We start from the raw sequence: 57,671 nt of genomic DNA, 5'->3' as shown, positions 1-57,671 counted from the left end.
ATGATTATCAGGCCGCTTACGACGCCGCTGTGTTTCTTATGAAAAATGGACACAGATCAATCGGCATGATCAGCGGTCCCATTAGCGATCCCATTGCAGGCAAGCCCCGTTTGGACGGCTTCCGAGCAGCGGCGCTGAAGCATCAATTGGAATGCGGCGAGGATCGAGTGGTGTTCGGCGATCTGCATTTTGACAGCGGATATGAGGCAATGCGCAGGTTATACGGCATGATGCCGGATATCACCGCCGTGTTTGCAGCCAGTGATTCGATGGCGCTTGGGGCAATGGCGTTTGTGCAGCGTACTGGAATGTCGGTGCCTCGCCACATTTCGATCATGGGATTTGATGATTTAACTGTGTCCCGAATGGTCACGCCCGCGTTAACGACGGTGGCCCAGCCTATCCGTGAGCTGGGGGAGCAGGCCGCATCTCTGCTGTTTCAACGTATAGAAAACCCACACAAGCTGCAAAATAACATCACACTCAACCATGAAATCGTGGTCAGGGAAACGGTTTGCAACAAGAATTGATGCAGAATGCAACAGAATGCGCGTTGACCCAAGGTTTTGGTCTCTAGTATAATTGCTTTCTGAAAAGCTTTTCAGAGAAAACCGAGTTGAAGCGTTGGTGTTGCAGCGGTTTTCAGCATCGAGAGGAGAGTAACAGAATGGCTGCTTTACGAAATCTGCCCGCCCTAATCATCATGCTTTTTTCGATGTTTTTATTAGGCGGTATTTCCAGTACCAAAGGAATCATCCTCGAGGAGGTCAAGCGCGACATCGGCCTAGGGATGGATGAATTTGGACTTGTGGTGTTTATTTTCCAATGGGGCTTCGTGCTTGCCAGTGTGATCACGGGTTACTATTCCGATAAGTACGGTTTGAAATTGATGACCATCATAGGCTCGCTTATTATGGGCATTGGCTTACTTGGTACCGGCTCTGCCGGAGCGGTTGCATTTTTCCTCGGCTTCTATATGGTAGTCGGCTTTGGACTTGGCGCTATGACGGTCGCATCCAACGCGGTTGTACCTGCGGTTTATCCGAAGAAGCAAGGAATGATGTTCAACATTTCGATGGGTATTTACGGTGTGGGTATGTTCTTGACTCCAATCATACTGAACGCGATGTTTGCCGCCGGAATATCCTGGCGTTGGTTTTATGTCGGCATCGCCATCTTGCTGGTGGTGTTCATACTTTATGTCGTGAGCGTGAAGGTCCCCGAGGGCAAGGTCGACAAAATCAACATCGGCGCGTTCGTCACAATGCTGAGAAACACGCAATTCTTGTTCGTCATGTTGTTCCTTGTGTTTTACGTGTCGGCAGAAGTCGCATTCATGAACTTCTTCCCGAGTTATTTGCAGTCGCTCAACCTGGATGAGGCATCGCCAGCGGAGAAGTCGGCCATGGTGGCCACTATTATCTCGGTGTTCTCGGTGCTGTTTACGCTCGGGCGTTTGGCCGGCGGCTTCATCACTGGGTATATCGGTGAAAAACGGACCTTGATCCTATTCTCGCTGCTGGCTCTTATAGTGGTCACGTTAAGCAAATATTTTGCTAATGAATGGATCTATATGTTTGCGGCCGCAGGTTTGTTTTTCTCTGTGTTGTTCCCTACAGCCACAGGGTTAGGAACCAAGCTGTCGGAGACAGGCGGTTCCGCGTTGGGACTAGTATATGTCGCAGCGGGCATCGGAGGAGCTTTCGCGGGCTGGATTGTTGGCGCAGTGTCTGAGGCATTCGGGCCCGAAAAAGGATTCAATCTGCCGATTATCTTCTTGGCGATCTTGTTCGTGATCTCCTTAGTGTTGAAGGATAAACCGGACGCTGATGCGGTGCAATTGAATAGCAAGGCAACGAAATAGTAAATGGTAACTCTACAAAATAAACAAAACACAACCCCTACCATCTGGCTTGCTGGCAGGGGTTGCTTGTTTTCGTTCGACAGACCAGCCTGTGCGGCACGGGCCGCTGATTTGTGTGGCATTTTACTGCGGGTTGGTTGTCCAGATACCCGCACTTTTAATGAATACGCGTTGTGGTAACGTCAGCGTGGCCACGACCAGCTCCGCCACATCCTCGGGCTGCATCATGCGGTCCTCGTCACCGACCTTCAGGCCTGCATTGATCGCCAACTCTGTATTCACCGTGCTTGGCGTGAGGGCTGTCACGCGAATGTTAGATTTGCGTACCTCCTGCATCAGCGATTCGGTTAATCCGAGCACTGCAGCTTTGGACGCACAGTACGCGGACCCCGTGGCAAATCCTCGTTCGCCGGCGGTGGAAGAGATGTTGATGATATTTGCGCCGTTCTGCTTCAACATGGTCGGCAGCACCGCCCGCGTCACATAATAAGTGCCCATGACGTTAACCTGAATGATACGCTCCCATTCGGACGGTTCCATCTCCAGCAGAGTGCCGAATTGTGCGACGCCTGCGTTGTTTATCAAGATGTCCACGGACCCGAGTTGTTGAATCAGGCTGTCAATAGCCGTGTCAACCTCTGATTTATTGGATATGTCCGCAGGTTCCAAGAATACCTTCACGCCGTATGTACTGGTCAAGATGCCGTGCATGGACTCGAGATCCGCGCGGTTTCTAGCGATTAATCCGAGGTTCACACCCTCTTTCGCCAGAGCGATCGCGGTCGCCTTGCCGATGCCTTTGCCGGCGCCGGTTATAATTGCCGTTTTACCTTGTAACTTCATGGTTTCTCCCTCCTATGTCTATGAATACAACAGCTAACATCATATCACAAGTGGTGGCGTCACCCCAAGCCTAGCGCGCACAGCCTGGTACAGCTCATGCCGCAGGTTGTTGGAAAGCACGGATGATATATAATCTTTAGACAAGTGCCTACTTTTTTGTAAGATAGTATTATAAATATACCAAGGAGGGGCGTGCACTTATGGGGGATCAGCAGTTTAAAAGTACAGTGGAACTCACACTTAAGGTCATCGGGGGCAAATGGAAGCCGGTAATCCTGTGTCATCTCACCGATGGCGTCAAACGGTTTGGCGAATTAAAGCGTGATATGCCTGAAATCACCCAAAAAATGCTCACCCAGCAGCTGCGTGAGTTAGAACAGGATGAGGTTATTCACCGCAAGGTGTATACGCAGGTACCACCGAAAGTCGAGTATTCGTTAACTGATCACGGACAGACGATCAAAGAGGTGCTGGACGTAATGGCCCTATGGGGGCAAGGACATTTGGAAAGAAGGAGGGGTTGACCCGTCCGATACATACGCCGCAATAGTATCCTTTTAGTGACTACGGCACAAAATAGTGCGTACTTCCTTAGCTGGAACTCAAGGGCTAGAATAAACGGGTAGCGGGCAGAGATTGTGTGCGCGGGCGCCGCCGGCGTCCGGTTTTCGTTGGTGGGTGGCAGTGCATGACCACGAAAAATGTTCCACCGCTCAGGCGAAATATTTTTTGGCGGATTCACCATAATACGAAGAACCTTAGCGCACAGTAATCAGACATCAATATCATAAGGAGCGATCATTCATGGAACTTCAACTGGCATTAGACTTGGTAGACATCCCGGAAGCAAAGAGGCTGGTACAAGAGGTAGAGCCATATATTGACATCGTGGAAATCGGTACGCCGGTCGTAATCAACGAAGGTTTGAGAGCCGTGAAAGAAATTAAAGAAGCGTTTCCAAATCTGAAAGTGCTGGCTGACCTCAAAGTGATGGATGCAGGCGGCTATGAAGTGATGAAGGCATCCGAGGCAGGTGCCGATATCATTACCATCCTTGCTGTCGCTGAGGACGCGACTATTCGAGGCGCGGTAGAGGAAGCTAAAAAGCAGGAACGAAAAATTCTGGTCGACATGATAGGTGTGAAGGATATCGAAACGCGGGCGAAAGAGCTGGATGAGATGGGTGTCGATTACATTTGTGTGCACACCGGTTACGATCTGCAGGCAGTAGGAAAAAGCTCTTTTGAAGACCTGATGACACTCAAGAGGGTCGTCAAGAATGCAAAGGTTGCCGTTGCTGGCGGCATTAAATTAGACACATTGCCGGATGTGGTTAACGCGCAGCCCGATCTGGTGATCGTGGGTGGCGGCATTACAGGGCAGGACGATAAGAAAAGCACAGCTGCCGAAATGCAGAGATTAATCAAGCAAGGATAACCCGATATGAAGACTACGGGATATGTAACGGAGATCATTGATGAGCTCCATCGAACAGCGAGCCTGATCTCGGGCGATGAGGCGGAAAAGCTGGTCAATGCGATTGTTGAGTCCCGCAAAATCTTTGTCGCGGGCGCAGGCAGGTCGGGCTTGATGGGGAAAGCCTTTGCCATGAGAATCATGCATCTGGGCTTGGATGCTTATGTGGTCGGCGAGACTATTACACCGAGTCTGGAAAAAGAGGATATATTGATTCTCGGCTCCGGCTCAGGGGAAACGAAAAGCTTGGTGTCCATGGCGCAGAAGGCGAAAAGTCTGGGCGCTATGGTCGCAGCGATCACTATTTTTCCCGAGTCGACCATCGGCCGCATGTCTGATATCGCTGTGAAGCTGCCCGGTGCGCCGAAAGATAAATCAGATGACAGCTATCAGACCATACAGCCTATGGGTTCACTTTTTGAACAGACGCTCCTATTATTCTACGACGCCGTGATACTGCGGTTTATGGAGAAAAAAGGATTGGATTCGAAGACCATGTACGGCAGACACGCCAACCTGGAGTAGAACCGAGGCAACTATCCGCTGAAACGATGACACAAAGTAAGGACCGCGACGTGCTCTGTCATGAGTCGTTGCGGTCTTTTTGTGTCATCCTATGGTAATTTTGCCTTCCGGATATCGGTACAGCTCTTTGCCCGGCCGGAGAGTTAAGCTGAAGGCCAGTGTCACCGGGCCTAATCGCCCGACAAACATCATCAGAATTATCAAAGTTTTGCCAAATGTGGTCAATTGGGGGGTTAGCCCCATAGACATGCCCGCTGTGGCGTAAGCGGAGGTTACTTCGAATAAAATGCCGAGAAACGGAAAGTTTTCCGTAGTAGACAGAAGCATAGTAGCAAGGACGATGAGAAAGAAGGACAGCAAAGAGAACGTGATTGCCTTATGAATCCTTTCTTTGGTGATCCGGTGCCTGAACAGCACGATATCCTCTTTACCTCTTACCATGGCGACCATCGCCCCGATGAGAATGGCGAAAGTCGTCACCTTGATGCCGCCGCCGGAGGAGCCGGGAGCCGCCCCTATGAACATCATAACAATAATAAAAAATTGCGTAGCCTGCCGCAGCATCGTGGTATCAAGCGTGACTACTCCGGCAGAACGTGCCGTAACGGATTGAAACAGTGATGCCAGCACCTTGCCTGTCATCGACAGTGGCTGCAGCGTCGACGGATTGGCGAATTCGAATATGAAGATTACGGTACCGCCAAGAAGAATTAATCCGCCGGAAGCGGCTAGCACCACCTTGCTGTGCAAGGTCAGCTTCTTATTTTTTCGATAGGTCAATAAGTCCGAGATTACAATAAAGCCGATTCCGCCAAGAATGATCAATGCCATGGATACGAGATTGATGAACGGATCATCGGTATAATGCATCAGGCTGCCCGCTCTGCCCGGTATACCGCCAAACAGATCAAACCCGGCGTTATTGAATATAGAAATACTGTGAAATATGCCAAAATACACGGCTTGACCAAATGGCATCTCAAACATCCATCGCAGTGTAAACAACGTCGCACCGGCCAACTCAATCACCAGGGCGTAAAGGAATACTTTGCGGATTAACCGAATGATTCCCTCGGTAGAGCTTTGGTTCATCGCTTGCTGCAGGATGAGACGTTCCTTGTAAGAGATCCTGCGCCGGAAAACCAGCGCAATTAGCGTTGCCATGGTCATGAACCCCAGTCCGCCGATCTGCACTAGAAGAATGATTACTATCTGGCCGAATAAGGAGTAATGCGCCCCGAAATTGACCACCGAAAGTCCTGTTACACAAGTGGCTGAAGTCGCCATAAACAACGCATCGAGAAGAGATGCTGCGGTTCCGTCCGCATGAGCTGCAGGCAGCGACAGTAGGAACGTGCCAATGCCGATGATAATGGTAAACCCCAATGCCATCACCTGAGGAGGGGTTAGCCGAAGCAGTGTGTTTTTCTTTGATTTTGCAAGTCCTGGCATGAAGACAACTCCGGTTTTGATATTTGCGGTCTATTGTATATTTCCCACACATAATTGTAAAGCTGCTCTTTTCGCCAAAGTGTGTTATATTTTCTTGGAACCCTACTCGTTGGGGGACGTATAGACATAGCTCGCAAAAATAAGTTCCGGCTTGATTCGGAGAGAGGAAGATTTATATAGGCATACATCATCAGGAACAAGGCGGTTGGCGGTCAGACATCGCACCTTATGAAAGGTCACACATCAAGCACAGCATATGGCAAATTATCAACACGCTGGTCCCTTTTTTCCTGCTTTGGTACTTCGCTTACCTGAGCCTGTCGGTATCTTATTGGCTTACCCTTGCGCTCGCTGTTCCTGCAGGCGGGTTTCTGATACGAATTTTTATTATTTTTCATGACTGTTGTCATCAATCTTTTTTCAAGAACAGGACGGCTAATACTATTATCGGCACCGTAACCGGAATTCTGACCTGTTGTCCCTATTATCAGTGGCGCCACAGCCACTCGATTCATCATGCCACCAGCGGCAACTTGAATCGACGGGGCACAGGTGATATATGGACGCTAACGGTGGAGGAGTACCTGTCGTCTTCATTTTTGCAGCGGTTGATTTATCGGTTGTACCGGAACCCGTTGGTGATGTTTGGTTTAGGTCCGATCTACATTTTTCTCATCGACTACCGGTTTAACCGTAAGCGCGCAGGTGTGAAGGAACGTATTAACACCTATGTCACAAATCTCAGTATCGCTGGAGCGGCGGGATTACTTTGCTGGACACTGGGCTGGCAGAATTTTCTCTTGGTCCAAGGGCCCATTTTTCTAATATCAGGTATTGCCGGCATTTGGCTCTTTTACGTTCAACATACGTATGAGGATACTTATTATGAAAGAGACGAGGATTGGAAGTACATTCATGCGGCTCTGAAAGGGAGCTCCTTTTACAAATTACCCAGGATTCTGCATTGGATCACCGGCAATATCGGATTTCATCATATCCACCATTTGAGTCCTCGTGTACCTAACTACTATCTGGAACAGGTTCATAATAAAAACCCGATGTTTCGGGATGTGCCAACGATTACGCTTATTTCAAGCCTGCGTTCCCTTAGCTTTCGAATGTGGAGCGAGCAAAGCAAGAAGTTCGTCGGGTTTAAGGATATAAAGCATTTCGTGCCAGCGGAGAATAGCTTAGATGGCAGCCAGCACAAAATTCCAAAGTAGGCATGACTAACATTGATTTTGCGGCGGCAGACAGCTACAATCAATTGGACAAACTTAGGCGCAATAGGAGGCGCGGCCGTTGAAGATAACACACGTGCAAACCCAGCAGGAGCGGGATGATGCTTATCACGTCAGATGGATCGTATTTGTAGAGGAGCAAGGCGTTTCCGCCGAGGCGGAGTATGATGAATTTGAAGACGAGTCCCAGCATGTTGTTGTGTACAATGATGACAACGAGCCCGTGGCAGTCGGCAGATGGCGTGTAGCGGACGCGAAAGCTAAGCTGGAGAGAATCTGTGTACTGCCGGCTTACCGAAAATATGGTCTGGGCAAATCCGTCGTACAAGTCATGGAAGACATGGCGCGACGAGCCGGACTTGGCAAAGCAAAACTGCATGCTCAAACTCATGCCCAAAAATTTTATGAAAAGCTGGGGTATACCGCGGTTTCCGACGTATTTATGGAAGAGGGGTTACCACATGTGGCGATGGTCAAGGAATTAAAAAAAGGTGAAGGGGTTTAGCCGTACTAAACCCTTTCACCTTTTTCGTTGCCGCGGCCTGCTACAGAACTTTTTCGAGAAATTGTCTCGCACGTTCATGCTGCGGATTGTTAAAGAACTCTGAGGGTGCTGCCTTCTCGACAAGGCGCCCGCCATCCAGGAAATAAACCATGTTCGCCGCTTCTTGGGCGAAACGCATTTCGTGAGTCACAATAACCATAGTCATGCCGGTTTGGGCAAGCCCGCGAATCACATCCAAAACCTCTTTGACCATCTCAGGGTCAAGCGCTGATGTCGGTTCATCGAACAGCATGATTTCCGGTTCCATGGCAAGGCTGCGCACGATAGCCACACGCTGCTTCTGTCCGCCGGACAGCTTTGAAGGATAGGCGTTCGCCTTGTCCGCCAGTCCGACGCGCTCAAGCAGTTCCATGGCCTTCTGCCGAGCCTGCTGCTTGGACCAACCCTTCACTTTCATAGGCGCGAAGCATATGTTGTCGATCACGCTCATATGAGGAAATAGGTGAAAATGCTGAAACACCATGCCGATTCCTTGGCGGACCTGAGCGATATTCGTTTTCGGATCCGTAATATCTTTGCCATTGACGCTGATACGCCCGCTCGTGGGAGCTTCGAGCAAATTGAGACAGCGTAGGAATGTCGATTTCCCCGAGCCCGAAGGGCCGATCACCGCCACGACTTCCCCCTTGTCAATGGTGGTAGAAATGTCATGCAGGACATCATGCTTTCCGAACGACTTTGACAGATTTTCCACTTTAATCACTGCGGCGCATCCTCCTTTCAAGTATTCGGGCGACGAAGGTGAGCATCAGTACTAGAATATAGTAAATAGCACCGACGAAAACGAGAGGTTCAAAGTACCTGAATGTGTCTGCTCCAACGACATTCGCGCGGCGCATCAGCTCTTCCACGCCAATGACTGACACAAGAGAGGATTCCTTGAGCAGCGCAATACACTCATTCACTAGTGCTGGCAGAATGTTCTTCACAGCTTGCGGCAAAATAATGCTGAACATCATAGTGCGGTACGGAATCCCAAGGGATAATGCGGCTTCACGCTGGCCACGATCGACGGACATGATACCTCCGCGAATGGTTTCGGACAGATAGGCCGCTGAGTTCAGGCCAAACGCCAAGCCTGCTGCCATGAGCGGGGAGATATCGTAATTAAACAGCTGAGGCGTTGCGTAGTAGATCAGCGCTAGTTGGAGCAGCAGCGGCGTTCCCCTGAATATGGATGTGTATACAGTGGCGAACCAGCGCAGCGGCTGGATATTGGAGATTTTGAACAGGGACAGAACGGTGCCCCATATGAAGCCGAAAAGTGCGGATACCAGTGTAAATAAGAGCGTGACCGCGGTTCCTTTCATGATGTACGGAACATACTCATTCAGGACGCTAAAATCCAAATTCATTTCTAGTTGATCCCTCTCTTTCCAAGCAGAAATACGCTAGTGAAGCAATAATGTCCCTACCCAAGATCAACCCGGCAGGGACATTAGATGATTTTACTCAAACCATTTCTTGATCAATTCATCTTTCTTGCCTGACTCCTGAAGTTCTTTCAACGCCTGATTAAACTCGTTCACCAAAGGTGAGCCTTTGGGGAATGCCACCGCATAGCCTTCTTCTTTCTCGGCAGGAATCTCAGTGAATTTCAAATCCGGGTTGTTTTTCGCGAAACCTTGTACGACCGCATCCTCAATGATAGCTGCGTCGATGCGCCCCGACTTTAGCTCTTGGATGATCTCCGGAATCCGATTCAGCTTTTTCACTTGGGCTTCCTTCATATCAGCTACAACCTGCTCTTGTGTGGAGCCCAGTTGAACACCGATGCGCTTGTCCTTAATAGAGTCCAAAGTCGTGTAATCTCCCTTGGAGACGATGGTGTTCTTGGCTACGAAATAAGTATCGGAGAAGTCTACGCTTTTCTTGCGTTCTTCATCTACCGACATGGCCGACATAACAAAATCTACGCGTTTCGATTGCAGCGCAGCGATGAGTCCATTGAAATCCATGTTTTGGATTTGCAGCTCATAGCCCATCTTATCAGCTACGTATTTGGCGATATCGACGTCAAAGCCGACGATCTCACCGCCGTTTTTGGCGTCTACGTTCTCATATGGTGGATAATCCGCCGAAGTGCCCATGATAAGTACTTTTTTCTCCGGGCTTTCCGGTGCCGATCCAGCCGAAGAGTCCGCAGGTTGACTATTCTTAGTACCGCAGCCTGCTATGACGAGCAGCGCCACAAGAACAATGGCAACGAGTTGTATTCCGTATTTTCTCAATATGCTCACTCCCGTTATGATTCTGGGTGTTCCCCGTTATTAAAACATACCAATCTAGACTATATCATAGCTAGGCAGGTAGCACTAATGTAAATTTATTCCACAATAAATTACCACATGACAAAATCTTTTAAACAATGGAGATAAAATAGCGGCCCCGAACTGCACTATCAATGGTCCGTAATACGAGTTGGATGACGGCGGAATTGATACGGGCAGCACGGAAGCGCAGACGGTCGCAGATGTGGTCCTGGGCTATCAGAACCAGGGCGGGGATGGATGAAGCTAGATTCGGAGGTTAAAAAATTACCAAGAAAAATAAAGGATATGTGAGAGAACGGACTATGCCGCGGCCTAGCCCTTCATTTAAGCGTGATGCCAGCCCTTGCTCCCGTTCGACAGATATATCCAACAAGGAGTATCATCGTATAAGAGTTCATTTCAGATGGTTAGGGGACGAGGCGGTGCATGGTCAGGTCGTATATCCTCCTGCTTTTTTGCGTGACGTGCTGGGGGAGTAATTTTGTATTCGGTTCCATACTCATACATGAGTTTCCGCCTTTGCTTCTGTCCGCAATCCGGCTGTCCGCTACCTCTTTGACGTTGTTCATATATGTGCGGTTAGCCAAAAAATTGGGTAATGTGGTTCGTCGTGACTTTATGCTTCTCATTCCCTTGGGTATCATCGGAACGCTGTGCAACCAAGCGGCATTTTTCACCGGCCTGCAAACTGTGGATGCTACCACGGCGTCACTGATACTCTCGCTCGCGCCCATCACCGTGGCGGTGCTCGCTGCCGTGTTCTTGAAGGAAGCGCTGACCAAACAAATGGTAGCCGGCTCGGTTACAGCCATCGTGGGCATTTTCTTCGTCGTTGGCAAATCCGAGAATATGCAATTATCAATCGGGCTCCTGTTTATTTTTTTGGCTATGCTTACGTTTGCCATTTCCATCATCTTTATGCGAAAACTGACGGAGCGCATCGATCCATTCACGGCTACCGTCTATTCTACGCTGATCGGGTCGGGTATGGTGATACCGGTTGCTGTGATCAAAGAGCCGCTAAGCCAGGTAAGCCCGCATCTGTGGGCTTGGGCGCTGCTGCTGGGCACGGCGGTTATTATGCAGGGTGTATGCACCTTAATATGGAACGTGCAGTTGACGAAGGTAGGCGCGGGAAAAGCTGCCGTCTTCCTCAATTTGCAGCCATTCGCAGCCATGCTTGTGGGATTTTTATTGCTTGGCACACCCATCACGTGGGTGCAAGCGGTCGGGTCGCTGCTTATCGTGGGCGGTGTCATTGTGGCTACGGTACAACGCAGAAACAAGGCGGATGGCCTAACCAAACCTCTGGGAAAAGCGCAGTCTTTGTCCAAATCTTAGCCGCCCTACCGCCGCCCTACTGGGCGGCTTTTACGATGTTGGAGCATGATGACAAAGATGTATACGATGCGTCGGCATGGTACAGCGTTGGGTGCGTTGGAGTACGCACATCAACTGGAGCATACTATAAACAGTTTATGAGTAGTTGTTGTCAGTCGACGCTAAATGGTGTAATAAAGGGGAGGGGAAGGGATACTTTAACCCTGTCGGCCAATCCCTTGAAACTAAATCGCGGTACGCACGTATCGTATGACAACCAAAAGGAGGTATGGCCATGTTACGTCAATTGTTAGGAAAGCTTCTCAATCTCAACAAATCGAATGGGTCCCGCCACCGTCCCTATCGCAGCAGCAGCGACGACTATCGCAGACATCAGCGCGGTGATAAGTACATGAAACATAATGAATACGGACATTCACATTACAAGAAAAAGCGCTCCTCCAGCTCCTACAGCAGTTAATTGGAGGCGTGGAGAGCCTTGAGCAGTTGATCCACCTCATGAATGATTTCGCAAGCTTGTCCAAAAGGCTGTTCCGCCAACAATAACCGGCGGAGCAGTTTTTTTGTGCCCGGATGGAGGTCTAGCTCGCGTTCCCAGCCGATATCATCCGCGGCAGCATTGTGCTCTCTTGCGGTGTAGGTGCTGTACAACAGGAACAGCAGCAAGTGCCCCAGCGCATAAAAGTCGCTCGTCACATCGATTTGTCTGCGAAGCACCTTCTCGGACGGGTCGCCGGGTTCTATCTCTAAAGGATCTTGGTGGCCCGTACCGGCCGGGACCAATTCCCGAGCCAGACCCAGGTCGATCAATGCCGCGAATTCTCCATCCAACAGTACGTTAGCAATGCTGATGTCACGATGAAGGATACCAATAGCGTGCAGGTATGACACGATGGGAAGCAGCTCGCGCAACACGCGGAGTGATTGGTATTCACTGAAGCGGACGTGTTGCTGGAATAGCAGGCAATCCAAACTGGCTCCAGGCATCAATTCCATTGTAAAACAAAGATGGTTCCGGTAACGAAATGTTTCGTACAGTGTAGGAATAGCCGGGTGCTGCAGCCGCTGTAGGATGCTGACCTCTCTGGCATAGATGAGTTCCGCCCTTGTTCGGCCACCCCGCACAGGTGTCACCCGCTTCAGCACACAGGCACGGTCGGCGACAGTGTCCGTGCATACATAAGTGACGCCGTAACTGCCTTCGCCGAGTTTGCGCCGCACCAGGTAACGGCCATGAATGAGTGAACCTTCCCGGAAACGGAGATCATGCCATCCACGCAGCGCGAGGTGCAATCTCTTGTTTGCAGAGCGGACAATCTGTTGTATCCAACTGCCAAAAGCCATGTTGTCCACCCCTTGGTCAACTTCCGGCATGCCTTGTCGCGGTTGCCGGGCGTTTTGTTATTATTGTAAGTCAATTGGCAGCAGCATGGCTAATGTTCGACTGTGTCAATTTTTTCTTTGCTCGCCTTCGTGATACACTGATGGAACGAACGTTCCCTTACTTTTAAAAAAATAGGTGGTATCTTATGCCAGATACGATACATGTAGCTGTGAGAGCGTTAGTCGAATATGTGTTCCGGACAGGAAGCATCGATTACGGCTTTCGGACAGCGGCCTCCCTCACGGAAGGCACCAAAGCCCATCAAAGGGTGCAGAAGCAGTATGCGGAGTTGGATCAAAAAGAATTGTATTTGTCCGCAGAAGTGGCGCATGACGACCTGTTGTTTGTGATTGATGGACGATGCGACGGTCTGTTGGCAGCTGATGACGGAGTGACGGTGGATGAAATCAAGTCGACATCCGGTGACTTGGCTCTCATTACCGCGGAATCGTACCCCGTGCATTGGGCACAGGCCAATTGCTATGCGTATATGTACGCCAAGGAGCACGGAACCCGGCGTATGCGCGTTCAGCTCACCTATGTGCAGGTGGATACCGGTGAGCAGAAGCAGTTCATGCGAGAAACGACGTATGAGGAGCTGCAAGCGTTTGTATTGGACGTGGTACGGCAATACTCTCCTTTTGCCAAATTGATGCAGCGGCATCAGCTTGCCAGAAATGCGAGCATTGCGGAGCTGACATTTCCGTTCGACGCATTCAGAGAAGGCCAGCGCAAACTGATTGGAGCGGTGTATAAAACGATCGAAGCCGGCACCAGCTTGTTCGCCCAAGCGCCGACCGGTGTAGGCAAAACGATATCCACTACTTTTCCGACCGTGAAAGCGATGGAGAGAGGGCTGCTCCACCGGCTATTCTATTTGACTGCCAAGACGATCACCAGAACAGCGGCGGAAGAAGCTTTTTCATTAATGCAAGCGAAGGGTCTTCGTATGCATGTGGTGACCATCACGGCGAAGGATAAGGTCTGCTTTCAAGCGGAAACGCGATGTACCAGGGAGGCCTGCGACTATGCTGACGGTTACTATGACCGGGTGAATGAGGGATTGCTGGATCTATTGTCGAACGAAACCTTGATGACCCGACAGGTGATTGAGAGGTATGCCCGCAAGCATCGGCTCTGCCCGTTCGAGTTCTCGCTTGACGCCGCCTACGCGGCTGACGCGGTGATTTGCGACTACAATTATGTGTTCGATCCCCGCGTGTCGTTGAAAAGGCAATTGGCCGAGCAAAAAAAGCACACCGTTCTGCTGATTGACGAGGCGCACAACTTGGTAGATCGCACTAGAGATATGTTCTCCGCAGAACTGCTCAAGTCGCAGTTTTTGGCCTTGCAGAGGGAGTTCAAAGGGGTGAACAGGGATCTGTATGAGGCGGCAAAAGCTGTGAATGATTATTTCATAGCGCTGCGCAAACAAAGCACAGTCGGACAGAGTGTCCAAACGCAACTGCCGCACAAGCTGGTTGAGTTGGCGGAAGCCTTTGCCGCCAGTGCCACGTTGGAATTGGCATCAGGCGCACTGGCGCACGACCATGCGATGTTGCTCGATACGTATTTTGCCGCACTCAGCTTCGGGCGGATAGCACAGCTATACGATCAGCGGTATGTCACTTTGATTGATGCTAGCAAGAGCGAGGTCAGGGTGAGATTGTTCTGCATAGATCCTTCGCAGCTGCTGCGGCAGATCGGCAAAGGTTATCGGTCGCACATTTATTTCTCAGCCACTCTGTCTCCCCGTGATTACTACATGGACATGCTCGGAGCCGATCAGGATGATTATACGGTAGCGATACCTTCTCCTTTTGCGCGTGACCAGCTAGAGGTGAGCATTCTTCCGTTATCCACCCGATATCGTGACCGCGAGCGCACGAAGGAGCCTTTGGTCGCGTTACTCCGGGAGCTGACGCAAACCAGGCCGGGAAATTACCTGTTTTTCTTTCCCTCATATGAGTATATGCACAGTGTATATGAAGCCTTTGCCGAAGAGGCACGAGGCGTGCGGACGATTGTTCAGCAGATGAACATGCCTGAGGAGGAGCGCGAACGTTTTCTTGCTGAATTCACTGCAGATAATGAGCAGGCTTTTGCAGGTTTTGCGGTGATGGGAGGCATCTTTTCGGAAGGAATCGATCTGGTCGGTGACCGGTTGACCGGCGTGGTTGTGGTGGGTGTTGGATTGCCGCAAATCGGTTTGGAGCGGGAGATTATCAAAGACCATTTCAATGCTTCCGGCAAAAAAGGATATGTCTACGCCTACGTTTACCCCGGTATGAACAAGGTACTGCAGGCCGGCGGACGCCTGATCCGTTCCGAGCATGACCGCGGGCTGCTGGTGTTGGTGGATGACCGCTATCTGCAGGCCCAGTATCAGCGGCTGCTGCCGGATGAGTGGAAGCATTACACGGTGCTGCAGCCGCAAACGCCGCCCGGGGAGGGGCTTTAGTCCCCGAACGGTGACACAGGTGGCGTGCCGCCACGTCCCAACGGCGCTCGCACGCCCTACTGCCGCGCCTAGCCCGGCTGTGGCCCCCGCCGGCAGCTACGCATACGGCCGGCTGTGGCCCACGCCTGCAGCTGGCGCATACGGCCGGCTGTGGCCCACGCCTGCAGCTGGCGCATACGCCGGGCTGCGGCCCCCGCCGGCAGCTGCGCATGCGGCCGGCTGTAGCCCCACGCCTGCAGCTGCGCACACGCCTGGCTGCGACGCCCCGCCCCGCTGCCGCGCGTACGCGTGGCTGCGCGGCCAGTGTCACACGCCTGCAGCGAAAGCAAACAAACAGGACCGCCCTGAGAAGGCGGTCCTGTTTGTATAATGGCTGGATTCATTGGTGCGCCCGGTTGTTACCGCGTCCAACGAACCTGCGGATATTTAAACTCTGTGCATATTACTCCATTGGTGATACTCCCGCTCCGCATCCTCTTTCGCGTAGCCGTATCGCTCCTGTAACTTACCGATGAGCTTCTCGCGCTCGCCGTCAATCACATCCAAATCATCGTTCGTCAGCTTGCCCCATTGTTTCTGGACTTCGCCTTTCATCTGCATCCACTTACCTTTAAATACGTTGTTGTCCATGGTTATCACTCCTTATTGATGTTGTGAAAACTTATGTCCACGCTTCTTATTACCCTGCGCTGCCCAAATTCAATCAGCCGCGGGTTTTTGCTGCGTCTGTTTAGGGTAATTAACATGATCTGGTTATACTGTGTGTTATATCCGGGACGACATCACAACCAACTCATCGGAGGTGCTTAAACAATGGGCAACATCACACCTTATCTGCGAGTCAGGAACGCGGCGGAAGCCATAGAATTTTACAAGAAGGCATTTGACGCACGGGAGGAGTACCAGCTGCGCGACCCGCGAGGCAGAGTCGGCCATGCAGAGATAACGATCCATGGTTCGCTGCTGCAAATCTCGGACGAGTTTCCGGACTTCCGGATCGTCGGACCCGAGAGCATAGGCGGTACCACGGTGGCGATACACCTGCAGGTAGTCGATGTCGACACCGTGTTCGAGCAGGCGTTTGCGGCCGGTGCCTCGGTTGTTGCGCCCGTGCAGGACCAATTCTTCGGCGAGCGGACAGGCAGCTTGTTGGATCCGTTTGGACATCATTGGATTATCTCAACGACCATCGAAGAGCTGTCGCCTCAAGAGATGCAGGTGAGATATTCTCTACAGTTCATACCAGATGAATCGCAGGAATAGGAGATCATTTCTAAGATGCTAAGCTCCAATCTATTCACCCGCTATGTACCGGCCATAACGAAGCTGCCGCTGAATCAGCGCTTGACCAAGGACGACCTCCTGACCGAGGACTTTTTGCTGCATCAAGAAGGAAAAATCAGCGTGTATTACGCACCTCACAATGAATATATCAACGTCCTTGCGCGGGTTTTGATCGTAGGCATCACCCCGGGCTGGAATCAGATGGAGTTAGCTTTTCGCAAGGCAAGAGGTTACTTGGAGCAGGGGCTGCCCTATGAAGAAATTTGCAAAAAGGTAAAGGCCGACGCCAGATTTGCAGGCTCCATGCGCAGCAATCTGATAGAGATGCTGAACGCATTGGAGCTCCACCGTTGGCTAGGTGTGACCTCCTGTGACGCACTATTTAAAGGCGAAGGGGAACTGCTGCATACAACGGCCATGCTCAAGTATCCCGTGTTCGTCGATCGTCGCAATTATACCGGACACCAGCCTCCGTTGTTGTCGCACGCGTATCTGAAAGAGCAGGCGTATCAGTCTTTGCAAACAGAAGCCACGCTTCTGGACCGTCCACTCATTATACCTCTCGGAAAAACGGTCGAGTCGGTACTGCACTTGCTTGCCGCTGAAGACGTGATTCGCACGGAGCAGTGTGTGTGGGGATTTCCTCATCCATCAGGTGCGAATGGCCATAGGCTTAAACAGTTCGAGCAGTCGTTTGATAGCATGAAAAGCATCATCGGAAAATTTTCTCGCCGGAATCCGATCCAGCACGGCCTCCATGGCATGTAGTTTGAACTGTGCGCGTAGGACGAGGGTGAGACGCGTTTATGTGATAAGTGGTCGCACAAGCACTGTGCTGTTCACTTTCTTTTGTTGCATTGGGAAAAGTCTCGGGGACGCTGAAAATACTCTGCAGCCCTACAAGAAGTTAAAAACGGTCTATTGAAAGAAACGGCTGCCTGACGCAATAATAGCGGTGGGCGTAACGATGATGCGTGCAGGTTTCATGAGCTCAGCCTTTCCGGCAATTCGTGTTCTTTTTCTAATTAAAGGAGGAATATTCATATGAGTGACGTTTGGTCCGTCGTGATGGCAGATTCATTTATGCAAAGATATCCGCTTGTCTCCGATATGCCTTTCCAGAAAAGAAGATGCTGGAATTATGAAAACGGTACAATGATGACCGCCATGGAGCGTATGTACGAGCAGACCGGCGACGAACGCTATTATGATTACATTAAAACCAATATGGATTTATTCATTCAAGAGGACGGATCTATCGCGACGTACAATCTGAACGAGTATAACGTGGATATGATAAACCAGGGCAAAACGCTTTTTCTGCTGTATAACAAAACGGGCGAAGCCAAGTATAAAAAGGCGCTGGATTTGCTGGTGACGCAGTTGAAGGGGCACCCGCGAACGAGTGAGGGCGGATTGTGGCACAAGAAAATATACCCTTTCCAAATGTGGCTCGATGGCGTTTGCATGACATCGCCGTTGCTCGCTGCTTACGGCAAAACGTTCAACGAACCGGAATGGTTCGATGATGTGGCCAATGAGATTTTGCTGATGGAGCGTGTGTCCCGTGATCCGCACACCGGGCTTTTGTACCACGGCTGGGACGAAAGTAAGGAGGAACGTTGGGCGAACAAAGAGACCGGATGTTCTCCGCATTTTTGGGGGCGTGCTGTGGGTTGGTACGTGATGGCTGTTGTAGATGTGCTGGATTTCTTGCCGATCGATCATCCCAAGCGAGGTCAAATTATCGGTATCTTCTACCGTCTGGTACAGGCGCTGTTAAATGTGCAGGACGAGCAGTCGGGCATGTGGTATCAGGTCCTCAACCAAGGCACCCGCAAAGGCAATTACCTCGAAGCATCCGGCACGGCAATGTTCACATGTGCGCTCGCCAAGGGCTGTCGTATGGGCTATTTGGGCAAAGATGCGCTTCAGGCGGCCAGACGCGGCCACCAGGGATTGCTGGAACATTGCGTAGGCAAGGAAGCGGACGGTACATATCACCTCGACAAAATATGCAGCGTGGCCGGATTGGGCAACCGCCCTTACCGTGACGGTTCGTTCTCGTACTACATTAGTGAACCGACCCGCAAAGATGATCCGAAAGGCTTTGCGCCATTCGTTATGGCTTGTCTGGAGATTGAGGCTGCTGCTTCAGTAGAATAACATCGGGGGCATTTGACATGTGGAACCCGGACGGATATTTGCAGTATGAAAAAGGAGCACACGGATTTTTTTCCAGGTGGGCATGAAATCAATGGCTCCCAGTCGTATGCGTGGTTGGAGCAGCAGCTTCAGAGGCAGTAGGCGGTGAGTGCACCGTCCGCTGAGCAGTGCGGCGGCTGTTATAGCATCGATGCAGCCGACCATGCGAACACCGAACAAACAAGCTCCTCCCAACTCATTGGGAGGAGCCTTTTGTTTTCTTAGCGCTTGGTGCGTCTCTTTTTCTTCATTTTTTTGATATGTGCTACGGGACTAAGCGAAGGAGGGCAGCATTCATCTTTGACTACAACCGTGGGGATGTGCTGTGGGATAGGGATGCAATGATGCCGTGTTACGATCTCGATGGGATGGACGATTTGAACCAACTGCGGATGGTACACGTCTTTGTAGATCACTTTCGGCGGATCAATTACCTGACTCGCAGGACATTTAGGACAAGACATCCTTATTCACCTCTTTTGTTGTTGTTCGGGTTCTCTATTGTATATGTCCAGCCGAAGCATTGCGTATGTATGTCTGTCATGCTGCGCGTAAAATCTGTGCAGCCGCCTCTCGCGCGGTGCCCGGCGGCCAGTGCTCTGATGCCAGCCGGGTCCGAGCGATCCAAGTATGCTATTGCGGAGAGCAACGCCCCGCAAGGAGTCTTGCATGGACCGCCGGACCTTTTTCGCGTTATCTGTGAAGTAATTATGTTCACGGGAAACGCAGTATCAGTGCGCGTGATTACTTAGACGGTTTGCTTCCTCCGCGAAATGCTCCATCAAAGGGAACAGCGGCAGCTTGCGGATATTGCTGATAAGGCTGATATGGTGCGGAGTAACCGCCGTAAGTTTGGGGGTACTGCTGCCCATATTGCCCATACGGTTGATATTGCTGCTGCTGTTGGTACTGAGGATACTGCTGATATTGCTGATATTGCTGATATGACGGATACTGTTGAAAAGGATCCGTGTAAGCGCCATATGGACTTTGGCCATATTGGTAAGGATTGTAAGCCATTAAGCAAGAGCTCCTCTCAGGTTCTGAATGATTACCACATCCACATTGTATGTGCTGTTGTAGTACCGGGGTACTTGACCAAATAAAATAGGCTTTGGACATATTTGCATCAAGTTGGGAAATAGTAACATAAATGCCTGTCCAGAAATATTTTCGGCTTGTTTAAAACTCGGGTCATATGGCTAAGTATGTAGCGTAAGGCTATCTCGAGAGGAGGGTTTGATACGTGCCGTGGAACAAGAACGACTATCCCGTGTCCATGAAGAACTTAGAACCCCGCGTGAGAGACAAGGCCATTGAAATAGCCAATGCCCTGCTGGGCGACGGTTATGACGAAGGCCGTGCCATCGCGATTGCAACAGCGAAAGCAAAGGAATGGGATGAGGATCATCCGAGACATGAGCCAAGCAGCAATAAGCCTCAAGCGGTGACCGGTGGCAGTAGAATCCATGTGGTTCCCAATGGGGACGGATGGGCTGTCAAGGAAGAGGGGCAGAAGCCAGCCCGGTTCAAAGCAGAGACCAAAGCGGAAGCAGTGGAGTCAGCGAAGAAATGGGCATCTGACGCGAATACAAGCGCGATAGTCCACCGCAAGGATGGCACTGTGGAAACGTCACATAATTATTCGTAGCACACGACAGCATCAAAGCTGGTCAACCGGCTTATATCGAAAGGAGAGAAGCACAAATGAGTACAGCGCAAAAGGGTACACAGCAAACGTTACCTCCACAGCATCAGGATCGTCAGCCGGGCGTGGAAACCCAGATGAATCCACAGCCTGACACAGTTGACCGTAAGTATAAGGGCAGCGGTAAGCTGCAAGGCAAAATCGCTATCATCACCGGAGGTGACAGCGGCATCGGTAAGGCTGCCGCTGTGTGCTATGCGGCCGAGGGAGCGGATCTCGCGATTGTGTATCTCAACGAGGATAAGGATGCACAGGAGACAGCACGTTTAATCGAGGAGCAGGGTCGCCAATGCCTTCTGATTGCCGGTGACATCGGCGATGAAGAGTTTTGTCAGCGAGCTGTTAAGCAAACCATCGAGAAGTTCGGCAAGCTTGATATTCTGGTGAATAATGCGGCGGAACAGCATCCTCAGCAGAGCATTGAGGACATCACTCAGGAGCAGCTGGAGAAGACTTTTCGGACGAATATCTTCTCTATGTTTTACTTGACGAAGGCCGCTCTGCCGCATTTGAAGGAAGGGTCTGTGATCATCAATACCGCTTCGATCACCGCTTACAAGGGAAATCCGACGCTGCTGGACTACTCGTCCACCAAAGGTGCAATCGTTGCGTTTACCCGTTCTTTGTCCATGAATTTGGCGGAAAAGGGGATTCGGGTCAACGGTGTAGCGCCTGGCCCAATTTGGACGCCGTTGATTCCATCCACGTTCGACGCGGAGAAGGTATCCAAATTCGGCGCCAACACGCCGATGAAACGGCCTGGTCAGCCGGAGGAGCTGGGGCCGGCTTACGTGTTCCTGGCTTCGGACGACTCCTCCTACGTGTCCGGGCAGTTCCTTCACATTAACGGCGGAGATATCGTTAACGGCTAATTGCCTTGTGCGGGCGGAATCGACGTATATGCCGCTGTTTGCACAACGATGAGCATCGCACGACAATGGGGATGTGACTGGCATCTGACTTCAGATCCGGGGCATCCCTTTTGTTGTTTAGGAATGGCGCGCCCACGCGACCGGTGGTTCTCTCAGTTTACTGGTAGAGTCGTGCAGTTGCCGTGTGGTACAATATGGCATGGAAGTATACGCTTTCAAAACCACAACGAAAGTGGAGGAGTTCAATATGGTCGAGCATCTGGTCTTTTTCAAGCTGCATGAGAGCACATCGGAACAAGACAAACAGCACATTATCAGCACACTGCACAAATTAAAGGAGATACCCGGCATTACCGAGTTCTCGGCAGGTTTGAATCATTCTGCAGAGGGAAAAAGCAAAGGATTTGAAGTTGGCATGCGGATAGGCTTTCAAGATCGGGCTGCACTGGACTCCTATTTGCCGCATCTACTGCACACGTCGACGATTGATGGTATCCGGCATCATTTTGCCGATGTCTTTGTTTTCGATTATACATGGGGGGCATAGCCGGACCGTCTGACCGGGGCGAACCGGAGTACATATTAACAGCAACATCCGCTGCAATGGACCAAGCGGTCGAAGCACGCCTCCGTGTACCATCGTCTACACATTCGTCACAGCGGAAGGATAGCACTCTGGGCGTTCTGAAGTGGTTAGGCGAAAGTAGAACAGGGTCACGTGAGGTGATAATAATGGAAAATCCTATGGTAAAATGCAGTATTGCCAACTGCGAATACTGGGAGCCGGGCAATAACTGCCACGCAGAAGTTATTATGATCGAGGTGAACGCCCACGCGGGTAAATCACAGCCGGAGCACAAAGGCGGGGAGGGTTACGATAGCCGTCACAAGGATACCGCCGCCGGGGTCACCGACACCTGTTGCCAAACATTTGAGGAACGAAAGACTCATTAAGGCATGCTGTCCACCGCCAAGCGGAAACGAGCAGATTCCTTTCTCGGAGAGGGATCTGCTTTTTTTGTCCCGATATAGCTGTGGTATTATGACAAAGGGGACAGGAGCGGCAGAGCCTTCTGGAACAGTTTTATTCATAAGAGCCCAAGAGCGTTAAGCAGTAAAAGTGTGAACGATACAGTTTGAAACATGGAGGGATGGCATTGAAACTCAGCGTACTGGACCAATCCCCCATTTCGGAGGGCAGCGACGCGGTAGAGGCGTTGGCGAATACAGCCCGGCTGGCTCAGGAGGCTGAACGGCTGGGTTATCACCGGTTTTGGGTGTCTGAACACCACTTTACCAAGCACCTGGCCGGATCAAGTCCGGAGGTGCTCATTTCGCATCTCGGTGCTAAAACATCGAAGATACGTATCGGCTCCGGCGGCGTGATGCTGCCCCATTACAGTCCTTACAAAGTAGCAGAGAACTTCCGTCTGTTGGAAGGTCTATACCCAGGTCGAATAGATCTGGGAGTAGGGCGCGCCCCGGGAGGGATGCCGCTTGCCACCCGGGCATTGCAGGAGGGAAACAGCGCTCTGGGAATGGATCGTTATCCTGATCAACTGCCGGACTTGGCCGCCTATTTGCATGACGCCGCCGATGAGAACCATCGGTTTGCCGGCCTGCGCGCCACGCCTATGGTGCCAACTGCGCCTGAAGTATGGCTGCTCGGCTCCAGCGATGAAAGCGCCAGATTGGCGGCGTGCACAGAGGGGCCGGATTTGCCTTCGCCCACTTCATCAATGGTTTCGGCGGGGCGGAGGCGATGCGCTGGTACCAACAGAATTTCCGCCCGTCGATGTTGGGTGACGAACCCAAGTCGATCGTGGCCGTTTTCGCCATCTGCGCTGAGACGGAACAGGAGGCGGACGCAGCTGCTTCCAGCCTGGACTTGTCGCTGCTGCTGCTGGAGAAAGGCAGAGGCATGAACCAGCAGGGCTTTCCCTCGGTCGGCAAAGCAGCTCGTTATCCGTACACCGATTACGATCGCCACCGGATTGAGGCGAACCGCACACGGATGATCGTCGGAACACCGGAACAGGTCAAAACCCAGATGCTGGATATGAGCGAGCGATACAATGCATCGGAGATGATGGTTGTCACGCTCATTCATGATTTTGGCACAAAGCTCAAATCATACAGGCTTCTCGCTGAGGCATTTGAGCTTGGGGGCTCGCACGCGGAATAGGGGGTGTGCCCTCGTATAGCACGTGGGCCAAGCTCCACTCGGCATGGCCTCAAGTTCATCGTTTGGATTTCCGCTGAGACCATATTTTTTTACACATAACGGGGGCCGTATTCTTAACTTGCCAGGTTAAACTTGGTATACTGAGGAGGACAACTAGAGGGTACTGCGGGGACTGCATTCATTTTCTGTATTTAGATGGGGAAGCTCATGAAAGGTGGCGGAAAGATGGAGTTCAACAAAGATCAGACTGTGGTTGGATTTGTAGGAACAGGCGTGATGGGAAAAAATATGGCGGGACATTTTCTCAGTGCCGGCTATCAGGTGCACGTGTATAACCGAACCAAGGCTAAGGCGGAAGATCTCATCGAAAAGGGTGCGCAGTGGCAGGACTCACCAGGTGAGCTGGCTCGGCACTGCAATGTCATTATCACCATGGTGGGCTTTCCACGAGACGTCGAGGAAGTATACTTGGGTGAGCAAGGGATTTTAGGCAATGCCAAGCCTAACAGCTATCTGATCGACATGACCACGTCGAGTCCCGCTCTTGCTAGACGTATCTATGATGCGGCACGCGAACGGCAAATGTATTCTCTTGACGCTCCGGTATCGGGTGGGGATGTGGGTGCCAAGGAGGCGCGGCTTTCTATTATGGTTGGCGGTGACCGTGATGTTTTTGACAAGGTGCTGCCTTTGTTGGAATTTATGGGAACCAATATTGTGTATCAAGGTGAAGCGGGTGCCGGCCAGCATACCAAGATGTGTAACCAGATCGCGATTGCCAGTAACATGATCGGCGTGTGCGAAGCATTGGTCTATGCTAGAAAGGCGGGACTGGACCCGACCACCGTGCTAAAGAGTATCGAAACAGGAGCTGCCGGCAGCTGGTCGCTGAGCAATCTGGCACCTCGCATCATCGCAGGCAACTTCGCCCCAGGCTTCTACGTGAAGCACTTCATCAAAGATATGGGCATTGCCCTGCAGTCGGCAGCAGAGATGAAACTGGACACGCCCGGACTGGCATTGGCTAAGTCTTTGTATGAACAGCTGGCCGCTATGGGCGAAGAAAACAGCGGGACACAGGCCTTATATAAGGTAATAGATAAATAAAACGAAAGCTGTCCTCCAGGTGAATATCCACTGGGGGACAGCTTTTTTCGCTTAGACGCTGGGGATAGGCTGTTTTTCGTCCACATAGGGAATCGTCAGCGGGCCTTGAGGGAGCACCGCCACGGACATGTTTTCCCCATAGATGTGCTGCAGTTCCTTTAGCTTATCGGTTATATCGTGCATTGGCTTTAGCATCGCGCTGCGGATTTCTTCATCCGGTAAACTCGATTGCACATACACGTCGGCCCAGGTTTGGATAACTGCTTGCTTCTGCACCTGCCACTGGTCAAACATCTGGTAGGACGGATCCTCGATCATAGCGAGCAGCTGCTGCGGCGTGTCGGCGCTCCGGAGGATTTTTGCATAGTTGCCGTGATTCGGGATGCCGTCCGAGCATTCGGCTGCACAGAGAATAGCACCTCCCTGCTTGACGATTTGGTGTGCGGCGCTCATGCCTTTGACCGCTTGATACAGGTTCTGGTCAAGGGGATATCCTGAATTTGATGTGATCACGACATCAAACCGCTCCTCGCACCTGACCATGGCGTGCTCTTTGGCAAAGGCGCAGCCCTCGGCATGTGCAGCGAAGAGCTCGCCGGCGAAGACGCCGGTGATCTCCTTTTTTCCGTTTAAGGTCACGTTTAACAAAAATTCGGGCTTGCACATGAGGTTAATTTCACGTGCCATCTCCTGCAGCGGGTTATTCACCATATTGCCCCAGGTAGACAGAGGATTTCCGATCATCCGGGCATTATGGAACGACATGATCGTATCAAGCCCGGCTATGCCCGGCATGATTCCTTTGCACCCTCCGGAAAACCCGGCGAAGAAGTGCGGTTCAATAAAGCCGGTAACGATGCGGAAGTCGGCTTCGACATATTCTTTGTTCAAATATGCCTCACAGCCAAACCGGCTGTCCCCCACCTTAACAAGCTCCTGCGCATTTTGACAGTGGTGATTGATCACCCGGACATTTTCTACGACCCAGCTCCCTAACATTTGCACGAATTCTTCCCGGGTTTGGTCACGATGTGTGCCGGTGCCGTTAATAATGGTGATTTGCTCCAACGGTACGTGGCCGAGCTCCTGTATAATCCATGGGACGAGCTTGTGGTTCGGTGTGGGCCGTGTGATGTCGCTGATCACTATCGCTACTCGGTCCGTGGCTTTCACCATGCTGCGAAGAGCCGGGCTGCCGATTGGGTTACGCAGAGCCTCAATAACCGCCTGTTCCTCGTGCTTGATGCCGGGGATATCATGGGGCTCGACCAGCACCGCATGATCCGGCACCTCGATAGAAAGACCATGCTGGCCGTACAACAGCGTTGTTTTCAGAAAACCTCTCTCCTTTGTTAGGCGCGATTTGGCTGCGGAATGCCAGCTGCACAGAATGTCCGCAGTACTTGCTCTGCAGTGGCCTCCAGCAGCTCCGCAGCACGCGCCATTGCTTCCTGCAGCGATAGTGGGCCGCCTGCGATGCTATGTACACTGCGGATGCCAACGTCATACAAGGCATCTATGCCTGCACCTACTGAGCCGGCTAAGGCGATGGTCGGCACATTGTACTTGTTCGCCTCTTGGGCGATGCCCATCGGGGTCTTGCCCGATGCGGTCTGGTAATCGATTTGGCCTTCACCCGTGATCACCAAATCTGCGTCCCGCAGATGCTCATGCAGTCTTGAATATTGTATAACCACATCAATGCCCCGCCTAATCGTGGTGGGGAAAAAGGCCAAAAACGCAGCGCCAATACCGCCTGCGGCTCCCGCGCCTGGCATCTCATGCACCCGCACACCAGTGTGGGCTTCAATCAGGTCGGCCCACACCGCCATGTTCCGTTCCAGCTCGTCGACGATGGAGGGGGTGGCTCCTTTCTGCGGCCCAAATACGTGGGACGCGCCGTGCGGGCCGAGCAGCGGGTTCTGTACGTCGGTCGCGATCAGAAAGCGTGACTCCGCGATCCGTGGATCGAGGACTGTTGCGTCGATGGTCGCGATGCGGCTGAGTGATCCGCCGCCTCGGGCGACGGGCTGGCCTGCTGCGTCCAGCAGCCGGACGCCGAGCGCCTCGAGCATGCCGGCCCCGCCATCGTTGGTAGCGCTGCCACCCAAAGCGAGAATGAATTCACGGCAGCCGGCGGCCAGCGCCTGCTTGATTAATTCACCGGTGCCGAACGTTGTGGCATTGAGCGGGTCGCGCTGTTCGGGCGTGATGAGGCACAAGCCGGAAGCTGCGGCCATCTCTACGATGGCGACGCGGTAGTCCGGTCCTAGCAGGCCGTACGCCGCATCCACGGGAGCGCCAAGCGGCCCGGTCACCGATGCTGCGACTTTCCTGCCGCCGGCCGCACCGATCAGGCTGTCCATTGTTCCCTCTCCGCCGTCGGCGACCGGTACCAGAACGGTGACAGCTTCAGGCAAAAACCGTTTGATCCCTTTTTCGATAGCTCCAGCCGCATCGGCCGCAGAGATGCTGCCTTTGAATGAATCCGGAGCGATAATGATTTTCATACATAACGCCGCCTTTCGCCAGCAATAAACGCTGTTATTAGCTCAATTATAAAGGACGACGATGCAAGAAGAATTAGCCGCAGTATACAAAAAACTCACAGAACAGTACAATTAATTTGTACAATCGCACTAAAACACAGCATAGGAGGGCAAGTGGATGCTGACCACTGATTTGGCGGAAACGATAGTGCAGGAGACGATGACAAGGCTGCGTCGCAACATTAACATGATGGATGAGAACGGTTACATCATTGCCTCCGGAGACAGCACACGGCTTGGTGAACTCCATGAAGGCGCGCGCGAGGCGATACGAACCGGTCGCCCGCTCATCATTGATCGGGAGAATGAGGCAAAGTGGAAGGGCAGCGTCTCTGGCATAAACGTGCCCGTGATGTTCCGCGGCGACGTGGTTGGCGTGATAGGAATCACAGGAGATCCGGCAGAAGTGGTCGAGTTTGGGGAAATTGTAAAGATGACCACGGAGCTTATGCTTCAACAATCCTTTATGATTTCGCAAGGGGAATGGCAGCAGCGCACCAAAGAGATGATCATGGAAGAACTTCTTAAGGCACAGCCGGACTTCACCAAGGTGGATGATCGCTTGCATTTGCTTCAGCTAACGCTGCAGCCTCCGTTCGAAGCCCTAGTGCTGCAAACGGAAACCCGCAGTTTTTTTGATAACCGCCGCTTGCTCAGGCTGATAGAGGACAGTTTGGGGGAAAAGGTGTTGATGAGTGTGGGAAGCTATGAGAGGATATTTATCCTGCTGACCGGACTGACTGAGTCACAGGCAGAGCACACGCGAGGCATGCTGCAGCAGACGCTTGCACACAGCGGATTCAATGTGCGCATCGGGTACACATCGGCAGCGCCGACACGCATTGACATACCTGCCGCGTTCAGTGAAGCAGGGCTCGCCCTGCTATTCGGAGACAAGAAAAGCCCGCTGGTCTCCTATCAAGGATTGGAACCGCAGGCGATAGTGCATCTGTCTGACGACGACCATAAACGCAGGTTCGCAGCACGTATCCTGTCGGGGGTATCCGAGCAGTTGGTGGGGACGCTGCAGGTGTTTTTCGACAGCGGATTGAACATCCAATCGGCCGCGCAAGCGCTGTATATACACCGCAACACGCTGATTTACCGGCTGAAGCGCATACGCGAACTCACCGGCTGTGACCCGCAGCTGTTTCAGGATGCGGCGGCCTTGCAAATGGCAGTGTGGATAGTCGCGCAGGGGCATGGCAGCAAACCACATCGGGGGCGCCAACAGTAGGATAAGTCACTTGAAACAGAACGTCGGGAAAACCGCCAAACTCATACATTGTGTCATAGATCGCGTCCGTCGCAGTGAAGGACTGTGTTCCACTGACCCAATGCGCGCTGAATAAAACGACAGCTTCCGGTGTACTAAACTGCTCACCCATTCGACGCATATCAGATAAGTCAGGATATATATTTCTCACAAACGCAAAAAGCCGCCCCGCGGCGGAAGCAGCCTTGCACTGAGAGTGGTATGTAGCTCCATTCACAGCTTGATGCCGCATTTTTTCACAAGAGTCGGCCAGCGCAGGACGAACATCTCTTTCCACTTGTCTGACGGAATAGCTTCGACCCAGTTGGCAATTTGATCGAGCTCCATCTCGTGCAGTTTGTTCACGACCTTTTGTTTTTCGCGTACTTCTTCTGTCAGCAGCATGAAGATCCCTCCAAATGAAATCATCTAACAAAACATGATATGCACATCCGATGGCGAATATGCTCACATTGCCTCACATGACAATTGTGCGGTGAGTGGCTGGGCCAAGCACCAACAAAAAGACCACCAATCACAACAACGTAATTGATGGTCCTGATCGACGCGATGGTAATGCGTTTAGATAACAAAAGAGCTTTTGAGTGACACAACACGATTGTAAACCAGATGATCAGCTGTAGAATGCTTCGGATCCACGTTAAAGTAGCCATGGCGGAAAAATTGGAACTTGTCGTTGCCGCTAGCTTCCTTCATGTTCGGTTCGACAAAGCCGTGCAGTGTTTCTAAAGAGTTAGGGTTAATGCGGTCGAGGAATGAATCGCCCTCTTCTTCTGCGTCATCCATAATGAGCGGCTCGTACAGACGGCACTCAGCAGGCAGCGCATGCCTTGCGTCCACCCAGTGGATAGTGCCCTTAACCTTGCGTCCGGTAAAACCGGTGCCGCTTTTCGTCTCGGGATCGTAGGTGCAGTGAATTTCCGTGATGTTGCCGTCGGCATCTTTTATGAAATCATTGCACTTAATGAAATACGCGTTCTTCAAGCGCACTTCGTTGCCGGGAAACAGACGGAAATACTTGCTCGGCGGATTTTCCATGAAATCGTCCTGCTCAATGTAGATTTCGCGGGAAAATGGAATCTGTCGGGCTCCCATCTCAGGGTTTTCCGGGTTAATCTCGGCGTCGAGCATTTCTACCTGATCTTCCGGGTAGTTCGTGATGACAACCTTCAGCGGGCGCAGTACCGCCATCGTACGCGGTGCCTTCAACTTCAGGTCCTCCCTTATAAAATGCTCGAGCATCCGCTCATCCACGACACTGTTAGCCTTGGTCACGCCGGTCTCCCGCACAAAATTGCGAATCGATTCGGGTGTATATCCTTTGCGCCGCATCCCCGAGATGGTCGGCATCCGCGGATCGTCCCACCCGTCAACGACATTTTCTTCCACAAGCTGTTTAAGGAACCGTTTGCTCATCACCGTATTGGTCAAATTAAGCCGTGCAAACTCATACTGGCGAGGTTGATGCGGCATCTCGCATTCTGCAACCACCCAATCGTAAAAAGGCCGTTGATCTTCGAACTCCAACGTACAGATGGAGTGGGTGACACCTTCTATTGCATCCTCGATCGGATGAGCGAAGGCATACATAGGGTAGATGCACCACTTATCGCCTGTGTTGTGATGTGTGGCGTATGAGATCCGATACAACGCAGGGTCACGTAAGTTCATGTTCGGGGAGCCCATATCGATTTTGGCACGCAAAATTTTATCGCCTTCCTTGAACTCTCCCTTACGCATCCGCTCGAACAAATCCAGATTTTCTTCCACGGTCCGGTCTCGGTGCGGGCTGTTCTTGCCAGGCTCGGTCAAGGTGCCGCGGGTGAGGCGTATCTCCTCGGCAGACTGGTCGTCCACATAAGCTTTACCCTTTTTGATCAGCAGGACGGCACGATCGTACATCTCATCAAAATAATCAGAGGCGAAAAACAGTCCGTCCCATTCGTAGCCGAGCCAGCGTACGTCCTCCTTGATCGATTCGACGAACTCGACATCCTCTTTCAGTGGATTCGTATCATCGAACCGGAGGTACGTGCGTCCTTTGAATTCATCGGCCACATCAAAGTTAATGCTGATCGACTTTGCATGCCCGATGTGCAAATATCCGTTCGGCTCAGGCGGAAAACGCGTTACGACATGGTCGACCCGGCCGGATTTCAAATCTTCTATGACAATATTCTTGATAAAATGGGATGATGCAGATGGGTTTTCCAAGTCCAATCAACCTTTCTCACGTAATAGTTTATCTTAATATAATACACAAATTTGTGAAGAAATATAATGGCCCCTACTTTGAATCTATGACTTGGCAGAAAATGAGAAGGATCATGATGAAAAAGCCCAGTGCGGCCGTATCTTTTTTCGTAGAGCGCTTGCATCAATTATGATTAGATACTTTCCGTCGATAGAACGTAGACTTTGACATTAGGTTTTACACCGAAATTGATAGCTTCTCCCACGTCGTTCATAAATACATCGATCCTTGCGCCTTTCACCGCCGAACCTGTATCCTCTGCGGTACGTACGCCAATGCCGTCTATGTATACCTTGGTCCCCAAGGGTATGATATCAGGGTCAACTGCGATCGTCCTGCCTTCTTCCGCTTTACTGCCGCTGAACGTGATGCCGTATTGTGGACTCTCGGGAGTTTTACCGGTTGATTCCACACCGGCGGTATAGGCTGTCAAGGTGGAGCTCAGCACACGTTCGATGCTTTTGAACTGTCCGTCAGGCAGCACAATGGCAGCGTCCGCATCAGGAACGATTAGCCGCTGGCCGACCGTTAGAACGTTCGCATTACTAATATTGTTCTCCATCATAAGCGCTGCTACGGACACATCGAAATCGCGAGCTATCTTTGACAGGGTGTCCCCCCGGTTAACAACATAATGCAGCGGTTGAGGCGGCGGGGCTGGCTGTGCCTCTGCAACAGGCAGTTGTTCATCTGAACTGTCGGCGTCGTTGGGCAAGCCGCAGGGGCAGTGCATTGGCGCGGAAGCGAGCTCTGTGATATGTTGCGCCTCATCGGATGAAGCATGGTAAGCGTCGGCATGCAAGCTGACACCCATCAGCAAGAAAAACAATAGGGCAAATAGATAAGATAGTCGGGCATGAAACATAGATTCAGATCCTCCTTGTCAAATCCGTATTAGTAGATTGCTAGTACTAGATTTGCCGGTATTTATGGATGGTAAACATACCCAATGTTCTTATTACCCACAAAATCGGATCTGAATCAAACCATCAACTGTCAAAGGGGAGAGGAAGAGCGTCTTCATCTGCACAAAAATCCCGCACACCGAAAAGCGATGCGGGACTCTCTGCCTCTATTATACCGCCTGGATATACTTATTGCTGAATTGCGTCCATCAAACGTTGGATAACCGCCGCCGCTTGGGCTCGCGTGGCCGTATCGACCGGCTTGAAGCTGCCGTCAGGGAAGCCATCCATCAATCCGAGACCGTTGACCAGACGTACGCTGCTGCGCGCCCAGCCGCCTATCTGGCCCTCGTCGATGAACTTCACTTCTTGTGTCACCACGATATCCCCCATTGGCTTGCCTGTGGCAGTGCTGTAAGCGCGCATGATCATCACGGCCATCTGCTCACGGGTGATCGGCTGGTTCGGCGCGAATGTGCCGGCTGCCACCCCTTCGATCACACCGGCATGGTATGCTTGGTAGACCACATCATGATACCAATCGGTAGGGTTCACGTCGGTGAAGACATCGGTGCTTGCCATCGTTGTCGTCCCCAGCATTCTCACGAGCAAAGCAGCGAACTCCGCGCGTGTCAACTGTTGTTCAGGGCCGAATGTGGTGTCGGTGACTCCTGTCACGATATGCTTGGCGGCGAGCTGTTCAACTTCGGCGCGGGCCCAATGCTCCGCCATATCGTCGAAAGTTTTATTGTACTCGAATACGGCGAACTTGGAAAAATGATCTGTCATAAACGAGATCGTGCTGCCATTGGTTGTGCCTCCGAGATAGGACCAGTTCAAGCCGCTCTGGTTATAACCGTATACGCCAAGCTTCGCCGGACTGACTCCCTCCGGGAGCTGCCAGCGGATCGCCAACGGTTTGTCGAATTGGGTGATCTTACTGTCACCCGACGAAAGACTGAAGTCATACGGCTTGGACACATCTCTTGCCTCAGCAGGGTTATGGTTCAGGCTGGGATCTGACGCTAAAGCCGACACGCTCAGCGTCACCACATCCGTGCCTGCCTCTGCCGCCACCGCGCCGGGCGGCAGTTCAAAAACGTGCCGTCCCGTATTTACGATGAGGGATTTGTTCTTCTCTTCAGCTAGTTCAACGATCGCTGCTCCAAACTGCACTCGCAGCTGATTTGCGTCGACACCGGCAGTGGCGTCGATCGTGGCCGAAGTAGTGCCTGCTGACTCTAGAGCGCTCTTCAGCTGTGCATCATCGGCTTTTACTACCACGGTGGCGGTGTTCGACTGCCCGGGCGGAGTGGTTGCAGGAGGCATGAAGAAGGTTCCGCCACCACCGCCACCGCCGCCGCGTTTGCTGCCGCCGCTTTTGGTGATGGTATACTCATACGAGCTGACCCCGCTCGCTACATCTCGTTTCACCGCCACCGCACGCAGTGTTGTGGATTGGCTTAATTGGATAGGGCCTTGATACAAAGCAGCGTCTTCGGCGGCAGTCGGATCGCTGCCGTCCAAAGTATAGAAAATGTCTGCCTCAGACGTTGGACTGCTAAGTTCTACCGAGATAGTGCCCTTATAACTGCCGCTAGTTTTGTTGGCCATGACGTTATCGGGCATAATCCTGGCTTCAATCGAGCCGCTTTGCAGTGCACCCTGTGGATCGTTGACTTCGGCATAAATACGGTAGGCGCCCGCATCATTCATAGGAACTTGGAATGAGCTGAAGTAAGTGCTTTCCACTACGGTGCGGTTAACCTCAACGTAATCTGATGCCGCAGCGTCATACGCGGCGACAACGATGGCCGCTTTGTCATAGTTCGCTGCAGGTGCGCCGGCGTAGTCTCTGCTCTCCAACGCGAAGCCCAGCGTATCTTTCGCAGTCAGATTGCCGGACGTGTGAACCAACTTCAGTTGATTCAAGCCAAACGCACGTTTTGCGTTGACTAGTCCGCGGCCAAAATAATGCCTGTCGCTCAAAGTGTTGTTCGATTCAGGCCGGATTAAGCCCGCTGCAGAAGCGCTGTTTTCGAGAGCAGCTTCTACTTCAGATGGCGTGAGCCCGGGTGACGCGGTCAGCAGCAGCGCTGCCATCCCTGAGACGAATGGCGCAGAGAAGGACGTGCCGCTGTTGTTATCATAGTATTTTGCTCGATTGGACTGTGTGGCCGGTATGGTGCTTCTCACCAGTGCGCCGGGAGCGACTACATCAAGCTCGGGACCGATATTTGAGAAGTCTGCTATGTTCAGCTCACCGTTCACCTGCGCACCGATAGCCCCGACTGCAATCGTGTTAGGTAGGGCAGCGGGGTACCCGACAGCGGAGTAATAAGGCTCGGCCAGGTCGGGATTCGCCCGTTCTTCTTCCGGTGTGTCCAAGTTTTGCGGCTGCGGTGCTGCCCAGTGGTTGCTCTCATTACCGGAAGAAGCGATGACAACCGCCCCTTTGGAAACGGCGTACTGGATGGAATCCCGCTCATACTGGCTGTATAAATCATAACGATGGCCGTTTTCCAACACCGCCTCGCGCGGTCTCCCGAGGCTCAGGTTAATCACTTTCGCACCGTGATCGACTGCCCAGCGTATTGCTTGACCGATCGTGTCGGTGTTGCCGCTGCCTTCACTGTCCAACACTTTCAGCGGCATAATCTTTGCACTGCCCGCTACTCCTGCGATACCGACAGCGTTATTGGTGTGGGCAGCAGCGATGCCGGCAACGAAGGTGCCATGCATGTTGTCATCAGAATTGGCGTTGGGGGATATCGGCCGGTTATGTATGAAGTCGTACCCGTCCACCAGTTTACCCCGGAGATCCGGGTGGCTACCGTCGACCCCTGTGTCAAGGACGGCTATTATCACCTCTCCATTTCCTGCCGGCACTTTCTCCCAAGCATAGGTGACGTCCGTGACGCTCAAACTCCATTGGTTTGGCGCTTCCGGATCGTTCGTCAGCGAAGCTGCGGCTGCCTGCATCGTATTATCAACGATGGATTGAGAAGGGGTGGCTGTCATTTTGTTGACAAAAACCGGCTCCGCATACTCAACGTCAGGATTATTTTCCAACTGCTTCACAGCCGTGGGTATATCACTGGCCGTCGGCACCTCGACCACTTTGTGCTGCGGCGATTGATTCTCCACGCTTTGGGCCGAGTACCCTCGGATCTTGCGTGCCGTTGGACCGTCGGCATCTTCCTTCAGCTTGACCATCACCTTGCCGGGCACGATATAAGCAGAAGCAACCTCCGCCGATGGTGCGGTTTGCGCCCGCGCGGGTAATGGCTCAGTGATATAGGCCGTCATGGATGATAGAATTAGAGAGACGGACATCCCCAAACGAATTATGCCTTGCTTCAAACTGAACTCCTCCTATCCGGATTCCTTCCGTATATAAAACTCTACTAAACAAGAAGGAAATTCGATAAACGATAACAAAAATCCTGCTTTACAACGTATGATTGCGCGGGTTATCGGGAATATAAGGCTTTTACGTCCAACTATTGTACGCTGCATTCTTTTTGGTGTACTGTTATGGGTAGTACTTCGGAGCTATTTTTGCAAAATAAACATGGGCGTGAGGTGAACGCTGTTATGGATGAGTGGGGCATTCACACGATATGGAACGCAATCAACCATTGGATACCGATTATCAATCTGGTGTTCGCAGCCGCCATCATTTTCCTGGAAAGACGCAATGTCGGCGTGACTTGGGCATGGCTGATGCTTCTCCTGCTACTGCCGATCGTCGGATTCATTATCTATATATTCATGGGCCAGAACCTGGCACGGCAGCGCGTATACCGCATGCGCGCACGGATGGAGCGCCGCGTGAGGGAGGAAATGCACGAGCAGGAGCACACGATACGGGACGGTACGTTTGATTACCACGAACCGATTGTGCAAAAGTACGAGCACTTGATTTATATGAACTTGATGAGCAGCGCCTCGCCGCTCACGCAGAATAATGAGGTAACGCTGTTCATCGACGGCGTACACAAATTTGAAGCGCTGTTGGAGCGGATCAGCGCCGCCAAATTGCACGTACATTTGCTCTATTACAAAATAGGGAATGATGATACCGGACACCGATTAATTGATGCGCTGACTCGAAAGGCGCAAGAGGGCGTGCGGGTGAGGCTGTTATACGACGGGATCGGTTCACTCGGCGTGAACAAGAAGATGTTCCGCGAGCTGATTGGCGCAGGTGGGACGGTGTGCCCATTTTTTCCATCGAAGATACCTTATCTCAATTTTCGGCTGAACTATCGGAACCATCGGAAAATCGCAGTCATCGACGGCGAATATGGTTTCGTAGGCGGTTTCAATATCGGCGACGAGTATTTGGGGAAAAATCATAAAATCGGTTATTGGCGGGATACGCACATCATGCTGCGCGGGGATGCGGTGCATCGGCTGCAGGTGCAATTTATGCTCGATTGGGGTGTCGCGTCCAACGAGCAATTAACGATAGAGCCGGTATATTTTCCGGATGTGTGTGAGCTGGATAGGGCGGCGGTGCAGATCGTATCCAGCGGGCCGAATTCGGACAAGCAGCAGATCAAGAACGGTTTCATCAAACTGATTTTCGAGGCGAAACATCGCATCTATGTGCAGACACCTTATTTCGTGCCGGACGATGGGATTCTCAATGCTCTGAAAATAGCTGTTTTATCGGGAATCGACGTCAGGCTCATGGTACCGAAGAAGAGTGATCACTTTCTCGTCCAGTGGGCTTCATTTGCGTACGTAGGGGATCTGCTGCGCTTGGGCGCCAAGTGTTATTTGTATGACAACGGATTTTTGCATGCTAAAACTATCATCGTCGACGGCGAAGCTGCATCAGTGGGCACGGCCAATATGGATCACCGGAGCTTCGAGCTGAACTTTGAGGTGACCGCATTTTTGTATGGGCCTGAAGCGGCTTCGCGTCTTGAAGCTATTTTTCACCATGATATGAACTTCAGTCAAGAGCTGACATGGGAGACCTTCGAGCAGAGAAAACTGCTGAAGAGGGCGGCAGAATCGATGGCCCGCTTACTGTCGCCGATTTTATGATCATGTCGGCACAACCGGCGTCCGCCGCTGCGTCTCGCCTGCAGTAGCGGCCCGTTTAGGCGGTACAATGTCGAGCAAAGTATTGCGGATCGTGGCGCCGCGGCCGTCCTCGGTCGACGGGTTTAATCCGCCGGGCAAACGGAAACAATGATATTGCGGCCGAGGACGCTCTGTTTTCCCGCGCAATAGGCGCGTCAGATGCTTTTTCCTAGGCACGATGATACAATATGAGGAACCGATGTGAGCCTGTCTTCCGGACTAAAACTGTGCGTGACAGGTTATGACATATGACTTCGGCCGTGTAAAAAAGGGCGCTGAACAGGTGAGTGGCCCGAACTGCGTAAGCAGCAGCCGCATGCGGGCGCTCTATTCCAAACAAAGACTGGGGTCAGCGCGCTTCCGGCGAATTTTTGCGCCGGTGAATCAGGAGGGGAAAGCAAGTTGCTCCAAACCCAGCAATTGATAACTCTAGTTGAACAGGATCTACTGCCTCAGTTGGATGTGGAAAGTGTCAACCCGCACGATCCGATCGAGGTGCGTCAGCTGCCGGCGCCGTGGCAACTGGTAGGAGCGGGCAATTACGCCGTGGTGGTAGCTCACCCGGCTTACAGCGATTTGGTAGTCAAAGTATATGCGCCGGGTCGCCCGGGGCTTGAAGAAGAAGCGGAGGTGTACCGCAGGCTGGGTTCGCATCCGGCCTATTCCGAATGCTTTCATGCCGGGGACAACTATCTGATCTTAAAACGTTTGAATGGTGTCACTCTGTATAATTGTATGCTGCGAGGAATTCCGATTCCGAAGCGGGTCATACAGGACATCGATGAGGCGCTGGACTATGCGCGAAGCAAGGGGCTGAACCCGCATGATGTTCATGGCAAAAATGTGATGCTCCAGGACGGACGCGGCAAAGTAGTGGATGTGTCGGATTTCCTGAAAGAAGAGCCATGTTTCATGTGGCGTGATTTGAAACGGGCATACAATTTTTTTTATTTTCCGGCCTTTTCTCGGCTGCACGTGCCCGCCTGGGTAATGACTGCCGTTAGGAAAGGGTACCGCTTTTACCGCAAGCGGCTCCAGCGGACATGCTAGCGCGTCCGCGCGAGCGAACTCGCTCGGGCGCCCTCGCCGCAGGGCATCTTATTGGTTTAATTAACGCCTAATTGGGTAAACCATATTATGAAAGACACCGTATAAATCATACAAAAAAGCTGAGGGAGTTGAATATTATGGCAGTGCAAACGTTAGATGTGCAGAAGGTTTTAAATCAACAGGTTGCGACGCTGGGCGTACTGTATGTTAAGCTACATAGTTTTCATTGGTATGTGCAGGGACCTCATTTTTTCACCTTACATGAAAAGTTCGAGGAATTGTATAACGAAGTGACGCTGCATTTCGACGCGGTGGCCGAGCGACTGCTCACGATCGGTGGGCGCCCGGTAGCTACCATGAAGGGCATGCTTGAGGATTCGGCCCTGAAGGAAGCAGGCGGCAACGAGCAGGCCGAAGACATGGTGCGTATACTCATTCAAGATTTGGAAAAGTTGAATGACCAGCTCAAAGAGGGCAGGGAAGTGGCTGAGAAATCGGACGATGAAGTGACAGCCGACCTGCTGCTTGAAATTCAGGGCAGCCTGGAAAAGCATGTGTGGATGTTGAACTCGTTTTTGGGTAAATCTACGTCAGTTTAATTGAGACTTAATTTGTGGCGCTGTGGGAGCAGCGCTTTTTTTCGTTGGACAGCAGCGGCACGCCGAAGAAGGGATGAATTGAGATTCATCCCTCAGCTGCGGTCCGACGCAGGATACCACCGCACGTATTTTGCGCTGTTCCATGCCATGGCCTCACACATTTATTTCTTGTTCTTCGCGTACGCTTCCTCGAATTCTTTTATCAGATTGTCGCCGCCGGCTTCGCGCCATTTGTCGATTGCGGCTGCCCAACCCGCATCATCGAGCCTGCCTACAATATAATTAGTCTGCGCGTCCCACATCATTTGATCAAGCTCTTTACCACGCTCCGAATAGGTAGCCGAGGTCAAGTTCAGAGTGGGATTGTGAACAGCATACTGCAGGCCGTCCGGCTCCATTTTGTATCCTTTCATGGCCAGTGGGGTGTCCTTCAGCGGAGGCACGTTGTATGTTTCAAAGTTCAGCAGGTTGTCCCGGTACGGCTTGACCTCGCGGTTAAATTTCGTCAAATCAATCCACTCCACCTGACCGCCTTCCACTTTTTTGTGGTGCACGCCCTCGATCCCGCGTTTTTGCAGCGTGGACATATCCGGCTCCAGCAGTGTGTCAAGGAAGGTCAGAATTCTTTTCAGCTCGGCTTCGGTTTTGACGGTCGCTTTCGGGAATACCAGGATGCCGTTGTTGCCGGTCTGAGCGGCGATTCTCGGGCCTTGAGGGCCTTCCCACATCGCGATATCCAGTTGAGCTTTCGAATGTCCCTCGACCTTGATCAGGCGGTCCTGAATGTTGGCGGCATTGGTTGCCGCTCCATTCAGCTTGATGCCGACACGCCCGTTCTCAAATTGTTTGTCCGCTTCCGTTTGGTCCACGGCCGGGAAGTCCTGGTTGATCAGTTTTTCAGCATAGAGCCGTTTGAATAGTTTCATCGTGTGTACGAATTGAGGAGTCAAGAACTCCGGTATCATCTTGCCGTTCGCGTCCACGCCCCAACGGTTCACGCCACCCTGTGTGACTGCGATACGAGTTACGATCGGCGCGTCGTTCTCGTTGTATTTTTTCTCCAAGACAAAACCATAGGTATCCGCTTTGCCATTTTTATCGGGGTCGTTCTGTGCCAGTGTTTTTGACACGTTGTACCACTCGTCCAGCGTTTTAGGCATCTTCAGACCGAGTGCGTCAAACCAATCCTTGCGGTATACTGGGGCGGGTCTGGCTATTTCCCGGTACTGAGGGATGCCGTAGAGTTTGCCATCCACTTTGATATTTTCATAGTATTGAGCGTTCTGTGCGGCCAGGTTTTTGTAATCCTTGAGCAGTGGGCCGACCTCCCAGAATTGACCATTTTGCATGGCGGCGATAGTTGTTGGAATGTATTTAACTTTCAGCATTTTCGGAAGTTCGCCGGAAGCGATCATGACGTTAATTTTTTCATCGTACGTCGAGTTCGGCACCCATTGGATCTGCAAATTGGTGTTTGTAGCTTTCTCAATGGCTTCTTCAATCGGGTTACCTTTGGCAGGTATATCAGTCCCTGTAACTTGGTTGACAACGATCGATAATTCGAACGGTTGGTTGTCATCTGCGCCGGACGCGCCTGGGTCGCCGGAGGCCTCATTACCTCCTCCTCCGCAGCCGGACATGATGCCCATGGCCATTGTGATCGAACCCATTGTCGCAAACCACTTCTTTTGGTTAATGTTCATATGATGACTCCTTTTCTAATACATGATTTTTTATGTAGAGGGTTTAGTCACCGAAACCTTTTACAGCTGAGCCTGGCCTGCGCTGTGTTCCACAATGCGGGTTTGCACTGATTACAACCATGTTGTATGCGTTTCCAAATTGGTATGTTTTTCATCTGCCGCACCGCACCAAGACCAGTCTCCGAACTACATTCAGTTTCACAGCACCTCCTTAGATATCAACAGCCGCATCACGAAGTTGGACCGGCACGTACGGTTGGCTCGTGCTCACCGGATACAAGCTGCCTGAACGGGAACGTATTCGCCGCGGGATACCGATCCTTGTTTTGAGCTGCTGCCAGTGGCGCAAGAATAAGCATGTAAGCGCATTACTTTTTACCTACAGCAGATGCTTGGCGGCTAACACTGTGCGCACACACTGCTGCGGTACGGCTATTATAACTGGGGCTATTAGGAACAACAATCGTATTCTTTTAACTTCTTCCGGCGCTCATGTTTTTCCTAGAACTCACAAGGGTTCAACACGGGAGCTGCGTGCAGCGGCGGCCATTCTGTAGTACGTTCTGCCTACTCGATAGATAATAATTTAACCACGTTGCATGCATGTCTATTTACGGGCGCGCACGCGCAGAATCCGTTAATTCACGAAGGTGGTTAGCGAAATTAGTCCTTATCTAAGGAGGCGCGATGCGATGCAGGCTGCCGCGTGTGAAAAATTGGATTTACCGGCGGCGCGTTCGGTATAATGTAGAAAAAAGGGAATAAACAAAGAGCGTATGAGTGGGGTGATTGGCGTGATGATAGGTGCGGCAAATGATCGCTGGTTTAGATCCGTTGCAGTGTTGAGTATCTTGTTATTCATCTCTGGATGCTTAAGTGAATCACAGGTGCAGGACGATACAACATCAGCTGCGTCAGCGCCAGCTCCGGGCATAGATAGCGCAAAGTCAGCTCCATCCAACCGTCCGGCCGTGCAGCCAGCGGAAAAACTGCCGTACAAGCCGGAGGTGTTGGCCTCGGACCTAAAGGTGCCGTGGGATATGGACTTTGCGCCGGACGGCCGCATCTTCTTTACCGAGCGGGGCGGAGTGATCCGGGTGATAGAGCAAGGCAAGGTGCGTGAGGAGCCGGTGTTCCGCTTCGAGCAGCCGCCGTTCTACAGTGAGTCGGAAGCAGGGTTGCTAGGTATCACGCTCGACCGTGAGTTCGGAAGCAACGGTTACATGTACGTATACCATACTTACCAGGAGAACGGAGCAACGCGCAACCGTGTGCTCCGCCTGCAGGAGAGCGGTGGCAGAGCGAAGTTGGACAAGGTGATATTGGATGCTTTGCCGGGTGACCGAATTCATGACGGCGGCCGCATCAAGTTTGGGCCGGACGGACTCTTGTACATCACCAGCGGCGATGCCAATCAAACGTCACTCGCGCAGGACCCCGCCAAGCTGGGAGGAAAAATTCTCCGTATTCACGCGGACGGCAGCATACCGGCCGACAATCCGTTCCCCGGATCTCCTGTGTACAGCTTGGGCCACAGAAATCCGCAGGGGCTCGCCTGGCATCCGGTGACGAAAAAGCTGTTCAGCTCGGAGCATGGACAGCGGGCGCATGATGAGATTAATCAGATCGAAGCCGGGGTAAATTATGGTTGGCCGCTGATAGAGGGAGATGAGACACAGGTCTCGCCCCAGGAGGTCGGGAAGCAGGGTCCGGGCGTGCTCAGGGCTCCACTTTTGCACAGCGGTGACGAAACGTGGGCACCTTCGGGTGTCGCTTTCATCACACAGGGCCCATGGAAAGGGAATCTACTGGTGGCTAATCTGAGGGGCACGCAAGTGCTCAGGCTGATACTCGACGGTCAGCAGCAATCAGTCGAAGCGGTACAGCCGCTGTTCAAAAATGAACTCGGACGGATCCGCAATGTAGCGGAAGGGCCGGACGGTTCTATCTATCTTATGACCAACAACACGGACGGGCGTGGAAATCCGGGACCGGACGATGACCGGATCATCAGGTTGAAGCCTGCTTTTTGAGATTTACATCGGGAATGGAGAATGAATGTTGACACAATCCATAGATTCTTTGATTGCTGAAGTGATTGCGGAGGAGGTGCTCATCCAAGCGACGTTCAGTCAGGTGCGCCGCGGCGCCGCATCAGGGTGCACCAAGGTGACGGTGAAGCCGCTCATGCTTAAGGGAACGCTGCACTATCAATTCAGTTCTTTCTGCGGCAAGCAGGTGCTTCACGACAACCTCACACCGGATGCCGCGGCTGGCAGAATGGCGGCACTGCTCCAAGACACGTTCAGGCAGGCACTGCTGCAGACGGGTGAAGCGGATTACCAGGTGCTGGTCAGCAAAAAAGGCAAGACCGGCATACTGCGTAAACCTCCGACAAAGAAGCAGACGGGTGCGCTGCAGCATAACCGGACAAAGAATTATATACTGGAAGAAGGCACACCGGTTCCGTTTTTGATAGAGCTCGGCATCATGAACCCCGAAGGCAAAGTGCTCGCCAAAAAGTATGATAAATTCCGGCAAATCAACAGGTTCGTCGAGCTGATCGCGGATGTGGTGCCTCATTTGGCGAAGGACCGCACATTAAACATCATAGATTTTGGCTGCGGAAAGTCATATTTGACCTTTGTGCTGTACCATTACTTGTGGGAAATTCGGGGGCTCGACATACGTGTTGTCGGGCTGGACCTGAAAGAAGACATCATTGGGCACTGCTGCGGCTTGGCCGAACGTCTCGGCTACGAGCGTCTGGAATTCCGCGTCGGAGACATCGCGGAGTATAACGGATTAGAGCACGCGGATATGGTGGTGAGTCTGCATGCTTGTGACACAGCCACCGACGCGGCGCTGGAAAAAGCGGTACGCTGGAACGCAGATGTAATCCTGTCCGTACCGTGCTGCCAGCATGAGCTGTTCGGGCAGGTCCAGAGCGATGTGCTCGCACCGCTCCTGCAGCATGGTATTCTTAAGGAGCGGTTCTCGGCGTTGGCTACGGACGCGATCCGGGCTAAGTTGCTCGATCTGCTGGGCTATCGGACACAGCTCGTCGAGTTTATCGACATGGAGCATACGGCCAAAAACATACTGATCCGTGCGGTCAAGGCAAGCGCACCGGCACCTGCCGAGCGGGAGGCGCTTGCCCGCAGCTATGTCGAGTTCCGCAAGTTCCTCCACGCAGAGCCGTATCTCGAACGGGCGCTGGCTGACAGGCTGCGGCCGTTGCTTGCTCACGTCCATGAGCAACAATAGGCGGTCGGGCGCGGCGCGAAAGGAGGAGCCGATGGAGAGATTGTGTAGTCAAAGCAGGCATGTACCCTATCGCGATCGGATTGTTTCTACCAATACTCTTTTACCCCGACAAAACGACCGTTCACACGAGTCATAGTGTGGTATCGCCATGCAGCGCGCCCCATGCGCGAATATATTTTCGCACTTCTGCGTGCTGCTATCATGTGGTCATTGGGATCGGTGCTCGCCGTAGTGGTTGTACGAGAAATTTGTGCGCACCGCTGCGGGGCGTCCAAACCATCTTTTAGGCCGGATTATTCAAGGCCTTTTTCTGGTTTTCGGGTGCATTTTGTTCCTGTACCTGCCACGCGAACCATCACTTTCAGCCCGTTAAAGCACAACCGTGTCAGGGCGGTGTGTTATACTATTGGGAATCGTTTTTATCCAATGAAGTAATAGACTATGTTTACTAGGGAGATTACCTCATGCTAAAAAATGGAAAATGGGGCGTCAGCTCCAAAATTATAACAGGGTATGTCATATTGTTTCTGTGTATGGGCGTTTCGACGTTTGTTTTGACAGATCGCATTTCTTCATTGCAAAGAGAAATCAGCAGTATCACCGAGCACGATGTACAAGTCAACACGCTGTCCGCTCAAATTGAGAGGCATGTGTTGGACATGGAAACCGGGCAGCGGGGTTATGTTATTACCGGAGACACACAGTATCTACAGCCGTATTACAGCGGCAGAGAGAAATGGCTGCAAGCGTACAACACGCTGTATCAATATCTGGCTGATAGTCCGGCACGGCAAAAAAGCCTTGAATCTATTCGGGCCAACATCGAGCAGTGGATGGCGGCGTCAGGCGATCGCCTGATCCCGATGAGAAGGAATGGCAACAGCGCGGGGCTGGAGCAGCATTTCAGGGCTGATCCGGGAAAAAAATACATGGATCAAATACGCGCGCAATGGGAACATTTCCGCATGGTTGAGCAGCAGCAAACGGCGGCACACATAGCGGACTTAAATGAGAGAAACAAGACGATCAAAACGGAATTGTACGCCATGTTGGCATTGGCACTGGTGTTTTCCGCAGCGGGTGCTCTGATGATTTCCCGTTCCGTTGTACGTCCGCTCCGCCAGGTGACAACCACCATTCAGCGAATTACGTCGGCCGAAGGGGATGTCAATGAACGCATTGTAGTGAGGAGCAATGATGAGATTAAGGATCTGGCTGACGCCACCAACGCTTACGTGGACAGTCTGCAAGAGCAGGATTGGTTAAAATCTGTCATAGCGGATCTGGCTACCGAAAATCAAGGGCTGGACGATGTTGCCGAGCTGGCCCGCTCGATGATAAACAAGATCGCATCCGAATTGGGGGCGTCCTATGGTGTATTCTATCTACGGCAGGGTACGGGAGATCTAGGTCGACTTAAGCAGATTGCTTCCTATGCGGCGGATGGTGACGCGGAATCGGTTGGCAAGCCGGCACTGCGTATCGGAGAGGGTCTGGTCGGACAAGCCGCTCTGGAGAACCGGACGTTTGTGCTGAACGAGCTGCCTGAATCTTACATCAACATTTCCTCCGGCTTGGGGCAGACGGTCCCGAGAAGTATTATCATTACGCCAATTGCGTTTAAGGGGCAAGTGGAAGCTGTTATCGAGCTGGCTACCCTGGAACCGTTGTCTGAGATTCACCTTCAGTTTATGGAACAGATCAGGGCATCGTTCGGCGTTACAATTAACAGCGTGATGAGCCGAATGGAGATCGAACGGCTGCTGAGCGAAGCTCAGGCATATGCCGATGAGCTGCAATCGCAGTCCGAAGAGCTGCAGGCGCAATCGGAGGAACTGTTGAGCCAGCAGGAGGAGCTAAAAGCGAGTAACGACTCGCTCAAAAAATCGGAGGAACGTCTCCAGCGTCAGCAGGAGGAGCTTGAGGAAGCGAACAGTGAACTTTCCAAGAGATCACAGCAGCTTGAAGCTCAGGTTCGCTTCGCAGAAGAGGCCAATGCGGAGTTCGACAGACAGCGGAAGGCGTTAGAACAGCAGGCTGAGGAATTACAGGCCACCTCTCGATATAAGTCAGAGTTTTTGGCTAACATGTCTCATGAGCTGCGTACTCCTCTAAACAGTATGCTGATCTTGTCGCAATTTTTGGCGGAAAACAAACAGGGGAATCTGACTGCAAAGCAGGTCGAGTTTGCGAATACGATCCATGCATCAGGCGGTGATCTGCTGCGTCTGATCGACGAAATCTTAGACTTGTCCAAGGTTGAGGCGGGTAAACTGGAGCTGCAGCTAGATGCTGCGGTACTGCATGAAATTGGAGAACTTTTGCAGCGCAATTTCCAGCCTCTGGCCATGAAAAAAGGGCTCGAGCTCCGATTACAAGTGGAGGCTGGGGTGCCTCCGGTGGTATATACCGATGGACACCGGCTTCTGCAGATTTTGCGCAACTTCTTGTCTAATGCAATCAAGTTCACCGAAAAGGGCAGTGTGGAGCTGCGCATGTATTCCGCCTCCCATGATTTTGCCAAATCATCGGGAACGCTTCAGCCCGCTGTCGCATTCGCAGTAACGGATACAGGGATAGGCATTCCTCAAGATAAATCAAGCCTGATCTTCGAGGCGTTTCAACAGGTGGATGGTACGACCAGCCGCAAATACGGCGGCACAGGGCTAGGTTTGACCATCAGCCGGGAGCTGGCCGGTCTGCTTGGCGCGGACATTGAAATGTCGAGCGAACCAGAACGGGGCAGCACATTCACACTGTACGTGCCTCTCTCGCAATCGGATAGTGAATCGCCGCCGGCCTTCCACGACGAGGAGGTGGCCGCCACGGTTGAAGCTCCGGCACCGGATACGGATGTTGTGCCGCACATAAGCGATATCGTGCTCCCGACTATCGAGCTGAATGATCCTGAGCTGCTTACTGCCGGCGAAGTGGTGGATGACCGAGATTCGATCGAGCCGGGCGATAAAGTCATTCTTATTATTGAAGATGACGTGCCGTTCGCGAGATTTACTTTGGACATAGCGCGCTCGCGCGGGTTCAAAGGATTAGCCGCCACCCAGGGTGACAAGGGCCTCGCCTTGGTGAACGCGTATAAGCCGGATATGGTTATGTTGGATATTCATCTGCCGGTGGTGGACGGATGGACCGTGCTGGATCTCATCAAGAGAAATCCTGAAACCCGGCATATACCGGTGCATGTGTTAACTGTGTTGGATGAACCGCAGCAAAGCTTGATTTCCGGTGCAGCCGCTTATCTGAAGAAGCCGATCAGTCATGAAGCGTTAGACCAGGCGTTCGTACGTATGGAAGCAATTTTGAGCCGCAGCTCTAAGCGGCTGCTGATTGTGGAAGATAACGAACTTATGCGCAGCAGTCTGGTGGAGCTTATCGATCATGATGATGTGGAGATTAAAGCGGTGGGAGATGGCGCCGAAGCATTGCAGGCACTGGATGACACCGATTTTGATTGTATGGTACTTGATTTGGAGCTAGGCGACATGAGCGGTTTCGAGCTGCTGGATCGTATACGCCACAATGAGAAATTACGTACACTGCCGATTATTATTTTTACCGGTAAGGATCTGGATCTACAGCAGGAACGCGAACTGCGCAAGTACGCAGAGAGCATTATCATCAAAAATGTAAAATCGCAAGAACGGCTGTATGCCGAGACGGCTCTTTATCTCCATCGAGTGGAATCCGAGTTGCCGGAAGACCGGCGCCAAATGCTAAGTGCCCTGCATAGCGCTGATGGCGGTTTCGACGGCAAGCATATTTTGTTGGTCGAGGACGATATTAGGAACGTCTTCGCGCTCACCAATGTGTTGGAGGAGCATAAGTTGAAGGTTACGTACGCGGAGAATGGCCGTGAGGCGTTGAGCGTGCTCGAGGCACAGCCAGATATAGATCTGGTGTTGATGGATATTATGATGCCGGAGATGGACGGTTATGAGGCGATGGAGCATATTCGCAGCAACCCGCTGCTCGAACGTCTGCCTATTATCGCACTCACTGCGAAAGCTATGAAAGAGGACCGCCAGAAGTGTATCGACGCAGGCGCCTCGGATTATATCAGCAAACCTATCAACACGGACAAGCTGCTTTCTCTGCTGAAGGTATGGTTATATAAGTAGAGATGGAGGTGATGGGAATGGAACAACATGAAAGCGACCAAGGTGCAGTGGTGGAGCCGGTGGACCGTGAAAGACGCAAAATCGAGGTGGAGCTGCTGCTGGAGGGCATTTACCGGATGTATGGCTATGACTTTCGAAATTATGCGTATGATTCAATTTGCAGACGGATCGCATATTCGGTGAAACAGCTGGGGCTCTCGTCCGTCACGGCTTTGTTGGAGCTGGTGCTGCATGAGCCTGACGCGATGGACAAGCTTCTGCATAACTTAACCGTCAACGTCACGGAAATGTTCCGCACGCCCTCATTATTCTTGACGTTTCGCCGCAAGGTTGTACCGTATCTGCATACGTATCCCTCAATTCGCCTATGGCACGCCGGTTGCGCTACGGGCGAAGAAGTGCTGTCGATGGCGATTTTGCTCAAAGAAGAAGGTTTATATGAGAAATGCAGAATCTATGCCACGGACATCCATCAGGAGTCGCTGGTCCAGGCAAGATCAGGTAAAGTAGCCATAAGTAATATGAAGCAATACACGCAGAATTATATCCAATCCGGCGGCAACAGATCATTCTCCGACTACTATACAGTGGATGACTCGGGCGTGGTTAGCTTCGATGATGCGTTGATGAAGCATGTCATTTTTGCTGAGCATAACCTCGTGACAGATCAGTCGTTTAACGAGTTTCACGTGATTTTTTGCCGAAATGTAATGATTTACTTCAATAGCAGGCTGCAGCAGCAGGTGCACAAATTGTTCTATGACAGCTTGTCCCGCTTCGGGGTGCTTGTGCTGGGCGAGCGTGAGTCGATCCGGCTCAGCGGATATCAGCAGGATTACTTTGCGCTGGATGAGTCGGAAAAGCTTTATCAAAAAAGTACGTAAACATCTAACCCTAATTTCTCGCCTCGGCTGAGCTTGCCGCCAAAATACCTTATGCAAAACGAGAACTAGCGAAACCCCCAATCTATCATGGTTGGGGGTTTTTTCTGGTTTTGTCGTGTTGTTTCGACACAAACGCGGTTGGTTAATGAATTGTTACAAAAACGAAGTGAGGGGTTGAATAGATGCTCATAGAGGGTTTCTACCATGTGGCACAGAGCAACTGGGCCTATGCTTACGATAAAGAGACCATCCACCTGCGCGTGCGGACTAAGCGGGACGACGTCGAGCAGGTGGTAGCGGAGACAGGAGATAAGTACGACTGGGAGCGTACCTCGGCCGATTACCCATTATCCAAGGTCGCAGCGGACGGCAGGTTCGACTATTGGGAAGTCGCCATCAAGCCGCCGTACAAGCGTGTATCGTACTGTTTCCGGTTCACGGCAGGCTCAGAAACGCTCTGGATGACCGAAAACTACATCGGTCACGATCAGCCGACACCGACTGGTGATTATTATGATTTTCCGTATGTGCATGAGGTTGATCTGAACACGGTGCCGGAGTGGGCGAAATCGGCCATCTTCTATCAAATATTCCCTGACCGTTTTGCTAACGGGGATCCCTCCAACGATGCGCCAGGCACCGCACAATGGGGAGATCAACCAACCCCGGACAACCACTTTGGCGGGGACCTGCAAGGTATCATTGATCACCTGGATTACCTAGTGGACCTTGGCATCAACGCCATTTACCTGACACCGGTTTTTGAGTCACCCTCCAATCATAAATACGATACAGTAGATTACAAAAAAGTGGATCCGCGCTTCGGCAACAACGAGCTGCTGCGCAAGCTGGTCGACAACTGCCACAGCCGAGGAATCCGCGTCATGATGGATGCGGTGTTTAACCATTGCAGTGAACAATTCCCGCCATTTAAGGATGTACTAGAGAAGGGCGAAGAGTCCGAGTACGCGGACTGGTTTCATATCGACAGCTATCCTCTGCAAGTGAAGGATGGGATTCCGTCATATGATACGTTCGGGTTTTTCGGCAACATGCCCAAGCTGAACACAGCGAATCCAAAGGTGAAGCATTACTTGCTGGATGTGGCGGAATATTGGATTAAAGAAGTTGGAATTGATGGTTGGCGGCTGGACGTAGCGAATGAAATTGACCATCATTTTTGGCGTGATTTCCGTAAGGTTGTAAAAGCTGCAAATCCCGAAGCGTACATCGTTGGTGAGGTGTGGAATGATTCACTGAAGTGGCTGCTGGGCGACCAATTCGATTCGGTAATGAATTATCCGTTTGCTAATAAGCTGCTGGAGTTTTTCTCCCACACTGAGATGGATGGCTTCACGTTCGCCAACAGCATGGGACGTCTGCTGATGCGGTACCCGCAGCAAACGAACGAAGTTGTATTTAATCTACTGTGCAGCCATGACACACCTAGAGTGCTGACCTGCTTGAACGAGGATAAGCGTCGGCTCAAGCTCTGCGTCGTGTTCCTGCTGACTTACATGGGGACACCGTGCATTTTTTACGGTGATGAGATAGGGATCTCGGGCGGCGGTGATCCGGATTGCCGCAAATGTATGGAATGGGACCCGCAGCGTCAGGATCGGGAGTTGTTTGACTTTTACAAGCTGTTAATTGGTCTGCGCCGTAACCATGAGGCTCTGGTAAAAGGATCGTTCCGCTTTCTGAAGGCCGACCGCGGTGATCAGCGGATTATTTATGAGCGTTTCAACCGAAATGAGCATTTCACGGTTTGGATGAACAACACCGAGGAGCCCACCGTTCTGTCGCACCCTATGGAGACTACCGATTGGAGCGATGCGCTCTCAGGCGAGGGCGTTCAGCCCGTGGATGGCATGATGAACATAGAACTGGAACCACTGGGCTACCGTATTTTGCGGCGTACGATTAACAAGTAAAATATCCAACGTGCTTAGGGATTTGGCCAAGCCGGCCAAGTCTCTTTATTTAAACAGCCGGTGCGCGAACAGTTGACATAATACCTCAGCGGCTAACGGTTAATTAGGGGCGGCGGGTATAAATCTATGGCTCGAAAAGCTAGGCCTGGTGCGGTGCTGAGCACCGGTGAGGTGGAAGATTTTTGAAAAAGCCAATTGTTTCAAAACATGTAAGCACGTGTAATAACAACGTACAGTACGACAATGGGAGGCAACTGATATGACAAAAAAAGATTGCATCGCTATGCTGTTGGCTGGCGGAGAAGGTCGAAGATTATCCCCTTTCACCAAGCACATGGCTAAGCCGGCAGTGCCCTTTGGCGGCCAGTATCGGATTATTGATTTTCCCTTAAGCAATTGTGCGAATTCTGGCATTCAAACGGTAGGCGTGCTTACCCAGTATGAGTGGGAATCACTGCATCGCCACATCGGCCAAGGAGAACCTTGGGGCTACCAAGCCGGCGAGCAAGAAGGCGTTTGTCTGCTATCTCCGGAGTCGGTCGGTACGAGCTGCTATGCCGGTACCGCAGATGCGATTTATAAAAATATACCGTTTATCGATCAACATAATCCGGAACACGTCCTCATTTTATCCGGTGACCATATTTATTCAATGGATTATCGTGCACTGCTCGAAAGCCATAAAGCCAGCGGGGCTGACGCAACAATCTCCGTAATGGAGGTTCCTTGGGCGGAAGCGCATCGGTTCGGCATCATGAACACCGACTCGACACTGCGGATCACCGAGTTCTTGGAGAAGCCGAAGAAGCCGGAGAGCAATCTGGCATCGATGGGCATTTATATATTCAAGTGGTCTTATTTGCGCCAGCACTTGATCGAAGATTCAAAAAATCCTAGATCAAGCCACGATTTCGGAAAGGATCTCATACCACGGATGCTGCGTTTGGACGGGCTCCTGTACGCTTATCCGTTTGATGGATACTGGCGTGATGTCGGTACGGTCAAGAGCTTGTGGGAGGCACACATGGATTTGCTTCGTGGACAAGCCCAGCTGAACCTTCAGCCCTCGGATTGGCCGATGTACAGCCGATCCCACCACACAGATGGCCTGCTGACCACCTATCCGCGACATGATGTGGAGGAGATACTCGCCCATCGCAGCAGCAGCATTCTCGGTAGTGTCTACCGCACTGTATTGTTCGCCGGAGTGCAAATCGGCGAATCCAGCCGGGTGCAGGACAGTGTGTTAATGCCGAACGTCACGATCGGGCGCAATGTTCGTATATCTCATGCGATTATTGGCGAAGGCGCTGTGATCGAGGACGGTGCGGTGATCGAAGGGCACGAGGATGAAATTGCTGTGGTTGCACCACACGCACTCGTGCCGAGACGTTCTTATATGGATTCTGATGCGGACACGATCTATGCTCCACAGGGCGCGCAGTACCAATGGGCCATGTCTCACGATTACAGCAATCATTAATAGATAGACAGAGAGAAGGGATCAGTGTATGAGTGGAGGAGAAATGATACAGGCGATGGACCACCAGCGTGTACCGGGCAAGGTGGCGTTGGTGACCGGCGGCGGCTCCGGCATTGGCAAGGCCTCCGCTCTGCTGCTCGCCCGGCATGGTGCTAAGGTGTGCGTGCTGAACCGCAGCGTGGACTCAGCCGAGGCAGTGGTCGCGGACATTGCAAAAATCGGCGGCGAAGCGTTCGCGTTCCAGGCGGATGTGTCGAGTGCGGAGCAAATGGAGGCAGCGGTGGCTGCGGTGATGCAACGCTACGGACAGCTCGACATCGTGTTTGCCAATGCGGGCATTAATGGCGTGATGACGTCAATCGAGCATATGCAGGTGGAGGATTGGGAACAGACGGTCGACATCAACCTCAAGGGAACATTCCTGACGGTGAAGCTTGCGGTGCCTCATTTGAAAAAGAGCGGCGGCAGTGTTATTATCAATAGCTCCATCAATGGCAACCGTGTGTTTTCCAACATCGGGTTTAGCACATACGCCACTACCAAGGCCGGCCAGATTGCGTTCATGAAAATGGCGGCGTTGGAGCTGGCCCGGTATCGCATTCGTGTCAATGCGGTTTGTCCGGGCGCCATTACCACTAATATTGATTCAAATACTCATAAGAAGCCAGAGTTAAAGGAAGTGCAGATTCCGGTGGAATTTCCGGAAGGCGACCAGCCGCTGGCACGCGGGCCAGGCTCGCCCGAGCAGGTTGCCGATCTCGTGCTGTTCCTGGCTTCCAGTGAGTCTTCTCATATCACGGGTACGGAAATTTACATTGATGGTGCCGAATCTCTTATCCGGGGCTGAACCGCGGACAAGACGGAAGTACACCAGCGCTGAATGACACGGACACTGATCGGAAGTTCGAGGATGGCGGCCGAAGTATAGTGGCAGTTGACCCGCTGACGTGCCGCCAACGCGGGTGGAGCGGAAGTATACTAGCCAGGCTCGAAGCTATAAACGCTGGTATGTCGGTAAAAGCAGCACAGTGAATAATTCAGAGAAGTCCTGACCACCAAGGCCGAAAGGACCGGGGGTTTGGGGCTTCTTTTACATAATTTGCATCTGCTAACCGGGCCGCTATGATACAATACCGGGTAAGAGGCATTCGTGTGGAAAAAATCGGGCAACTGAGGGGTCAGCCATACAGCATGGGTTACGTTTTTTTATTTCTGGCAACTTTATCATGGAGCTTTGTAGGCATATTAGTGAAAACGGCCGGTACATGGGTGGATAGCATGACCATCACATTTGCGCGTTTTGCGGTAGGCGTTGTGGCTTTGGGCGTTGTGTTGCTATGGCGTGATCAGAAACTTCGAATTTATGCGAAGCACAAGTGGATTTGGATCGGTGCCATTGGAAAAAGCTTTAATTATCTGTTTGAAAATATAGCGCTGTCTATCGGATATTCGTATGGCAATATACTGGTCGTGCCCATACAAACGGTGATACTACTGCTCATATCGGCCTTCTACTTCAAGGAGGAAGTATCGAGGCGCGGTTGGGTGGCCGCCGCTCTGTGTATCCTGGGCGTCCTTGTGATCAGCTGGAACGGACTGCCGCTAAGTGAAATGATCGCGAGCGGTGGCTTCACGACGCTGCTGTTTATTCTTGCCGCGATTGGGACAACATTTCATGTGTTAAGCCAGAAGCTGCTGATCCAATCAATGGATTCTGAAAACATGAACTTTTCCGTGTTCTTCTGGTGCTCGGTGCTGATGGCGCTGCCGCTTCCTGTCCAAGCACATACGACTGGCTCGTTTCACATTGGAGGCTTGATGGCGCTGGCAGCACTGGGATTGATAACAGGTTTAAGCTTCAACTGGTATGCGAAAGCCATGCAGCGGGTGAGCTTCGGCGTTTTAATTCTAGTAGGCAACAGCAGTGTGCTGTTTACGATTCTATGGTCCTATTTATTTTTCAACGATCCTATCACTATGTATATCATCGCGGGCACAGGGATGTTTCTCGCTGGAATGCTGCTGCTTAATTGGCCTCTGAAAAAGGCGAAGCTCACTGCCCGTGCAGCCAAACGTGACGGCAGCGAGCCTGCTAAGACCAATGCAGCGGAGAGCGGTGTCTGACTTGCTGATGGAAGGAGGTGCGGCTGTGCCCGATCGTGTGACCCGTTTGCAGGGACTGCCGCCTGTGGTCGACCGCTCGTGCACGGTGCTCGTTCTTGGCTCCATGCCCGGTGTACAATCATTGTATAAACAAGAGTATTACGGCAATCCCCGCAACCATTTTTGGCGGCTGTTGTACACGCTGTACGGCGCGGATGCGGAGCCCAGTGACATATACGAAGAGCGGTTGGAGTTTGCTTTGAGACATCATGTCGCGCTGTGGGATGTGCTGGCGTCCTGCGAAAGAAAAGGCAGCCTGGATGCGGACATCCGCCAGCCGGAGGCGAATGATTTTCCCGCCTTTTTCCAGGCGTATCCTGCGTTGCAGCGGGTTTTCTTCAACGGGCAGGCCGCGGAGCGAATGTACCGGAAGCATGTAATCCCGGTGCTGCGGGCGCAGGGAGTCGGCGCCAAGCTGCGCTGCGCGACGCTGCCATCGACAAGTCCAGCCAGGACGATTTCTTTTGAAGCTAAATTAGCCATGTGGCGAGTGCTGCGGAGCTGAAGTGAAAGAAACTTTGTTTTTCACCGTTAACAGCGGATTCACCGGAGAGCAAAGGGCGGACAAACGTTCCACATTGAGCATGTGGGTAATAGAGGACGGTATACTAAGGGAAATCCGGCTGAAGGGCCTTACGGGGAGGGACACGAATGCCGAGACAAGTGAGCCATGTGCCTTTTGGGTACGAGCCGAAGAGCGAGCAGGAGGAGCACAGGGGCAGTCTGTGGGTGTATGACAGTTTTCAAGCATACGATCTACAGCAACTACGGACGGCTCTGGAGCTGTCGGAACGGAAAAAGATGGCGAAGACGGTTTTTTACCCGCTGCATGAGGAAACTCTGCGCCGTATGGGTGTACCAATGGTAGCGCCTTACTACCATCGGGTGGATACACTTCAGGAGCTTTTAGCACAGTCGGAGCCTGATGTGGATGCAGTGATAGAACGATGGGAGGGGCGACGAAAAAAATACACGCCGATGGACACAGCGTTCCGTTTTCTGGCCGACAAGTATCCCGGTCCGCACTTCGTCTATGTATCAGGAGAGATGGCCAACATAATGGCCTCGTTCGAGTCGTTCGAGCATTGGATCAAACAGCTGCGTCTATTCATCCGGCTGGGAGATACGCTAGGCATGTCGAATATGCATCCGCGGCTGCAAAAGTATGCTCACCGTTGGCAGTCTGTGGAATAAAAAATGCCCCCAAACTTCATCACAGCTGCGAAGTATGTAGTAGCTATGAGCATGGGGAGGGGACTGATATGAAAAAAAGGATCACATGGATCGTTGTTTGCTGCCTTTGTTTCGGATTAGTCGCCTACGGCATCACGGGCTGGGGGGACAGTCAGGTATCGGCGGAAGTGTCGACGGAAGCTAAGGGCAGCTTCGTGAGAATAGAGGACGGGGCCAAGAAGATCATTGTGTCGGTGGATGGCAGAGAGACGGCATATCCTCTAGCGGCGTCGGTTTGGGTGTACCGGAACATGCAAAAAGCAACGGCGCAGGATCTACAGCCGGGCGACACGCTCGAGTTGATTCTTAACAGCAAGGATCAGGCGGCATACATTAAAGCCTCCGACGCAAAGACTCCGCCTGTCGCTGAGGGGCAGCCGGACGGCACTGAGCCGGCGGCTCAGCCGGAAGCTGGTGTCGCCACAGGCACCTCGGCAGCTGCGGCTTCGAGCCCGTCAGCGGCACCGGCGGCAGCGGCCGCAGGCGCTGCGGAGTCGGCACTCGCAGCGTCCGGTGCGGGCGCGGATGCGCCTGCGCAGCAGGATGCAGCGGCGCAGGCCGCACCAGCCAAACCGGTGGCGTCCACTGATGCACGAGCGGTAGAGGAGCTCGAGCTGGAATGGAAGAGCAAGGATATGCTGCTGCACGCCAAGCATAAGGCCTCGTCCGGTGCTGAGGACAAGGGTGGAAATGAGCTGTATGTGAAGACGAAGGATCGAGCGGTCATTCATTTGACCGGTGCCTCCGCAGAGTCCATCATCCGGATGATGCTCCATGGCCTGCCGACAGAGCAGGAAGCCTTTGAGGAAGCCTTAAAACAGCGGATCGCCGGACAATTTCAGCTAAAAGAGTCATCAGCCGAATGGAAGATCGACGTTAAGTGGCGTGAAGACACATCCACTCCACCGGCACAGCAGGTGAACATTCCTGCTGGCGCCACCGGCCACGGTGTGAGCAGCAGCGCAGGTAACGGGGAAGAGCAGCGGTCAGACCGCGATGACAATGCCGATGATGACCGGTATGAGCACAAGCAGGTAGAGCGGTACAAAGAGCATTGGAAAGAGCACGGCAAGGATGAGGAAAATAAGCAAAAGCATTGGGAGAAGGGCAGAGATGATGAATACGATGATGACTAGCGGCTGCATGCTCTCATGGCAGTAACAAAACAATAAACAATAACCAGCCCGCCGGGCAGCTGCATGTTAGCGCCGGCGGGCTGTTGCATATTAATCGTCTTCTTTTCTGCCTCTCTCCCACCAACCACGGTGTTCATGCTTCTCGTCGCTGCCGCGTTTCCCCCGTTCATCTTCCCTGGCTGGATCATCGCCGGAGGCCGTATCGTCCTCGTACTGCCGCTGCTGTTGCCATGCTTCCAGCGCCCTAGCTTGCTCAAGTTTTCGATACTCATCCGGAACCGGAAACGGCGCTGCAGGTGTGCCGCTTAAAGCCCGGTTCATGACTTCGCGAAAAAGTGCGGCAGGCACCGCTCCACCGGAGGTGGTTAGATAGTGGTTCTTGTCGGTCTGATCGTAGCCCAGCCAGATGGCGGCGGTCAGCTCGGGCGTGAAGCCGACGAACCAGGCGTCCTTGGCGCCGTTTGGCCCGATGGCGGCGAATTCCTGCGTGGCGGGCAACTGCGTTGTGCCCGTCTTGCCCGCCACAGGCCGCCCCATGGCTGCGGCCTGGCCCGTACCTGACTTTACTGCCTCCTGCAGCAGTAAAGTCAGCTCATAGGCGACCGCCGGGCGCGTCACGCCCGTCGGCTTCGCCTGAGCCTCGACCAAGGGGATGCCATCCTTGGTCGTAACCTTCACGATGGCGTGTGCCTGATGCATCACGGCAAGGTTGGCGATGGCGCCATAGGCCTGTGCCATCTGCAGGGGCGACACGCCCTCGGACAGTCCGCCGAGGGCCAAGCTCAAGCTGCGGTCGGCCGGCGTAAGCGGAATACCTGCCTTGCGCACGAACTCGAAGCCTGTGTCCAGGCCGATTTCGTTGAGCAGCCATACGGCAGGGATATTCCACGAGCGCACAACGGCCTCCTGCAGCGTGACCTGTCCGCGTGTCTGCCCGTCCCAGTCCCTGGGCCGGTAGCCCGCGATATCCAGCTCCCCGTCATACAGCCAGGAGCTGGGGGTATAGCCGCGCTCCAGCGCCGGGGCGTAGACCGCGAGCGGCTTGAACGACGACCCCGGCTGACGGCGCAGCTGGGTCGCGCGGTTGAACCCGCGGTACACCTGCTTGCCGCGTGCCCCGATCATCGCCCGTATGCCGCCGGTCCGATGGTCGATGATCACCGCGCCGCTCTGCAGCAGCTGATCCGGAGTACCCTCCGGAAACATGCCGTCG

General features: G+C 52.4%; 51 protein-coding genes and 1 pseudogene (2 of these 52 cut by a window edge). 34 read left to right on the top strand and 18 right to left on the bottom strand.

Annotation, left to right across the window (positions count from 1 at the left end; translation table 11 throughout):
* Positions 1-530, top strand: the 3' portion of a protein-coding gene (locus CBW46_RS14925; RefSeq protein ID WP_089200795.1) for a LacI family DNA-binding transcriptional regulator. It extends 478 nt beyond the left edge of the window; the window shows 530 of its 1,008 coding nt (coding positions 479-1,008); its start codon lies off the left edge, out of view; it ends in the stop codon at positions 528-530.
* Between the two features lie 137 nt (positions 531-667).
* On the top strand, positions 668-1,864 hold the full coding sequence (locus CBW46_RS14920; RefSeq protein ID WP_089200794.1) for an MFS transporter: 1,197 nt from the start codon (positions 668-670) through the stop codon (positions 1,862-1,864).
* Positions 1,865-1,987: 123 nt separating this feature from the next.
* Here the strand turns inward: CBW46_RS14920 and CBW46_RS14915 are convergent, their stop codons facing one another.
* A complete protein-coding gene (locus CBW46_RS14915) occupies positions 1,988-2,707 on the bottom strand; it encodes a 3-ketoacyl-ACP reductase (RefSeq protein ID WP_089200793.1) in 720 nt (239 codons plus the stop codon).
* 200 nt (positions 2,708-2,907) lie between these two features.
* Between CBW46_RS14915 and CBW46_RS14910 the strand changes: the two genes are divergently transcribed.
* The 3 genes from CBW46_RS14910 (at position 2,908) to hxlB (ending at position 4,708) form a co-directional block, all read left to right on the top strand.
* Positions 2,908-3,231 (top strand): winged helix-turn-helix transcriptional regulator, encoded by a 324-nt coding sequence (locus CBW46_RS14910; protein WP_089200792.1) that lies wholly within the window; start codon positions 2,908-2,910, stop codon positions 3,229-3,231.
* A 280-nt stretch (positions 3,232-3,511) separates the two neighbouring features.
* Positions 3,512-4,144: a 3-hexulose-6-phosphate synthase gene (hxlA, locus tag CBW46_RS14905; RefSeq protein ID WP_089200791.1), complete on the top strand. Its 633-nt coding sequence runs from the start codon at positions 3,512-3,514 to the stop codon at positions 4,142-4,144.
* A 6-nt stretch (positions 4,145-4,150) separates the two neighbouring features.
* Entirely contained in the window at positions 4,151-4,708 is a 558-nt protein-coding gene (gene hxlB / locus CBW46_RS14900) for a 6-phospho-3-hexuloisomerase (RefSeq protein WP_089200790.1), read from the top strand.
* A gap of 84 nt (positions 4,709-4,792) precedes the next feature.
* Here hxlB and CBW46_RS14895 read toward each other — a convergent pair whose 3' ends face one another.
* The gene (locus CBW46_RS14895; protein ID WP_089200789.1) at positions 4,793-6,160 is read right to left on the bottom strand and encodes a TrkH family potassium uptake protein; all 1,368 of its coding nucleotides are present in this window, start codon (positions 6,158-6,160) and stop codon (positions 4,793-4,795) included.
* 182 nt (positions 6,161-6,342) lie between these two features.
* Here CBW46_RS14895 and desA point away from each other — a divergent pair, with 182 nt between their 5' ends.
* Both desA and CBW46_RS14885 read left to right on the top strand, forming a co-directional pair.
* Positions 6,343-7,383 carry a Delta(5) desaturase DesA gene (gene desA / locus CBW46_RS14890; RefSeq protein ID WP_089200788.1) on the top strand — a complete coding sequence of 347 codons (1,041 nt, stop codon included), beginning with the start codon at positions 6,343-6,345 and terminating at the stop codon, positions 7,381-7,383.
* A 79-nt stretch (positions 7,384-7,462) separates the two neighbouring features.
* A complete protein-coding gene (locus tag CBW46_RS14885) occupies positions 7,463-7,906 on the top strand; it encodes a GNAT family N-acetyltransferase (protein WP_089200787.1) in 444 nt (147 codons plus the stop codon).
* A 40-nt stretch (positions 7,907-7,946) separates the two neighbouring features.
* On the opposite strand, the gene CBW46_RS14880 is transcribed toward CBW46_RS14885, so the two are convergent.
* From CBW46_RS14880 to CBW46_RS14870, 3 genes are all read right to left on the bottom strand, one after another.
* Complete coding sequence (locus CBW46_RS14880) at positions 7,947-8,669, bottom strand: amino acid ABC transporter ATP-binding protein (protein WP_089200786.1); 723 nt, start codon at positions 8,667-8,669, stop codon at positions 7,947-7,949.
* A complete protein-coding gene (locus CBW46_RS14875; protein ID WP_089200785.1) occupies positions 8,662-9,321 on the bottom strand; it encodes an amino acid ABC transporter permease in 660 nt (219 codons plus the stop codon). The genes CBW46_RS14880 and CBW46_RS14875 overlap by 8 nt, the downstream gene beginning before the upstream one ends.
* Positions 9,322-9,414: 93 nt before the next feature.
* The gene (locus CBW46_RS14870) at positions 9,415-10,197 is read right to left on the bottom strand and encodes a basic amino acid ABC transporter substrate-binding protein (protein ID WP_089200784.1); all 783 of its coding nucleotides are present in this window, start codon (positions 10,195-10,197) and stop codon (positions 9,415-9,417) included.
* A gap of 468 nt (positions 10,198-10,665) precedes the next feature.
* Here CBW46_RS14870 and CBW46_RS14865 point away from each other — a divergent pair, with 468 nt between their 5' ends.
* Both CBW46_RS14865 and CBW46_RS21370 read left to right on the top strand, forming a co-directional pair.
* Entirely contained in the window at positions 10,666-11,580 is a 915-nt protein-coding gene (locus CBW46_RS14865; protein ID WP_089200783.1) for a DMT family transporter, read from the top strand.
* A gap of 274 nt (positions 11,581-11,854) precedes the next feature.
* Positions 11,855-12,040, top strand: a complete 186-nt coding sequence (locus tag CBW46_RS21370; protein WP_089200782.1) for a hypothetical protein — start codon at positions 11,855-11,857, stop codon at positions 12,038-12,040.
* On the opposite strand, the gene CBW46_RS14855 is transcribed toward CBW46_RS21370, so the two are convergent.
* Positions 12,037-12,924, bottom strand: coding sequence for a serine/threonine protein kinase (locus CBW46_RS14855; RefSeq protein ID WP_165842327.1), 888 nt, complete (start codon positions 12,922-12,924; stop codon positions 12,037-12,039). The genes CBW46_RS21370 and CBW46_RS14855 overlap by 4 nt on opposite strands.
* Before the next feature lie 185 nt (positions 12,925-13,109).
* On the opposite strand from CBW46_RS14855, the gene CBW46_RS14850 reads away from it, so the two are divergent.
* A complete protein-coding gene (locus tag CBW46_RS14850) occupies positions 13,110-15,425 on the top strand; it encodes a helicase C-terminal domain-containing protein (RefSeq protein ID WP_089200780.1) in 2,316 nt (771 codons plus the stop codon).
* A gap of 68 nt (positions 15,426-15,493) precedes the next feature.
* On the opposite strand, the gene CBW46_RS14845 is transcribed toward CBW46_RS14850, so the two are convergent.
* Both CBW46_RS14845 and CBW46_RS14840 read right to left on the bottom strand, forming a co-directional pair.
* Complete coding sequence (locus CBW46_RS14845; RefSeq protein WP_133253996.1) at positions 15,494-15,808, bottom strand: hypothetical protein; 315 nt, start codon at positions 15,806-15,808, stop codon at positions 15,494-15,496.
* 43 nt (positions 15,809-15,851) lie between these two features.
* Positions 15,852-16,055 carry a CsbD family protein gene (locus tag CBW46_RS14840; RefSeq protein WP_089200778.1) on the bottom strand — a complete coding sequence of 68 codons (204 nt, stop codon included), beginning with the start codon at positions 16,053-16,055 and terminating at the stop codon, positions 15,852-15,854.
* A 183-nt stretch (positions 16,056-16,238) separates the two neighbouring features.
* Between CBW46_RS14840 and CBW46_RS14835 the strand changes: the two genes are divergently transcribed.
* The 3 genes from CBW46_RS14835 to CBW46_RS14825 all read left to right on the top strand — a co-directional run bounded on the left by CBW46_RS14835 (position 16,239) and on the right by CBW46_RS14825 (position 18,875).
* Positions 16,239-16,688, top strand: a complete 450-nt coding sequence (locus CBW46_RS14835; RefSeq protein ID WP_089200777.1) for a VOC family protein — start codon at positions 16,239-16,241, stop codon at positions 16,686-16,688.
* Positions 16,689-16,703: 15 nt separating this feature from the next.
* A complete protein-coding gene (locus CBW46_RS14830) occupies positions 16,704-17,477 on the top strand; it encodes a uracil-DNA glycosylase family protein (protein WP_089200776.1) in 774 nt (257 codons plus the stop codon).
* Positions 17,478-17,753: 276 nt separating this feature from the next.
* On the top strand, positions 17,754-18,875 hold the full coding sequence (locus tag CBW46_RS14825; protein WP_089200775.1) for a glycoside hydrolase family 88/105 protein: 1,122 nt from the start codon (positions 17,754-17,756) through the stop codon (positions 18,873-18,875).
* Between the two features lie 260 nt (positions 18,876-19,135).
* On the opposite strand, the gene CBW46_RS14815 is transcribed toward CBW46_RS14825, so the two are convergent.
* On the bottom strand, positions 19,136-19,378 hold the full coding sequence (locus tag CBW46_RS14815; protein WP_089200773.1) for a hypothetical protein: 243 nt from the start codon (positions 19,376-19,378) through the stop codon (positions 19,136-19,138).
* Between the two features lie 280 nt (positions 19,379-19,658).
* On the bottom strand, positions 19,659-19,934 hold the full coding sequence (locus CBW46_RS21520) for a hypothetical protein (RefSeq protein ID WP_089200772.1): 276 nt from the start codon (positions 19,932-19,934) through the stop codon (positions 19,659-19,661).
* A 226-nt stretch (positions 19,935-20,160) separates the two neighbouring features.
* Here CBW46_RS21520 and CBW46_RS14805 point away from each other — a divergent pair, with 226 nt between their 5' ends.
* From CBW46_RS14805 to CBW46_RS14780, 6 genes and pseudogenes are all read left to right on the top strand, one after another.
* Positions 20,161-20,565: a DUF2188 domain-containing protein gene (locus tag CBW46_RS14805; RefSeq protein ID WP_089200771.1), complete on the top strand. Its 405-nt coding sequence runs from the start codon at positions 20,161-20,163 to the stop codon at positions 20,563-20,565.
* Between the two features lie 56 nt (positions 20,566-20,621).
* Positions 20,622-21,494, top strand: coding sequence for an SDR family oxidoreductase (locus CBW46_RS14800; RefSeq protein ID WP_089200770.1), 873 nt, complete (start codon positions 20,622-20,624; stop codon positions 21,492-21,494).
* A 199-nt stretch (positions 21,495-21,693) separates the two neighbouring features.
* Complete coding sequence (locus CBW46_RS14795; RefSeq protein ID WP_089200769.1) at positions 21,694-22,041, top strand: Dabb family protein; 348 nt, start codon at positions 21,694-21,696, stop codon at positions 22,039-22,041.
* Positions 22,042-22,226: 185 nt separating this feature from the next.
* A complete protein-coding gene (locus CBW46_RS14790) occupies positions 22,227-22,448 on the top strand; it encodes a DUF1540 domain-containing protein (RefSeq protein WP_089200768.1) in 222 nt (73 codons plus the stop codon).
* Positions 22,449-22,645: 197 nt separating this feature from the next.
* Positions 22,646-23,679, top strand: a pseudogene (locus CBW46_RS14785) (LLM class flavin-dependent oxidoreductase).
* A 225-nt stretch (positions 23,680-23,904) separates the two neighbouring features.
* Positions 23,905-24,786 (top strand): NAD(P)-dependent oxidoreductase, encoded by an 882-nt coding sequence (locus CBW46_RS14780; protein WP_089200767.1) that lies wholly within the window; start codon positions 23,905-23,907, stop codon positions 24,784-24,786.
* A 51-nt stretch (positions 24,787-24,837) separates the two neighbouring features.
* On the opposite strand, the gene larA is transcribed toward CBW46_RS14780, so the two are convergent.
* Complete coding sequence (gene larA / locus CBW46_RS14775) at positions 24,838-26,121, bottom strand: nickel-dependent lactate racemase (protein ID WP_089200766.1); 1,284 nt, start codon at positions 26,119-26,121, stop codon at positions 24,838-24,840.
* A 17-nt stretch (positions 26,122-26,138) separates the two neighbouring features.
* The gene (locus CBW46_RS14770) at positions 26,139-27,296 is read right to left on the bottom strand and encodes a glycerate kinase (protein WP_089200765.1); all 1,158 of its coding nucleotides are present in this window, start codon (positions 27,294-27,296) and stop codon (positions 26,139-26,141) included.
* A gap of 157 nt (positions 27,297-27,453) precedes the next feature.
* Between CBW46_RS14770 and CBW46_RS14765 the strand changes: the two genes are divergently transcribed.
* Positions 27,454-28,572, top strand: a complete 1,119-nt coding sequence (locus tag CBW46_RS14765) for a CdaR family transcriptional regulator (protein ID WP_089200764.1) — start codon at positions 27,454-27,456, stop codon at positions 28,570-28,572.
* Between the two features lie 252 nt (positions 28,573-28,824).
* Here the strand turns inward: CBW46_RS14765 and CBW46_RS21365 are convergent, their stop codons facing one another.
* The 4 genes from CBW46_RS21365 to CBW46_RS14745 all read right to left on the bottom strand — a co-directional run bounded on the left by CBW46_RS21365 (position 28,825) and on the right by CBW46_RS14745 (position 35,133).
* On the bottom strand, positions 28,825-28,995 hold the full coding sequence (locus CBW46_RS21365; RefSeq protein ID WP_165842326.1) for a hypothetical protein: 171 nt from the start codon (positions 28,993-28,995) through the stop codon (positions 28,825-28,827).
* A 177-nt stretch (positions 28,996-29,172) separates the two neighbouring features.
* On the bottom strand, positions 29,173-30,825 hold the full coding sequence (locus tag CBW46_RS14755; RefSeq protein WP_089200763.1) for a glutamine--tRNA ligase/YqeY domain fusion protein: 1,653 nt from the start codon (positions 30,823-30,825) through the stop codon (positions 29,173-29,175).
* A gap of 173 nt (positions 30,826-30,998) precedes the next feature.
* Positions 30,999-31,730: a 3D domain-containing protein gene (locus CBW46_RS22090; protein ID WP_207802294.1), complete on the bottom strand. Its 732-nt coding sequence runs from the start codon at positions 31,728-31,730 to the stop codon at positions 30,999-31,001.
* Positions 31,731-31,959: 229 nt separating this feature from the next.
* A complete protein-coding gene (locus CBW46_RS14745) occupies positions 31,960-35,133 on the bottom strand; it encodes a S8 family serine peptidase (protein WP_089200762.1) in 3,174 nt (1,057 codons plus the stop codon).
* A gap of 234 nt (positions 35,134-35,367) precedes the next feature.
* Here CBW46_RS14745 and cls point away from each other — a divergent pair, with 234 nt between their 5' ends.
* The 3 genes from cls (at position 35,368) to CBW46_RS14730 (ending at position 38,519) form a co-directional block, all read left to right on the top strand.
* The gene (cls, locus tag CBW46_RS14740; RefSeq protein WP_089200761.1) at positions 35,368-36,831 is read left to right on the top strand and encodes a cardiolipin synthase; all 1,464 of its coding nucleotides are present in this window, start codon (positions 35,368-35,370) and stop codon (positions 36,829-36,831) included.
* Positions 36,832-37,272: 441 nt separating this feature from the next.
* Positions 37,273-37,920: a protein kinase family protein gene (locus CBW46_RS14735; RefSeq protein ID WP_089200760.1), complete on the top strand. Its 648-nt coding sequence runs from the start codon at positions 37,273-37,275 to the stop codon at positions 37,918-37,920.
* A gap of 137 nt (positions 37,921-38,057) precedes the next feature.
* A complete protein-coding gene (locus tag CBW46_RS14730; protein WP_089200759.1) occupies positions 38,058-38,519 on the top strand; it encodes a Dps family protein in 462 nt (153 codons plus the stop codon).
* Between the two features lie 161 nt (positions 38,520-38,680).
* Here the strand turns inward: CBW46_RS14730 and CBW46_RS14725 are convergent, their stop codons facing one another.
* The gene (locus CBW46_RS14725; RefSeq protein ID WP_089200758.1) at positions 38,681-40,222 is read right to left on the bottom strand and encodes an extracellular solute-binding protein; all 1,542 of its coding nucleotides are present in this window, start codon (positions 40,220-40,222) and stop codon (positions 38,681-38,683) included.
* Between the two features lie 776 nt (positions 40,223-40,998).
* Here CBW46_RS14725 and CBW46_RS14720 point away from each other — a divergent pair.
* From CBW46_RS14720 to CBW46_RS21360, 11 genes are all read left to right on the top strand, one after another.
* Entirely contained in the window at positions 40,999-42,255 is a 1,257-nt protein-coding gene (locus CBW46_RS14720) for a PQQ-dependent sugar dehydrogenase (protein WP_089200757.1), read from the top strand.
* Between the two features lie 25 nt (positions 42,256-42,280).
* Positions 42,281-43,489, top strand: a complete 1,209-nt coding sequence (locus tag CBW46_RS14715) for a class I SAM-dependent methyltransferase (RefSeq protein ID WP_089200756.1) — start codon at positions 42,281-42,283, stop codon at positions 43,487-43,489.
* A 464-nt stretch (positions 43,490-43,953) separates the two neighbouring features.
* Positions 43,954-47,625 (top strand): response regulator, encoded by a 3,672-nt coding sequence (locus tag CBW46_RS14710; RefSeq protein WP_089200755.1) that lies wholly within the window; start codon positions 43,954-43,956, stop codon positions 47,623-47,625.
* A gap of 17 nt (positions 47,626-47,642) precedes the next feature.
* Positions 47,643-48,509 carry a CheR family methyltransferase gene (locus CBW46_RS14705; RefSeq protein ID WP_207802293.1) on the top strand — a complete coding sequence of 289 codons (867 nt, stop codon included), beginning with the start codon at positions 47,643-47,645 and terminating at the stop codon, positions 48,507-48,509.
* Positions 48,510-48,691: 182 nt separating this feature from the next.
* Positions 48,692-50,443: an alpha-glycosidase gene (locus CBW46_RS14700; RefSeq protein WP_089200753.1), complete on the top strand. Its 1,752-nt coding sequence runs from the start codon at positions 48,692-48,694 to the stop codon at positions 50,441-50,443.
* Positions 50,444-50,702: 259 nt separating this feature from the next.
* Complete coding sequence (locus CBW46_RS14695; RefSeq protein ID WP_089200752.1) at positions 50,703-51,926, top strand: glucose-1-phosphate adenylyltransferase; 1,224 nt, start codon at positions 50,703-50,705, stop codon at positions 51,924-51,926.
* Positions 51,927-51,981: 55 nt separating this feature from the next.
* On the top strand, positions 51,982-52,773 hold the full coding sequence (locus CBW46_RS14690) for an SDR family oxidoreductase (RefSeq protein ID WP_089200817.1): 792 nt from the start codon (positions 51,982-51,984) through the stop codon (positions 52,771-52,773).
* Positions 52,774-53,078: 305 nt separating this feature from the next.
* Positions 53,079-54,050, top strand: a complete 972-nt coding sequence (locus CBW46_RS14685) for a DMT family transporter (RefSeq protein WP_243633326.1) — start codon at positions 53,079-53,081, stop codon at positions 54,048-54,050.
* Between the two features lie 25 nt (positions 54,051-54,075).
* Positions 54,076-54,594, top strand: coding sequence for a DNA-deoxyinosine glycosylase (locus CBW46_RS14680; protein WP_243633325.1), 519 nt, complete (start codon positions 54,076-54,078; stop codon positions 54,592-54,594).
* Positions 54,595-54,740: 146 nt separating this feature from the next.
* Positions 54,741-55,283 carry a hypothetical protein gene (locus CBW46_RS14675; RefSeq protein WP_089200751.1) on the top strand — a complete coding sequence of 181 codons (543 nt, stop codon included), beginning with the start codon at positions 54,741-54,743 and terminating at the stop codon, positions 55,281-55,283.
* 68 nt (positions 55,284-55,351) lie between these two features.
* Positions 55,352-56,458, top strand: a complete 1,107-nt coding sequence (locus CBW46_RS21360) for a hypothetical protein (RefSeq protein ID WP_089200750.1) — start codon at positions 55,352-55,354, stop codon at positions 56,456-56,458.
* Positions 56,459-56,548: 90 nt separating this feature from the next.
* On the opposite strand, the gene CBW46_RS14665 is transcribed toward CBW46_RS21360, so the two are convergent.
* Positions 56,549-57,671 carry the 3' portion of a transglycosylase domain-containing protein gene (locus CBW46_RS14665; protein WP_243633324.1) on the bottom strand. The gene runs 1,082 nt beyond the window's last position, so 1,123 of the gene's 2,205 nt are visible here — the last part of the coding sequence; the start codon falls outside the window, past its right edge — the gene reads right to left on this strand; it ends in the stop codon at positions 56,549-56,551.

This window comes from Paenibacillus xerothermodurans (assembly GCF_002220865.2).
Classification (GTDB): Bacteria; Bacillota; Bacilli; order Paenibacillales; family NBRC-103111; genus Paenibacillus_S; species Paenibacillus_S xerothermodurans.
This window is presented reverse-complemented; position numbering and strand designations above follow the sequence as displayed.

Bases quoted from the DNA above. Each gene is read 5' to 3' on its own strand.
- CBW46_RS21365 (WP_165842326.1), bottom strand. From the start codon at position 28,995: ATGCTGCTGACAGAAGAAGTACGCGAAAAACAAAAGGTCGTGAACAAA.
- CBW46_RS14705 (WP_207802293.1), top strand. From the start codon at position 47,643: ATGGAACAACATGAAAGCGACCAAGGTGCAGTGGTGGAGCCGGTGGAC.
- CBW46_RS14675 (WP_089200751.1), top strand. From the start codon at position 54,741: ATGCCGAGACAAGTGAGCCATGTGCCTTTTGGGTACGAGCCGAAGAGC.
- CBW46_RS14840 (WP_089200778.1), bottom strand. From the start codon at position 16,055: ATGGACAACAACGTATTTAAAGGTAAGTGGATGCAGATGAAAGGCGAA.
- CBW46_RS14815 (WP_089200773.1), bottom strand. From the start codon at position 19,378: ATGTCTTGTCCTAAATGTCCTGCGAGTCAGGTAATTGATCCGCCGAAA.
- CBW46_RS14795 (WP_089200769.1), top strand. From the start codon at position 21,694: ATGGAAGTATACGCTTTCAAAACCACAACGAAAGTGGAGGAGTTCAAT.
- hxlB (WP_089200790.1), top strand. From the start codon at position 4,151: ATGAAGACTACGGGATATGTAACGGAGATCATTGATGAGCTCCATCGA.
- CBW46_RS14875 (WP_089200785.1), bottom strand. From the start codon at position 9,321: ATGAATTTGGATTTTAGCGTCCTGAATGAGTATGTTCCGTACATCATG.
- CBW46_RS14800 (WP_089200770.1), top strand. From the start codon at position 20,622: ATGAGTACAGCGCAAAAGGGTACACAGCAAACGTTACCTCCACAGCAT.
- CBW46_RS21360 (WP_089200750.1), top strand. From the start codon at position 55,352: ATGAAAAAAAGGATCACATGGATCGTTGTTTGCTGCCTTTGTTTCGGA.
- CBW46_RS14825 (WP_089200775.1), top strand. From the start codon at position 17,754: ATGAGTGACGTTTGGTCCGTCGTGATGGCAGATTCATTTATGCAAAGA.
- CBW46_RS14690 (WP_089200817.1), top strand. From the start codon at position 51,982: ATGGACCACCAGCGTGTACCGGGCAAGGTGGCGTTGGTGACCGGCGGC.
- CBW46_RS14910 (WP_089200792.1), top strand. From the start codon at position 2,908: ATGGGGGATCAGCAGTTTAAAAGTACAGTGGAACTCACACTTAAGGTC.
- CBW46_RS14765 (WP_089200764.1), top strand. From the start codon at position 27,454: ATGCTGACCACTGATTTGGCGGAAACGATAGTGCAGGAGACGATGACA.
- CBW46_RS14845 (WP_133253996.1), bottom strand. From the start codon at position 15,808: ATGAATCCAGCCATTATACAAACAGGACCGCCTTCTCAGGGCGGTCCT.
- CBW46_RS22090 (WP_207802294.1), bottom strand. From the start codon at position 31,730: ATGTTTCATGCCCGACTATCTTATCTATTTGCCCTATTGTTTTTCTTG.
- CBW46_RS21370 (WP_089200782.1), top strand. From the start codon at position 11,855: ATGTTACGTCAATTGTTAGGAAAGCTTCTCAATCTCAACAAATCGAAT.
- CBW46_RS14865 (WP_089200783.1), top strand. From the start codon at position 10,666: ATGGTCAGGTCGTATATCCTCCTGCTTTTTTGCGTGACGTGCTGGGGG.
- CBW46_RS21520 (WP_089200772.1), bottom strand. From the start codon at position 19,934: ATGGCTTACAATCCTTACCAATATGGCCAAAGTCCATATGGCGCTTAC.
- CBW46_RS14835 (WP_089200777.1), top strand. From the start codon at position 16,239: ATGGGCAACATCACACCTTATCTGCGAGTCAGGAACGCGGCGGAAGCC.
- CBW46_RS14725 (WP_089200758.1), bottom strand. From the start codon at position 40,222: ATGAACATTAACCAAAAGAAGTGGTTTGCGACAATGGGTTCGATCACA.
- CBW46_RS14720 (WP_089200757.1), top strand. From the start codon at position 40,999: ATGAGTGGGGTGATTGGCGTGATGATAGGTGCGGCAAATGATCGCTGG.
- hxlA (WP_089200791.1), top strand. From the start codon at position 3,512: ATGGAACTTCAACTGGCATTAGACTTGGTAGACATCCCGGAAGCAAAG.
- CBW46_RS14920 (WP_089200794.1), top strand. From the start codon at position 668: ATGGCTGCTTTACGAAATCTGCCCGCCCTAATCATCATGCTTTTTTCG.
- CBW46_RS14850 (WP_089200780.1), top strand. From the start codon at position 13,110: ATGCCAGATACGATACATGTAGCTGTGAGAGCGTTAGTCGAATATGTG.
- cls (WP_089200761.1), top strand. From the start codon at position 35,368: ATGGATGAGTGGGGCATTCACACGATATGGAACGCAATCAACCATTGG.
- CBW46_RS14770 (WP_089200765.1), bottom strand. From the start codon at position 27,296: ATGAAAATCATTATCGCTCCGGATTCATTCAAAGGCAGCATCTCTGCG.
- CBW46_RS14710 (WP_089200755.1), top strand. From the start codon at position 43,954: ATGCTAAAAAATGGAAAATGGGGCGTCAGCTCCAAAATTATAACAGGG.
- CBW46_RS14780 (WP_089200767.1), top strand. From the start codon at position 23,905: ATGGAGTTCAACAAAGATCAGACTGTGGTTGGATTTGTAGGAACAGGC.
- CBW46_RS14830 (WP_089200776.1), top strand. From the start codon at position 16,704: ATGCTAAGCTCCAATCTATTCACCCGCTATGTACCGGCCATAACGAAG.
- CBW46_RS14915 (WP_089200793.1), bottom strand. From the start codon at position 2,707: ATGAAGTTACAAGGTAAAACGGCAATTATAACCGGCGCCGGCAAAGGC.
- CBW46_RS14855 (WP_165842327.1), bottom strand. From the start codon at position 12,924: ATGGCTTTTGGCAGTTGGATACAACAGATTGTCCGCTCTGCAAACAAG.
- CBW46_RS14895 (WP_089200789.1), bottom strand. From the start codon at position 6,160: ATGCCAGGACTTGCAAAATCAAAGAAAAACACACTGCTTCGGCTAACC.
- CBW46_RS14715 (WP_089200756.1), top strand. From the start codon at position 42,281: ATGTTGACACAATCCATAGATTCTTTGATTGCTGAAGTGATTGCGGAG.
- CBW46_RS14700 (WP_089200753.1), top strand. From the start codon at position 48,692: ATGCTCATAGAGGGTTTCTACCATGTGGCACAGAGCAACTGGGCCTAT.
- CBW46_RS14695 (WP_089200752.1), top strand. From the start codon at position 50,703: ATGACAAAAAAAGATTGCATCGCTATGCTGTTGGCTGGCGGAGAAGGT.
- CBW46_RS14790 (WP_089200768.1), top strand. From the start codon at position 22,227: ATGGAAAATCCTATGGTAAAATGCAGTATTGCCAACTGCGAATACTGG.
- CBW46_RS14730 (WP_089200759.1), top strand. From the start codon at position 38,058: ATGGCAGTGCAAACGTTAGATGTGCAGAAGGTTTTAAATCAACAGGTT.